The organism is Undibacterium sp. RTI2.2 (assembly GCF_035018705.1).
GTDB lineage: Bacteria > Pseudomonadota > Gammaproteobacteria > Burkholderiales > Burkholderiaceae_D > Undibacterium.
In genome coordinates this window covers 57,672-115,342 of sequence record NZ_JASJXN010000009.1, presented here as the reverse complement: position 1 = coordinate 115,342, position 57,671 = coordinate 57,672, and the positions used below count along the sequence as shown (strand labels likewise).

Sequence of the window (57,671 nt, the reverse complement as noted above, 5' to 3'; positions counted from 1 at the left end):
ACGCGAAAATAGTTTTACCGGACGAAACCGCGAGCGACCTTTGCGCAAGGCCTGATCAAATACTTTGCTGCGCTGCTGGGTATAAATGGAGCATAAAGAAGACTCCAGCATGACCGCCACACCAGCTACATCTAGGCTGACAAAATGCGGACACATCAAAATCGTCGGTCCTTCTTGTATGCTGGCGAGAGGGACTGCGGGATCAATCTGAATTAGCTTTTTTAAGCGTTGTTCTGACGCCCACCACAAGATGCCGCGCTCCAATACGCTGCGTGCATAAGCCTGAAAATGTTGCCGGGCGAGTTTGACTCTTTCTTCCTCGCTTAAGTGCGGCAAACACAGTCGCAGATTCGTCAAAGTGATATGACGACGTGATTTGATGATGCGAAAAAGGAGCACACCGACAGCATCCCCAAAACGTCCTAATACCGGCAAAGGCAACCAATGCAACAACCACATGAAACCCAAGACCAATTTCATGCAACGTCCCTGTAAATCGTATTTGCATCGGTGGGGCCGCTCACCCCATCAGGTACTTTATAGCGGTTATAACTCCAGAAATATTGGGCTGGACTATGCGCAATTAATTTCTCCATCGCCGCATTAATGGCTTGTGCTTGCTCCGTCGCATCACCAGTCAGCTCTTCATCAAACGCGACAAATCGAATGATATATCCACGTCCAAACGACAAGCGCTCTGCGTAAGTCAATATCAGCGGTGCGCCTGTCATCGTTTGTAATTTGGCCGACAAGGTCATGGTGTACGCCGGCTTACCAAAAAATCTGGCCCATACGCCCTCACCTTGCTGTGGTACCTGATCTGGCAACAGACCAATCGCCTCCCCTTTTTTTAAGGCTTTTGCCATTGTTCTGACACCCAATAAATTCGCAGGCGCCAAGATCAAATTCTCACGCGCTCTTGCACCTTCGATCAGGGGTTTTAACGCAGCTTTGCGTGGCGGCCGATATAAGGCAGTTAAACGGGTTCGGGCAGCGATAGCCTGGGCGATGATTTCAAAACAGCCGAGATGTGGCGTGAGTAAAATCACACCTTTTTTAGCATCTAAGGCCGCTTGCACGATGTCCCAATTTTCTACCGATGCGGTACGCAAAACCCGCTCCGGGTTGGCGCACCAGATGAAGGGAAGTTCCAGGACGTTTTTTCCGGCCTCCCGCACTGCGGTAGAAATATGCGTGGTAAAACCTGCGCGGGTAATATTGGCTTGCAAACGACGGCGATACGATCCGGAAAAAAGATAAACCAGCCAGCCCAATGCGGCGCCAATGGCATGCAAAACAGGCAATGGGAAAATCGACAAAAATCGGAATAAAGCGACGAGCATAATGTCTCTCAGCATGAGAAAAATGAGCACTAACCCAAAACTCGTTCAGGAAAACCTTGGCAAACCCGGGCAAATTAGACATAGTGCAGAGAAGAGGCGTAAAATATCACATTCTTAGTGACGACTATTGCAAAATTAAACTCGGCACCAATATCAATCCTAATAAATTGATATCAATGCAAAAATTAAACTGACAATTGTTTTCATGACGTAAAGCAGTAACCGCCGAGTTAACAGACAACTTGCGAGGCGGTATACAAGTTCCGCTAAAGCGTCGCAGGTTCTCTTTCCGACTGCGGCATGTTTAATACGGTCATTTTTTACAAGGAGCCTGCGATGGCTAATGATTTTCTCTTCACCTCTGAATCGGTCTCTGAAGGACATCCCGACAAAGTCGCCGATCAAATTTCCGATGCAATCCTCGATGCGATTTTTGAGCAAGACCCGCTGTCACGCGTGGCGGCTGAAACATTGGTCAACACTGGCTTAGTTGTTCTGGCAGGCGAAATTACCACCAATGCCCATGTCGATTACATTCAGGTTGCACGCGACACCATCAAACGCATAGGCTATGACAATACTGAATTTGGTATTGACTACAAAGGCTGCGCGGTATTGGTTGCTTACGACAAGCAATCGAATGACATCGCGCAAGGCGTGGATCAGGCCAGCGACGATCATCTCAACACCGGTGCCGGTGATCAGGGATTGATGTTTGGTTATGCCTGCGACGAAACACCTGAACTGATGCCAGCACCGATCTACTATGCACATCGTTTGGTCGAACGTCAGGCGCAGTTGCGCAAAGATGGGCGCTTGCCGTTCTTGCGTCCAGATGCCAAGAGCCAGGTCACGATGCGTTATGTCGATGGCAAACCGCACAGCATTGATACCGTCGTGTTGTCGACACAACATAGCCCCGATCAAAGCGATGGCACTAAGATGAAGTCGTCTTTTATCGAAGCCGTCATTGAAGAAATTATCAAACCAGTACTACCAAAAGACTGGCTGAAAGACACCAAGTTTTTAATTAATCCGACCGGACGTTTTGTCATCGGGGGACCGCAAGGCGATTGCGGCTTAACTGGCCGTAAAATTATTGTCGATACCTACGGTGGCGCTTGTCCACATGGTGGCGGCGCATTCTCCGGCAAAGACCCTACTAAAGTGGATCGCTCCGCAGCTTACGCAGCACGCTATGTGGCAAAAAATATCGTCGCAGCCGGATTGGCAAAACAATGCCAGATCCAAGTGGCCTATGCGATTGGTGTAGCACGTCCGATGAACGTGACGGTTTATACCGAAGGCACAGGGGTGATCCCGGATGATCAGATCGCTGCTCTGGTGAATGAGTATTTTGACCTACGTCCAAAAGGCATTATTCAGATGCTGGATCTGCTGCGCCCGATTTATTCTAAAACGGCGGCGTATGGTCACTTTGGTCGTGAAGAACCGGAGTTCACCTGGGAACGCACTGACAAAGCAGTGTTGTTGCGTAAAGCGGCTGGTTTGTAATTTTTTCGATACGTATTAAGTTGTAAGGTTGACGCATGCGATGGTGGACTCAGTTGGACGGTAATAATTTATCCAGTTCTACCTCGTCCGTTATTGCATGTGTCAGCCTGATGTTATTGATTTCATCAGCTAATGCGTCAGTCGTTACTGGCGCTGTTACTAATACTGCTGCAGCTAGTGCAGCGGCTAGTGCAAGCAACAGCGCGAGCAAGCCGCCTCTAGCGTCCACCTTATCCCCCAATCCCAAAGTCATCACCGACTGGTGCACGCCACTGGTGGCACGCTTGCCTAAAGTGTCGCTCAATGATTGCCGCAACAGTAAGGTAATGCCGACTGGGGCGAAATCCGTGAATGGCTTCCCGATTTTGGCGCGCGATTTTGAGGCGGTCTCTAAAATTATCACTAAAGCGGATACTAAACCTGACACTAAACGTAAGCCAGCCATCAAAATTCTGCTAATCGGCGGTATTCATGGTGATGAAAAAACAGCGTCGGCGATCGTATTTAAGTGGCTGGACAGTATGCAAAAACCTGCCGCGCAAGAATTTCAGTGGAAGGTCGCACCCATCGTCAACCCGGATGGTTTGCTGGCGGCCAAATCCAAACGTGTGAACGCGCATGGCGTTGACTTAAATCGTAATTTTCCGACGCCGAATTGGGAACAAGATGCGCCGCGTTATTGGGCCAACACCACACGCAGCGATCCGCGCCGCTTCCCCGGCAAAGCGCCGATCTCGGAGCCAGAAAGTCGCTGGGTATTTGATACGATAGAAAAATTCAAGCCCGACGTCATCATCTCGGTGCATGCCCCGTTTGGCGTACTGGATTTTGATGGCCCGGTCACACCGCCGATCCGCTTTGGCCGCCTGATGTTCAACCGGGTTGGCGTATATCCAGGCTCGCTAGGCAATTACAGTGGTGTCCACAAAGACATTCCAGTGGTCACGATAGAGCTACCCAACGCCACCGTCATGCCGCCAGACGCCGAAGTCCAGCGCATCTGGCAAGACATGCTGGGCTGGATCAAACGCAATGTGCCTGCGCAAGCTAAATTAGCACAGCGCTAACTGCAAAATCACTATACTCCCCCTATTTTTTATAAAAATAGGCTGATTGTCCAATAATTCTATGGACAATTAAATATACATATTAGGAGTATATTAAAATCAATCAAATCACTTTCCGCTCACAGAATCGCTAAAAGTGAGTTAAACCGACAACAGCTATGCCTCAGACATCACTCCATTGCCGCAGCAAATTGTGATAATGCCCGGTCAAACTCAAGACTTCATCACAGTCACCTAAACGTCCGCGCAGCTTTTGAATATTCTGGTCTAGCTCAAACAACATCCCGCGCCGGCTGTCGTCGCGCACCATACTTTGGGTCCAGAAAAAAGAGCAAATACGCGCACCCTGTGTCACCGGCTCTACTCGATGCAGGCTGCTGGACGGATAGACAATCAAATCACCGGCGGGCAATTTGACCTCATGCGTGCCATAGGTATCGACGACGACCAGCTCGCCACCCTCATACTCTTCCGGGTCGCATAGAAAAAGTGTGGAAGATATATCAGTACGCATATACGCAGCACCCGACAGTTTGCGTACCGCACCGTCGATATGTAAGCCGTAATGTTCGCCGCCTTCGTAAGAATTAAATAGTGGCGGGATTGTCCGCAAAGGTAAGGTGGCAGCGAAGAATAAAGGGTTACGCGCCAGCGCGGCCAACACCGTCTCTCCCAGTTCTATGCTGAGCGGTGAACTCTCTGGGAGTTGCCGATTGCGCTTGACTTGCGCACCCTGCTCGCCGACGGTGGCTTTGCCATCAATCCAGTCTGACTGATCCAGTTTTGCTCTGATCTGCGCGACCTGATCACGGGTCAATACTTCCGGTATGTGCAACATCATCGTATCTGCTCCTTGTCATGCAAAAGCCCCTCGTGCAGACGAAGGGCTTTTGATTGCGTTATTTCTTGTTGGCTATTTAGCTCTGGCTATTCATTTATAACAATCAACATAGCCAGAAACTAAAGTTTCAAGTTCAATTAAAACTTAATATTCGCCATCAAAGTTGCTGAGCGTGGCGTACCCGGCGTGTACCGGTACCCGCTTTTATTGATCGCTGCAACATAGGCCTTATCGCCTAGGTTATACATGTTCAATTGCAGATCGATATTTTTATTAATAGCATAACTCGCCATTGCATCCACCACCCAATACGAATTGGTATAAGCCGGTGTGCCGACCGCACCATCAGTGCCACGCAACAAAGAATCAACAAAACGTGCGCCGCCACCGAGCTTCACACCGAATGGCAATTCATACGAGGTCCATGCGGTGAAAGCTTGTTTTGGCGTGTAGGCCAGATTGTTGATACCGCTGGCAGTGGTGATTTTTCCGCTCTCTACTTTGGTGTCCATCTTGGTATAACCTGCACTAACTAACCAGGTTTTAGTGATCGCGCCGGTCACACCCAATTCCACACCTTGTACCCGCTTTTTACCCGTTTGGTAGTACAGCAGATCGACCAGATTTTGCTCCACTTCATTCGACACTTCGGTACGATACAAGGCCGCGGTAAACGACAACTTTTGATCTAACAAATCCCATTTGGTACCGATCTCAGCATTCTTGGTCTCTTGCGGATCAAACTTAGGATTTGCAGCGCTGCTCGCCGAGGCACTTAAAGCAAAGTTAGAACCGCCCGGCGGCTGTTTGGACGTGGCATAGGACACATACACACTGCTGGCTTCGGTCGGTTTATACAGACCACCGACTTTCCAGTTCACCAGATTACCATCCATATTTAAATTGGTCGGGATCAAGGTATTGACTGGCAAAGTAGGATTAGCAGCCAGCGTCGATAAACTAGTGGCAGAATAATCTGTGCTGTAGTGATCAATCCTGACACCACCGCTTAATTGCCATTGCGGATTAAATTTTAAGGTGTCAAACGCATAGGCACTCACCGTGGTAGTTGCACCGCGGGTGAACACGCCGTTGCGCACTAAATTCAAGCCGCTGACAGGATCATTTGGATTGGGATTATAGAAGTTGGCGGCTGGCAGCGTGCCTGTGCCGCTGTAGCCAAAGGTGTTTTGTTTTTCGTTGGTCAGTTCAACACCAGTCAACACCGTATGCTGGAGTCCTTTCGTATCAAAATCAAGCAACAGATTGGTTTGATTCGTCAAAATTTCATTTTTTTGATCCTTGAGCGTACGGATGCTACGCGCCAAAGTCCAGGTAGATTTGTCACTTGCAGATGGCGTCACCAGATTCGCAGTCGAGCCCATGAAGGCAGTCAACAAATAATTTTGCGAGGTTTTGCCGTAGCGGGTGGTGTTGATCAATTTCGCTTTAGGATTAAAGTCATGTTCTATCCGCCCCGTCAACATATCGGCTTTGACTTTATCAAAATCGCTCGCTGATCCGTAGAAATTTTTTGGATCGACCATCGGCGCAGTCGAGAGGAAAGGACGTTTAGGATCCGGACTGCTGTAGCCAGGCAAACCTATTGTTGGCACGCCGCCATCCGGCACATTATTTTGATCAACATGCAGGTAATTCAGATAAATCCGGGTCGGACTACCAAGCCCAAATGCCAGCGACGGTGCGACACCCCAGCGTTTATTTTTGACTTCGTTACGGCTGGCGCTGCCACTATCTTCATCCATCACATTTAAGCGAAATGCGGTGCCTGTCTCTGCATTGATGACTTTATTCCAGTCCGCCGTAACGCGCTTTTGACTGCCGCTACCGAATTTGACCGAGCCGTAAGTCGCATCATCTTTTTGCGCTTGTTTACTCACCAGATTGATTGATCCGGTCGGTGCACTACGAACGCTATCGGTCCCTGCAGCGCCTTTTAATACATCGATCTGCTCGATATTGAACAAGTCGCGCGAGATTGATCCCAGATCGCGCACGCCGTCTACATAAATACTGCTGGAAGAATCAAAACCGCGCATATAGACCGCATCGCCTGTATTCGTGCTGCCGTTTTCACCCAGGAAGAATGCACCAACGCCAGGGGTATTTTGCAAAGCTTGGGTCAAGGTCACTGCGCCTTGTTGCTCTATCAGCTCGCGCTTAATCACGGTAATCGTTTGCGGGGTATCGACCAGAGGCTGGGTATATTTTGGCGATGAAGCCTTGTCCGCTTTAAAATCATTTTCTTGTTTCGACGTCACTTTCACTTCTGGCAAAGTCGTATCAGCCGCCTGCGCAAGTGCTGGCAGCATCACAGCAGCGATCGCTGCGGCGGTCAAAGTTTGATTGAATTGGGGGCGTGCATGCTTACGACTTTTAATGTGTGACATCTTCGTTCCTGAAATATAGGTTAAAAAACCTGAAATAAAAAATCTGAAAAGCCCTGTCCGGGCGTATCTGTAGCGATGCAGGCATAACTGGACGACCGATGCTAAATATTGAGGCAACACCGATCCCAAGCATTGAATGCCAGAGCGTGTTGAACATGATCAGAGTTGATAAGCGCAGATCGGTAAGATTGCGCTACCGCCAGTTGCACTTTGCAAAAAAGGTGGCTGGCAGACAGAGGGGGAAGAATGTCGAAGCTGGCTTGGGTCTAGTACGTTTGTAACGAGATGTAATTTTAAATGAGAATCATTCTTAATCGCAAGAGAAATTTTTATTATTTCATCCCTAAAAAAGAGCTCGGCAACATCGCAGGACAAAACCAGTATCGTTTTTTATCTGCACACACTATCCAAAGAATCCAACTCACGGAAAAAATGATGAACTAAAAGCATAATTAACTTGTCCATCAGCACTGCTTAATTCGATAATCAGCCTGTCTGCATCGAAGTAAGTCACACAGGATGTTTAGTAGCGTTTCGGAAGTCAACATACACAAAAATAACGACAAGGAAAATAATGGAACACAAAGTAAAATCAAAAAAACCTGCTGTGCTCATCGCCTCATTCAGTCTTGCGCTATTGGGTTTAGCAACCGCAAGTATCAGTCAAGCACAAACTACGGCGGCAGGCGTAATGACAGAATCAGCAGTCGCTGCCGATCCGCAGCAATGGCTGGAAGATGTCACCGGCGAGAAAGCCCTGGATTGGGTCAAGGCACGTAATCAGGTTACACGCAGCAAATTGGATAGCGATGCTGGTTTCATCAAGCTGCGCAGTGATTTGCAAGTCGTGCTGAACTCCAAAGACCGGATCCCGACCGTGAACAAAATGGGAAATTATTATTACAATTTTTGGATGGATGCCGATCATCCACGCGGCGTCTGGCGCAAAACGACGCTGGACGAATATCGCAAACCCCAACCAAAATGGGAAACCGTGCTCGATATCGATGCACTGGCAAAAGTAGAGAATGAAAATTGGGTATTTAAAAACAGTAACTGCCGCGATCCTGTCTACGACCGATGCTTAATTCAATTATCACGTGGCGGCGCAGATGCGGTCGTGATGCGCGAATTTGATCTGACCACACAGAGCTTTATCAAAGACGGTTTTACCCTGCCGGAAGCCAAGATGAACATCGATTGGCGCGATAAAGATACGCTATTCGTCGGAACCAATTTTGGCGAAGGCTCACTGACGGATTCTGGCTATCCGCGCATCGTCAAAGAGTGGAAACGTGGCACACCGATCAGCTCCGCCAAGACTTTATTGGCAGGTGAAAAAACCGATATCTCGGTCTCAGCCCGAAGCTACGATCAAGATGGTATTCATCACGAAATCGTCAGCAGAGGTGTGACCTTCTACACGTCGGAAGAATATTTAAAAGAAGGTAGCAAGCTAACGCGATTAGATGTGCCAGCAAAATCCAATATCAGTTTCTTTGGCAAACAATTCGTCGTTAGCCTACGTGAAGCATGGATCACTGGCGGCAAGACCTACGCCACTGGCAGCCTGCTGGCGATTGATTTTGACGCGTATAAAAAAGGCAAACGTAATTTCAATGTATTGTTCCAGCCGACGGATACAAGCTCACTCAATGGTGAGGCGATTACTAAACATTATCTGCTGGTGCAGTCATTGAATAATGTCAAAAGTAATCTGACTGAATGGCAGCTAAAAAAGGGCAAATGGGTCTCACGTGAAGTCGCCCTGCCCACACTAGGTAGCGTCGGTGTCAGCGCGATTGATGCCAATCACTCTGACGATTATTTCCTGAGCTACTCCGACTATCTGACTCCTAGCGTTTACATTTTGGCGCATGCGGGTAACGATCAGCGCGAAACCTTAAAATCTGCCCCTAGCTTTTTTGATGCAACGCCTTACGAGACCGTACAAAAGTTTGCAACCTCCAAAGACGGCACCAAAGTCCCCTATTTTATGGTGCGCAATAAAGACGTGAAATACGATGGCAATAATCCAACATTGTTATACGGTTATGGCGGCTTTGAGATTTCGCTGACACCGGCCTACTCCGGTAGTCTGGGTAAGACCTGGCTAGAAAAAGGCGGCGTCTATGTGGTGGCCAATATCCGTGGCGGTGGCGAATACGGTCCGCGCTGGCATGAAGCTGCATTAAAAGAAAACCGTCAGCGTGCGTATGATGATTTTGCCGCAGTCGCGGACGACCTGATCGCCAGCAAAATCACTTGTCCACAACATCTGGGCGCGATGGGTGGCAGCAATGGTGGCTTACTCGCCGGTGTTGCCCTGACCCAGCATCCAGAATTGTTCAATGCCGTCGTAAGTCAGGTGCCATTGCTAGACATGCAGCGCTTTAACAAACTGCTGGCAGGGGCGTCGTGGATGGGGGAATATGGCAATCCAGATATCCCTGCTGAATGGGATTACATCTCACGCTACTCACCATACCAAAACGTCAAAGCAGGCGTTAAATATCCGAATGTCTTGTTCATCACATCAACCCGCGATGACCGGGTACATCCAGGACATGCTCGTAAGATGGCGGCAAAAATGATCAGTCAGGGACATGACAATGTCTGGTATTACGAGAATATTGAAGGCGGTCACGGCGGTGCGGCAAACAACGCACAACGCGCAGATATGGCAGCGATTACCTATTCGTTTTTGTGGAATATGTTGAAGCGGGATAATGCCGACGTGGTGATTAAGCGTTAGTTTTATCTATTACTTTTCTGCGCTGGTGTTGGCAATAAATGTGCGCATTGAGTTGAAAAGCCGCTGGTATTGAAGCCAGCGGCTTTTTTTTATAATACCGGACAAGGTTCACTTTATCACTGCAATACAAATTAAGCGGATAAATATACTCCTAGTATGTATATTTAAATAGTCCAAGTAATTATTGGGCATCTAGGAATTTTTCAGATTTTTTCGTGGGAGTATATGTATATACTTCTAAGATATGCGTAGCGATTTACACCAAATATGGGCTTCAGTTGCCCTATATTGCCATCGATTTCTGAGGCCAAAATTACGGCGAAAAATTCAAATGCTGTATCATCGTTGACTCTGAAGTTACCGGATTCTCCTACCCAAGAAATACCTGGGAAACTTGTTTTCACTCGCTTCGATCGCAATTCCGCTTCAAGATCACCCAATCCAATCGAATACCTTATGAGTTTGTACCAACTACTTGCCCAATTTATCAAACAACACAAAAGGCACTATATAGCTGCAGGCGCAATGTTACTCAGCGTCGCAATATTGACTGTGCTAATCCCGCGCAAAGTCGGCGCGGTGATTGATGCGATGGTGGCGCACACCTTAGATAGCCGCGGGCTGGCGATGCAGTTGGGGCAACTGATATTAATGGGGGTAGCGATTTACTTTCTGCGCGTGGGCTGGCGCTTACAATTGTTTGCGGCGTCCTATCAATTGGGCGTGCAATTACGCACCAGGCTATATCAGCGCTTGAGTTTACAAGGTGCGCCGTTTTTTCAGCAGCAACGCACTGGCGACTTAATGGCGCTGGGCACCAATGATGCTGATGCGATTGAACTGGCGTCAGGGGAAGCCATGCTGGCGGGGTTTGATGGCACGATGACTTTTGCATTGGTGATCGGCATGATGTTGCTGGGTGTCGATTGGCGACTGGCGCTGGTGGCATTGCTGCCCTTCCCTTTTATGGCGTGGGCGTTTAAGAAAATCACCCATCATGTGCATGACGCATCCCGTGACTCTTTAAACCGGTTTAGTAAGCTCAACGATCAGGTACAAGAAACTCTGGCAGGCGTGCGTACCTTGCGCGCCCTCGGCCTGGAGCAGCGCAGCGCAGCCCAATTTGCTGAACTGGCGGAGCAGGCTGCGGATGCCAGTCTGAGCGCACAGCGCTGGGAAGCCGCTTACGAACCAGCGGTCGGTGTTGCACTGACTACCGCGGGTGCGCTGACGCTGGCAATGGGTGGATATCTGGTCTGGAATCAACAAATGACGATCGGTACCTTAACCAGCTTTACGATGTATTTAGGTCAGTTGATCTGGCCGATGTTTGCCGCAGGTTGGGTATTGTCCTTGCTAGAACGTGGCAAAGCCGCATGGAATCGTTTGCAGCCTGTTCTGGCAGCGGAACTTAGTGTGCAGGATCATGGTCAGATCACCACATCGCCGCAGGGTAGTTTGCGTTTCCAGGACATCAGTTTTTCGTACCCTGGACAATCTGCCATCGCGCTGGATCATGTGTCGTTTAACTTAGACGAGGGAAAAACGCTGGGCATCGTCGGACATACAGGATCGGGCAAATCGACAATTATCCGTTTGATACTGCGGCAATACGATATCGCTGCCACTGGGAAAGGTTCGCTAGGTTCGCTGCGTTGGGGCGAACATGCGCAATCGGATTATCGCTTGCATAGTTTACGGCTGGCGATCAATTGGGTATCGCAGGAACCCTTTTTGTTCTCTGCATCGATTGCTCATAATATCGCTTTGGGCAATCCAGACGCGACCCGTGAACAGATTATTCACGCCGCTACGCTGGCAGCCGTACATGAGGATATTGTGCGCTTCCCGCAGGGCTATGACACACCGGTAGGTGAGCGCGGTGTGACGCTTTCTGGTGGACAGCGTCAACGGGTTGCGATTGCTCGCGCTTTACTGACCGATAGTCCTTTACTGTTACTGGATGACGCCTTGTCAGCAGTCGATACCGATACCGAAACCCGCATCCTGCAACACCTAAATGAATTACGTCAGCAACGTAAAGAGCGCAGCGCCATTATCGTCAGTCATCGCCTGAGCGCCGTTGCGAATGCAGATCATATTTTAGTGCTGCGTGAAGGCCGGGTGATTGAACAAGGCACGCATGACATGTTATTAGAGCAAGCGGGATGGTATGCAGCCCAATGGCGCTATCAACAATTGGAAGCCAGTCTTGATGCGGCGTAAACCTGTCAGTAACCGGCTGTGGTATTCCGCAGCCTCTGTTAGCTAAGCCAACTATTCTTCGTCAACTATCCACTCTACAAAAGTTAAAAGTAATGTCTGAAGTAAATGCGATAGGCAGCCCAGTAATGAGCGCCCCCGAAAGCAAGTCTGAAAAAAAGCTCGCAGTGAATTTGCTCATGCAAGCGGCACAACCCGAACGTCGCCACGTGCTGCTGGGGATTCTATTTTTATTTGTCGCTGCAGGACTGGAAGCACTGGGTCCTCTGCTAGGCAAAGCGTTTATTGATCGCTATCTATTGCCTCATCAAATGGATACCGCCATCGTAGTCGGCTTGCTGGTCACCTATCTGGCCACAGGCTGGTGGGCAACCTGGCTGCGGTATCTGCAACTCTCACGCTTGGCTGGTGTTGCCATGCGCTCGGTAACACGCCTGCGTGAACAAGTGTATGAACATGTACTGCGCCTGCCGATGGCTTTTTTTGATAAAGCGATTACGGGACAATTAGTCAGCCGCGTGACCAACGACACGGAAGCTGTTAAAAATCTGTACGTCCAAGTTTTGTTTGTCATGCTGGACTCTTCCATCGTCGTGATCGGCGCACTGGTAGCAATGGCGTGGCTGGATTGGCGGCTGATGCTGATCGTAGCAATGCTGATCCCGGCCGTAGTGATCATCGTTTGGTTTTATCAGCGCTGGAGTGCGCCAGCAGTAAGTCGTGCGCGCCAGTTGCGTAGCGAGATCAATGCGCAGGTTGCGGAGAGCATTAACGGTATGAGCACGCTGCAAGCCAGCAACGCCGAGCGACGTTTTGGTGCCAGGTTTGATGCGACCAATCAACAGCATTACCACGCGCGCTTAGACGAATTGCGAGCCAATGCTTGGCTCTTGCGACCTGCACTAGACCTACTCAATTCGCTGCTATTGGTGGTGGTGATCTTTTGTTTCAGCCAGCGTGATTTTTCCGGTATTGAAGTCGGTATCTTATATGCGTTTGTAAGCTATATTGCCCGCGTGGTAGATCCGCTGATCCAGATCACCTTGCAATTCGGTCAGATACAACAAGCAGTGGTTTCGGCGGCACGGGTGAATACTTTATTGCGAGAAAAAACCACGACGAGCGTCAGTAGCGACGAGCAAATTAGCCAAGGTGATTTGCGTTTACAGCATCTGGCTTTTGGTTACGATCCTGCCAATCCGGTGCTGCATGATGTTAACTTGCATATTCCTGCCGGTAGTTTCTTTGGGATTGTCGGTCACACAGGCAGCGGCAAGTCCACCCTGCTCAGTCTATTATTACGTTTCTATACCGCACAATCTGGTCGTATCACGATTGATGATATTGATCTGACCAGTTTTAGCGATGAGCATTTCCGCGCCAGTGTCGGTCTGGTGCCGCAAGAGCCATTTTTATTAGCAGCCAATGCGCGTGAAAATATCGCGATGGGCCGCAATATCAGCGAGGCAGATATCATCATCGCCGCCAAAGCGGCACGCGCGCATGACTTTATTCTGCAACTGGAACAAGGCTACGACACACCGCTAGGTGAAGGTGGAGCACGCCTTTCTACAGGTCAAAAACAATTGATCGCGATTGCCCGTGCGCTGGCGGGCAAACCCCGCATCTTGTTTTTGGATGAGGCCACATCACATATCGACAGCGAGACCGAGCAAGTCGTACAAACAGCGCTGACAGAACTGCGTGGCAGCGTGACCATCGTGGCGATTGCGCACCGTCTATCCACGATCCGCGACGCAGATCAGATTGTCGTGCTCAATCACGGCAATATTGCAGAACAAGGCACGCACGGACAATTGATGCTGCTGGACTCTGGCATTTATCAAAAACTGTATTTGCTGCAAACATTAGAAGACTAAGGAAGACATGAGTACTTTGATGAAATTAATCTTAGGCGGTATCGCGGTTCTGACGGCCTGTTTTCTCGGCGCTCTGATTTATATTTTTTTTGGTATCTTGCCCAATTTGCCGTCACTGGATGCAGTCACCGATTACCAGCCAAAAATACCGCTCCGCATCTATACCGCTGACAATGCGCTGATCGGCGAGTTTGGTGATGAACACAGAGATTTTGTCGCAATTAAAGATATTCCACCCGTCATGAAAAACGCTTTATTGGCGATTGAAGACAAGCGGTTTTACGAGCATAGCGGAATTGATTTTCGTAGCGCTTTTCGTGCACTGCTAGCAGATTTGAGCGGCGGTTTTCATCAGGGTGGCTCGACTATCACGATGCAAGTCACCCGTAATATTTTGCTGACACAAGAAAAAACCGTGATGCGCAAGTTTAAAGAAATTGTCTTAGCCTACCGCATCGAAGCGGCATTAAGCAAAGACCAGATTCTTGAGCTATACATGAATCAAATCTATCTCGGTCAACGTACCCATGGTTTTTCCAGCGCGGCGAACACCTACTTCGGTAAATCGCTGCAAGAGTTATCGATTGCAGAAGCCGCCATGCTGGCAGGTTTACCGCAAAATCCGGCGCGCCATAATCCCGCAGTCAATCCGCAACGCGCCAAGCAACGTCAGCTGTTAGTTTTAAAGGCGATGCAAGATGATGGTTATATTACGCAAGCCCAATATGATCAGGCCAGCAAAGAAGAACTGCATATCAGTAGCCGCCAGCAGTTTGATGCGCATGCTGATTATGTCGCAGAAATTGCGCGTCAAAGTATCGTCGCTGAGTATAAAGACGCCGCCTATACCAGCGGCCTGAAGGTCTACACCACGATTTATAAAGCCGAGCAAGACGCCGCATACGAATCATTACGTCGTAATGTCATGGCCTACGACCAGCGTCATGGATATCGTGGCCCTGAGGCGTTTATTGAGTTACCCACAGACGAAGATGAACGTGATGATGCCATCGATGCCTTGATGCTCAAGCATCCTGCCAATGATAAATTGCTGCCCGCCGTTGTGCTGGAAGTTAGTCCAAAATCACTCAAAGCAGAAATGGCGTCCGGCGATACAATTACCCTCAGCGGAGAGACCTTGCGCTTTGCGGACAAAGCCTTGCAAAACAATGCTAACCGCGATTTAAAAATACGTCCCGGCGCTTTGATACGTGTGATGCAAGACGCCAAAAAGCGCTGGACGATCAGTCAATTGCCGGAAGTAGATGCCGCCTTCGTCGCCCTGAATGCGCAAGATGGTTCGTATCGTGCGATGGTCGGTGGATTTGATTTCAACCGCAAACAATTTAATCATGTGACCAGTGCGTGGCGCCAGCCTGGTTCGTCGATCAAGCCCTTTATTTATTCTGCTGCGTTGGAAAAAGGCTATTCGCCAGCCACCATCGCCAACGACGTGCAATTGTCCGAAACCAGTACTGAAGATTTAAAATGGGATCCACGCAATGACGATGGCAAATACGATGGACCTATCAGTTTGCGTACCGCATTAGCACAATCTAAAAACGTGGTCTCAGTGCGTTTGCTGCGCGCAATCGGTGCCAGCTATGCACGTGATTACTTACCTCGCTTCGGTTTTGATATCACCAAACAACCACAAAATCTGACGCTGGCGCTGGGTACCGGATCAGTCACGCCACTCCAGGTTGCGGCTGCTTATGCGGTATTTGCTAATGGCGGTTATCAGATTAAACCGTGGCTGATTCAAAAAATTACCGACTCACGTGGCAAAGTATTATCCGACATTAAACCACCCGCCGTTGCGCAAGAAGATGCCAGAGTTATTGACGGTCGTAACGCCTTTATCATGGACAGCATGCTGCGTGAGGTCGTCAGAACAGGCACCGGTGCATCTGCTACACCACGCTTAGGACGACATGACATTGCGGGCAAAACGGGTACCAGCAGCGATGCGGTCGATGGCTGGTTTGCAGGCTATGCGGGCAACTTAGTAGCAGTAGCATGGATGGGATACGACGATCCAAAGTCACTGGGCGGCAGAGAATTTGGCGCGACTTTATCGCTACCAATCTGGATCGACTATATGCATCAGGCAATGGCAGGCAAACCGGAACTACAACGCGCTGTGCCAGAGAATGTATCCAACGCAGAAGGCGATTGGATGTATAACGAATTTATGAACGGTGCAGGCGTTAAAACTTTTGATCTCGACCTCCCCGCCATACCGTCAACTGCGCCAGCGCCACTACCTAATCAAGAAATCATCAAATAAAAAAAGCCCGCTACAAGAGCGGGCTAAAATCCTTACCTTTGGAGAGTATCAAGGATGAAACAAGTATATGGTGAAAATATTACGGAGTAATGACAAGCCGAACTTGAGTCTGCTTTTTTTCGGACTGTAGATTACTCTAGATTACTGTCCGTTACTGACCATTAATGACCGGGGGCGCTCGAACCCCAAGTGCAAAAAAATGCCCGCTGGACTAGCGGGCAAAATCTACCATCTGGAGAGAGTAGAAACCGGTAAGTTACATCGTGCCAATCTGTGTAAGACCTGTCTTAAAATTGGCTACAGAACATGGACAAATTAGGCGGCAATAGGTTCCGCACAATCAAGATTTCTCAATGCCTCAAACCCCTGCTGCAAATCATGCTGCAAATCTTGAACTGCTTCCAGACCGATATGCAAACGTATCATCGGCGCCTGCCATTGGCTGGCGTTGACGGTGCGGCAGTTTTTTGGCTTGGTCGGCAAAATCAGACTCTCGTAGCCGCCCCAGCTAAAGCCGATACCGAATAATTCCGTGCGGTCTATCAGCTCGGCAACTTGTTGTTCTGTGATGTGTTGATGAAAAATCGCCCCCATTAAACCACAGGCATAATCAGGATGAAAATCGCGCTTCCATAGTTCATGCCCTGCTGCACCTGGCATCGGTGGATACAGCACTTCGGCGATTTCTGGCTGAGCTTGTAACCACTGCGCGATATGTAATGCGCTGACCCTGTGTACCGCCAGGCGCGCCGACATCGTGCGCAAACCGCGTAAAGCCAATGCTGCATCGTCAGCACCGACCGATAAGCCCAGTTGCTTGTAGGTGTCGCGCAAACGAGGATGCAAGGCTTCTTTGGTTAAAATCACACCCATCATGGCGTCAGAATGGCCAACAATATATTTTGTCGCCGCGTGGAGAGACACATCAATGCCCAGTTCAAACGAAGACCAGCCTATCGGCGTTGCCCAGGTGCTGTCAGACACAATCACTGCGCCGCTTGCATGCGCAACTGCGGCCATCGCAGGAATGTCCTGCACCTCAAACGTCAATGATCCTGGTGATTCGACAAAAACGACTTTGGTATTAGGCTGCATCAATGAGGCGATATTCCTGCCGATCAGGGGATCATAATAAGTGGTGCTGATACCCATTTTTTTGAGCAAGCCATCACAAAATAAACGGGTCGGATCGTAAGTCGTATCCACCATCAGTAAATGATCGCCCGGTTTTAACAAAGCCAGCAAAGTAGTAGTGATCGCAGATAAACCCGATGGTGTCAGCAAACAAGCGGCTGCGCCTTCTGCTGCACATAAAGCATGTTCCAGTGCCAAAGTCGTCTCATTACCGTGACGGCCGTAAATTGCTCGGGTGCCGGTCGCCTCTTTCAAACCTGCCACATTGGGAAATAGCATGGTTGAAGCACGGATGACCGGCGGATTCACTGGCCCGTGGTGCGCTTTACCTTTGCGCCCTGCGTGAGTCAGTTTGGTGGCGGTTTGCCATTGCGGATCGTGCTTACTCATGATGCGTCCTTGATTGTGCTGAATTACTCTGAATTTGTTCGATCTGATCGATTTGCCCAATTAACTGCGATGCCGTAGCTCACCAAAGCGCGCCAGCTGCAGCCTCGTCGTACCTTGCTACGGTGAAATTGGCTAAGTCTCATCGTAACAAAGCCGAGATGAAATTTTTTACCAAAAAATCATAGATAATTCATCTTATTGAGAATAATTTTCTATAAAATTGAATCTATGGATAAAAAAGATATCGAAATATTACAAATTCTTCAAAAAGATGCCTCCATCGCTTTGGCCGATCTGGCGCAGGCGGTGCATTTGTCGGTCACGCCATGCTGGCGGCGCGTGCAACGTTTGCAAGACGATGGCGTGATCCGGCAACAAGTCGTGCTATGCGATCCCGGCAAGCTCAATCTGGGACTGACCGTAATGGTTGCCTTAAAAGCGGCACAGCATAACGAAGGCTGGATGCAGCGCTTTATCAGCGGCACCAAGGACATCCCGGAAATTGTCGAAATTCTGCGTATGAGTGGTGATACCGATTACCTGCTGAAGGTGCTGGTACCGGACATGGCCGGTTACGATCAGGTATATAAAAAATTGGTCAAGGTCGCTGATTTGCAAGATGTCAGCTCTAGCTTTGTAATGGAAATCATCAAAAGCACCACCGCGCTACCGCTGGATTACGCAGTATTGAAAACGCTGAAAGTGTGATTAAGTGGCATTTCGATGAAGAATTTTAAAACATCCGCTCCCATGATAATTAATATACCCCCAATATGTATATTTACATGTCCATATATAACTTGGGCAATCGGCCATTTTTATTAAAAAAATGGGGGAGTATATTAAAAATCTCTACTCTAATCGCTAATAACACATACCCATGGAATTATTTGAACGCATCATCGCTATCATCTTGCCGGTGTTCATCATCATCGCTCTAGGCTATCTATATGCGCGCTTTAGAAATACTGCCGATAAAGGGGCTGGCGTCAAAGACGATATGGTGGCGATCAACCGCGTCAGTATGGATGTGCTCTGTCCGTTGCTGGTGTTTTGCGCTTTGGCCGCAAAAGAATTTGATGTCGCTCACAACGCCTGGCTGATCCTGGCCGGCGTGCTGATTGCGCTCGGCTCTGGCTTGCTGGCGTGGCCAGTGGCACGCTTGCTGGGCTACGATGTACGCGGCTTTGTGCCGCCTATGATGTACAACAATTGCGGCAACATGGGCTTGCCTCTGGCGGCACTGGCGTTTGGTGCAAATGGACTGTCGGCAGCGGTTGCTCTGTTTATGGCGTGTAACCTGGTGTACTTCACGGTTGGCATTAAAATTATTCAGCGCGGCCACCCCGGTCATCAAGGTTCACCGCTCAAATTTTTACGCAGTCCGATGATGTTATCGATGATGCTGGGGATGATTTTCGCGCTGCTGCATGTGCACCTGCCAGCGTATTTATTCATCGCACTTAAAATGACGGGCGACGCCGGTATCCCCATCATGTTATTTGCGTTGGGTGTGCGTATGCTGGACATTAATTTCGCCAGTTGGCGCATCGGTCTGGTCGGTGCCATCACCTGTCCGGTGGCGGGATTGCTGCTCGCACTGTTGCTAGATCCAGTCTTGCCGCTAAGCACGGCACAACGCGGCCAAATGTACTTATTCGCCGCCCTGCCACCCGCCGTTTTTTGTTTTATGGTGGCAGAACAATATCAGCAAGAACCAGACAAAGTCGCTTCGATTGTGTTACTGGGAAACCTGGCGGCGCTCTTGTTTGTGCCGGCAGGTTTGTGGCTGGGGTTGCGGTAAACGACCATAAAAATATAATGATAATTCCAGAGCCACGTCGGCGCGTCATAAGGCAATCAATGAGTACAGATAAAGCATTACTGCTCTCCAATACTCAGTTAACTGATGTACTTCAGATAAAAAAGTTAAAATCTTCCTTCAATCCAACTCCCCAATAAGCCATGAGCGACTATATCCAAACCTCCGTCAACAATCACATCGGCTACATCACACTTGACCGCCCTAAAGCACTCAACTCTTTATCGCTGGAAATGGTACGGGCGATTACGCAGACTTTGCTGGCTTGGCATGATGACGCCAATGTGCATGCGGTGTTTATTCATAGCAGCGCAGAGAAAGCGTTTTGTGCCGGTGGTGACATCCGCTTTTTCTATGATGTCGGCACTGCGACACCCAAAGGCGATAGCGCCTTGCTGGAAGATTTTTTTACCGAAGAATATGCGCTGAATCATCTGATTCATTTTTATCCTAAGCCTTATATCGCCTTGATGAACGGCGTGGTGATGGGTGGCGGTATGGGCATAGCACAGGCAGGGGAAGATTGTCGTTTGAGGATCGTGACAGAGCGCACCAAGATGGCAATGCCGGAAGTGAATATTGGCCTGTTCCCCGACGTTGGTGGTGGTTATTTTCTGTCGCGCGCGCCGGGACAAATCGGGACGTATCTGGGTCTGACCGGAGACATCATCAATGCGGCTGATGCTTTGTATGCAGGCTTGGCTGATGTGTTTATACCGACTACAGAATTACCCGCATTGATGGCGCTGTTGGCGACCACAACTTCTGGCGATATCCGCCACGCCATCCGCGAGTTTGCTGCTCCGTTTGCAGAACAGGCAAATACCACAAGCAGCCGTTTGGCTACTCATCGTGCGCTGATTGATCAGCATTTTACGAGCAATGATGCGAAGGCGATTGCAGCATCGCTAGCGGGTGATGCGAGCGAATTTACGCAACAGGCTGCAGCAGTAATGCAAAAGCGTTCTCCCTTATTGATGAGCGTGACGCTAGAACAGTTACGTCGCGGCAGCACAATGTCAGTGGCCGATTGCTTGCGTATGGAACGCACGATGGTGCGTCATTGCTTTAAACATGGTGAAGTCCTGGAAGGCGTACGAGCACTGGTGGTGGATAAAGACAACACACCGCAATGGTCGCCGGCTACATTAGCCGAAGTGAGTGCAGAAATGGTAAGTAGTTTTTTTGCGGAAGTGTGGCCAGCACATGCGCATCCATTGCGGCATTTAGCCTAGGTTTACTGATATTGCCTTACTGGTTTATTGAGAAAAATGGAGCCTACCAATTCGCCTGGTACGCCCCTTTTATTTTGTTTATTCAATCAGAAAAATAAATTAATGCTAATCACCGTGCCGCTGCGCACGGCATCATCCCCTTATAGAACATCACCCTTATTTCAGCAGGCCAAACACCTTGCCGATGATCTTGCTGCCACTGCCAATCGGGTCCTGGCGTATGGCTTTTTCTTCTTCGCCTATCATCAGAAATAAACCGTCCATCGCACGTTGAGTTACGTAGCCTTCTACCGTGGCCTGCTCTTTCGGTACTGCTCCCATTTTTTCTGCTTGTCCCATTACGCTATTGTATTTAGCCGATAAGCCAGCTTTGTCTGTGACACCTTTTACCAGAGGTAAAAACTTAGTAGCGAGCGGCGTGGAGGTTTTTTGTTTGAAGAAATCTGTTACCGAGGTATCGCCGCCGGTGAGAATATTTTTGGCGTCGGTGACTGACATGGATTTAATCGCATCCATCAGCAGTGGCTTGGCCATTGGCACCGCAGATTCGGCAGCGCGGTTCATGGAGATCACCAGATCGTCCAGTTGTTGACCACGTCCGGTCATTTTAAGTAGCGGACGCGCTTGCTCTAAGATGGATGGCAATTGGATTCTTACTTTGTCGTTATTTAAGAAGCCGTTTTCGACACCTAATTTAGCCACCGCCAAAGACGACCCTTTATCGAGCGCGGCTTTTAAACCAGCACTAGCGTCCTGATTGCTCAGGTCGCTTAGCGACGCCGCAAATGCAGAGGACGAGACGATCAACAAGGTGGCGGCAGTAAAGCGATATGGGAATGGCATGGTGATCTCCGGTGGATTAGGTTTGCGATGAATTGAAAATCAAATTGACGAATTTGATGACGAATTTGATGCTGCTACTGATGACGACCTTATTTAGTTTGAGAATATCTTATGGAGCGCATTCAAAACATAGTCGGGCAACAGCTTGACCCTATTTATTCTAGACGCAATTTAGATTGACACAAGCAAAACAATTGTTAAAAAACAAAAAAGGAAAGCACATGGCTTTCCTTTTTATTTATACATACTCCTGATTAGTATATTTTAATCGTCCAATGATTCTATGGACAATCAGTATATTTTTACTTAATGACTGGGGGAGTATATTTAATTTCACTCTATTGCAAGAACATTTTTACGATACTTGCTTACTTATGTACTTACGCTGCCTTCTTTTCATCTCGCAATTCACGGCGCAAAATTTTTCCGACATTGGTTTTTGGCAGATCCATGCGGAACTCAATGTATTTCGGTTTTTTGTATGCAGTGAACTGTTCTTTGCAATACGCCATTAACTGATCGACAGTGAGCGCCGGATCTTTGCGTACCACAAACAGTTTAACGGCCTCGCCTGAGTTGGCATCTGGTACGCCGACACAAGCGCACTCCAATACGCCCGGGTGCAAGGCGACAACGCCTTCGATCTCATTTGGATATACGTTAAAACCGGATACCAAAATCATGTCTTTTTTACGATCCACAATCGTGGTGTAACCACGTGCATCCATAATACCAACGTCGCCAGATTTGAAGAAGCCATCGGCAGTCATGACCTTGGCTGTTTCATCCGGACGATTCCAATAACCGACCATGACTTGCGGGCCGCGGATCGCGATTTCGCCCGGTTGTCCCAAAAGTACAGGGTTACCGTCGTCATCCAAAATAGCGATCTCAGTAGACGGAATAGGCAAGCCTATCGTGCCAGAGAATTCTTTGGTCGTTACCGGATTGCCGGTTGCAACAGGCGATGTCTCAGACAAACCATAACCTTCAGAAATCGCGCAGCCAGTGACTTTAAGCCATTTGTCGGCAACCGCTTTTTGTACTGCCATACCGCCGCCACTACAAATTTGGTAACCAGAGAAATCCAGTTTGGCAAACTCAGGATTATTCAGTAAGCCGTTGTACAAGGTGTTAACCGCCGGGAAAATATTGACCTTGTACTTGGCCAGTTCCTTGATAAAGCCGGGCATATCGCGGGGATTAGGAATCAACAGATTCAGCGCACCGATGCGAGTGCCAAGTAAGCTGCAGACGGTCAACGCAAAGATATGATAAAGAGGCAAAGCGCAAACGATGGTCTTTTGTTGAGTCATATCCTGACCCTGCATACCAGGTGCAAGCCATGCTTCGTTTTGCAGAATATTGGCGATGACATTACGGTGTGTCAGCGTCGCACCTTTCGATACACCAGTGGTGCCGCCGGTGTACTGTAAAAACGCAACGTCATCGTGACCAATGCTGACAGGATTAAATGTCAGGCGCCCCGACTCTGCGAGAACTTGCTTAAAGCGAATCGCGTTGGGCAAAGAAAAAGCAGGTACCATTTTTTTGATATTGCGCACGACAAAATTGACGATCATGCCTTTAAGGCCACCCAACATATCGCCCATACTGGCAACGACCACATGCTTAATCGCGGTTTTATCAATCACTTGTGCCAAGGTGTGCGCAAAGTTTTCCAGAATAAAAATCGCCTCTGCACCAGAGTCTTTTAACTGATGCTCTAACTCACGTGGCGTGTACAAGGGGTTGACGTTGACGACGGTATAACCAGCGCGCAACACGGCGGCCATAACAACAGGATATTGCAGTACATTTGGCATCATGATCGCGACGCGCGCACCTTTTGCCAGACCTTTATTTTGCAACCATGCACCCATTTTTTGGGACAAGGTATCTAGCTCGCCGTAAGTCAGAAACTTGTCCATACAAACGTAGGCATTACGTGCCGCGTATTTTTGGAAAGCTTCTTCCAGCAATTGCACCAGCGATTTATATTGTGAAAAATCGATTTCTTCCGGTACGCCTTGCGGGTACGATTTAAGCCAAAACTTATCCATGCTGTTTTCCTTGTCTCTGATTGTTGTTTTGATCGCGTGATGATTCATGCAAGCGGTGCACATGGGAGCCTCGAATTAATACAACTCTCGCGTGCTTCTTATACACCTCATAATACTTTGCACTTGCCTACTTTTAATTAGCTCGATGCTTCGCGCAGAATGCGCGCGAAATAGATGTACAACCGCTGTAGTCGCTAGTATTGACATTATGCAGATAATTGATGCTAGCGCCTAGGAGAAATCTAGGCAAGTCTTTTGCAAATAAGTCGAACGCACACTCTACAATTTGCTGCGACGCACAATGCAATTTCATCCTTGCGCGTCGCTTAAGTTCAATCAAAATGCACTAAGGGAACCGATGACAAAGCTAACAACTGATTAGTGCAACTTAATCCGGGGATTGCGCACCCTATCAATTGTTTCCGCCCAGGTGGATAGCCATGTATGAAACAAGCCATTGACAGCAACCTGGTGGTTTTTGTGCAGTGACCAATACATCCATTTGGCGAGAGTACCTTCAATGAAGACCGAGCCATTTGCCAGTGCGCCCATTAAACTGCCGACTGTAGTGTAGTTGCCTAACGAGACCAGAGAACCATAATCTTTGTAGGTGAACTCTTTTAGCGATTTTCCCTGCAACATCCGGCTTAGAGAATCTGCCAACAGACTTGCTTGCTGATGCGCAGATTGGGCGCGGGGCGGGACCGTCGGTAAGCCCTCGCCTTGCGGGCAGGCGCAACAGTCGCCAAGAGCAAAAATCGATGTATCACGTGTGGTTTGCAAAGTCCGGTGCACGACTAACTGATTGATGCGGTTGGTTTCCAGACCGTCCAGATCTTTTAAAAATTCTGGCGCCTTAATCCCTGCCGCCCAAACGACAATGCCACTGGGGATAAATTTTCCGCTAGACATGCTGACACCTTCTTTGGTGACTTCTACCACACGTTCGTTGGTATGCACTTCTACTGCAATACTGCGTAATTCACGGGCAACTGCGTCGGATAAGCGCTCTGGCAGCATCTGTAACAAACGCGGAGCCGCATCCACGATGACGATTTTTAAATCTTTTTCCGGATGAAAATTGACCAGTCCATAACTAGATAAAATTTTAGTCGTCATGTGCAGTTCGGCAGCCAGCTCCACCCCCGTAGCGCCGCCACCGATGATCGTCACTGTGAAGCGTCCTTCACCAGATTGCTGCGCTTGTGTTTGCGCACGTAAGCAGCAATTGACTAGCTTCTGGTGGAAGCGTTCTGCCGCGGGAAGCGAGTCCAGCATGATGCTATTCTCGCGCGCACCCGGCGTACCAAAATCATTGGTCTGGCTACCTAACGCAATCACCAGACTATCGTAAGCAATCGCCTGACGCGGCAGCAATTCACTACCATCTTCATCACAGGTCGCGGAGAGATAAATTTCTTTCTTCTCTCTGCTCAGACCATCCATACGCCCTAAGCGAAACTCAAAATGATTCGAGCGCGCCAGTGCGAAATACTCGCGCTCGTCCGCATGACTGTCCAAAGTGCCTGCAGCGACTTGATGCAATAAAGGCTTCCATAAATGAGTGCGGCTAGCATCAATCAAAGTGATGATTGCTTTCTTTTTTCTACCTAATTTTTTACCAAGCCTGACCGCCAACTCTAAACCACCGGCACCGCCGCCGACGATAGTAATTTTATGCAAACCGGCTGCTTGATTTTTTGCTTGATTTTCTGTGTTGCTCTTTACTTGGATAGTACTCACGGCAGCTCCTTAAAGTTAAAAACATATTTCATCCTTGACTGATTAATACCGACTGAAAATCAGTGATGAAATAGGCTTTAAAAAAGACTTTAGAAGCGATCAATACTTAGTTGAAAATTAGAATCAGATAAAAATTGATACGCCAAAGTAAGTCAAGGCTGCTATTTGTCAGCAACTATACACAAAGATAATTGCAAATTAGCATCTCTATAATTTTATGCCGTTTAAATAGAACGACGAAGACCCTTTTTATGAAGTATTCAGAAAACCAAACTATCATTAAGTCAACCTAGATAGATAAAAATATTCTGATTTTAGGTCAAGTATTTTGCTAATTATTTAGGCACATTTCAGGTAGAATACTTTTCCTTGCCGATCTGGCTTTTCGCTACTCTCTACCCCAATTTATCTCCATTATGCAAATCGGATCCCATCAGTTGCGGAATAATCTTTTTGTTGCGCCCATGGCTGGCGTGACGGACAGACCGTTTCGCCAGCTATGTAAAGAGTTGGGTGCTGGTTATGCGGTATCTGAAATGGCGGCGTCGAATCCAAAGTTGTGGGATACCGAGAAGTCTTCGCGCCGCACCAATCACGAAGGTGAGATGGAGCCAAAAGCCGTTCAGATCGCCGGAGCAGATCCGACTATGCTGGCGGAATGTGCCAAGCATAATGTGGACAGAGGTGCGCAGATTATTGATATCAATATGGGCTGCCCGGTCAAAAAAGTCTGTAACGCCTGGTGCGGTTCGGCGCTGCTACAAAATGAAAAACTGGTCGCAACGATTTTAGAAGCGGTTGTCAATGCGGTCGATGTGCCGGTCACGTTGAAGTTTCGTACTGGCTGGGACAGAGCCAACAAAAACGCCTTGAATATCGCACGCATTGCCGAATCCGCAGGGATCGCCATGCTGACGCTGCATGGGCGTACTCGTGCAGACGGCTATAAAGGCGATGCAGAATACGAGACTATCGCCGCCGTCAAAGCAGCAGTCAATATTCCGGTAGTTGCCAACGGCGATATCACGACACCAGAAAAAGCCAAGTATGTTCTACAAGTGACAGGTGCAGACGCGATCATGATAGGTCGCGCGGCACAAGGACGACCGTGGATATTCCGCGAGATCGAACACTTCCTGAAAACCGGCACTTATTTACCAGCCCCGATGGTGTCCGAAGTCAGCCGTTTGATGGATGCACATTTACGCGCTCACTATGCTTTCTACGGTGAATTCATGGGAGTACGAACGGCGCGCAAGCATATAGGTTGGTATGTACAAGATTTAGTTGGTGGCGAAGATTTTCGACAAGAGATGAATTTACTAACCTCATGCGAAGACCAGTTAGATGCAGTAAAAATGTTTTTTGATCGTCAGACCAGCGAGCGGTTACAATACCGCCCCTCCGAAGAAAAGTTGGCAGCGTAGTTCATTTTTTCTGTTTTCATCTTCGTCAAAAGCGAAAGAGAAACAGTAGGGATTTAAGAAAAAACGTATTCAACAAGAATAAGTCAAACAAGCACTGATAGAAAATTAAAAGCATGAGCAAAGATAGCATTCAAGAAGCCGTTCACAAAAATTTGGAAAAATACTTCCGTGATCTGGGAGAACAACCTGCCTCCAATATTTACGATATGGTCGTGTTGGCTGTAGAAAAACCAATGTTAGAAATGGTCATGACCCGAGCGGAAAGCAATCAATCACAAGCAGCAGATATGCTGGGCATCAACCGCAATACGTTACGTAAAAAGTTACAGCAACACGGCTTGCTGTAATAGCCAGCTAGCATCAAAGGCGTGGGCAGATCTCGCAACTCCTGATCTGTTTTTGCTACCGAATTCTTCCACTTCACAAGCTCCTTAGCTCCTTATCATGATCAAACAAGCTCTCATCTCCGTCTCCGACAAGACCGGCATTCTTGAGTTCGCACGTGCGCTGTCCGGCATGGGTGTCAAGTTATTGTCCACGGGTGGTACGGCAAAACTACTGGCCGACAACGGTTTGCCAGTGACCGAGGTTGCTGACTACACCGGTTTCCCTGAAATGCTGGATGGTCGTGTAAAGACTTTGCATCCGAAAGTCCATGGCGGAATTCTGGCGCGGCGTGATTTTCCTGAGCATGTAGCTGCATTAGAAAAGCATGGTATTCCGACCATCGATATGGTGGTCGTCAATCTGTACCCGTTCCAGCAAACCGTTGCTAAAGGCGAATGTTCTTTGGAAGACGCGATTGAGAATATCGATATCGGTGGTCCAACGATGTTGCGCTCGTCCGCCAAGAATCATAAAGATGTTGTGGTGATCGTTGACCCTAGCGACTATCAGGTCGTGCTGGATGAAATGACAGCAAATCAAAACGTCGTCAGCTACGATACTAAATTCACGTTAGCGAAAAAGGTATTTGCGCATACCGCGCAATACGATGGTGCGATCACCAATTATCTGACTAGTCTCGGCGAAGATAAAGTGCATGCGACTCGCAGCAGCTATCCACAAACGCTGAACCTGCATTTTGAAAAAGTACAGGAAATGCGTTACGGCGAAAACCCGCATCAGTCCGCTGCGTTCTACCGCGATCTGATTAGCCTGGATGGGTCACTGGCGAATTACACGCAATTGCAAGGTAAAGAACTGTCGTACAACAACATCGCTGATGCCGATGCTGCTTGGGAATGCGTCAAATCCTTCGCGGAATCCGCTTGCGTGATCGTCAAACATGCAAACCCGTGCGGCGTTGCCTTAGGTGCGACTCCATTTGAAGCCTATAGCAAAGCTCTGCAAACGGACCCGACTTCCGCGTTCGGCGGCATTATCGCCTTCAACCGTGAACTTGACGGCAAAGCTGCTGAGATCGTTGCAAAACAATTTGTTGAAGTGCTGATCGCACCGTCATTTACTGCCGAAGCCAAACAAATTTTTGCAGCAAAACAAAATGTGCGTTTGCTAGAAATTTCTTTGGGCAAGGGCATCAATACCTACGACCTTAAACGTGTTGGCGGCGGCCTGCTGGTACAGGCACCAGATTCTAAAAATGTAGGCGCTGAAGAATTACGGGTAGTCTCAAAACTGCAACCAACGCCACAACAAATGGCAGATATGATGTTTGCATGGCGCGTTGCCAAATTTGTGAAATCAAATGCGATCGTCTTCTGTGGCAATGGCATGACACTCGGCGTTGGTGCTGGCCAGATGAGCCGTATTGATTCTGCCCGCATAGCATCGATCAAAGCACAAAATGCTGGCTTGACGCTGACCGGTTCAGCAGTAGCATCCGACGCGTTTTTCCCGTTCCGCGATGGCCTTGATGTAGTGGTCGATGCGGGTGCCACCTGCGTGATTCATCCAGGCGGCTCTATGCGTGATCGGGAAGTCATTGATGCGGCGGACGAACGCGGTGTTGTCATGATTTACACTGGCATACGTCATTTCCGTCATTAATACGGCATTCATGCATCCCTTCAAAAATCATCCCTTGCACGTCGTCATTAGAAGGTTGTCATGCGATCGATTTTTGGAGGTGCCGCGATGAAAATTCTCGGCATCGACCCTGGCCTGCGCACTACCGGCTTTGGCGTCATCGATAAACAAGGTAACAAGTTAACTTACATCGCCTCCGGTACGATTAAAACGGCAGATGAATCCTTGCCAGAACGCCTCAAAACCATTTTGCTCGGCGTTTCTGAAATCATTAAAACCTACCAGCCCGATTGCGCAGCGGTAGAAAAAGTCTTCGTCAATGTCAATCCCCAGTCAACGCTGTTACTAGGACAAGCACGCGGAGCGGCGATCTGCGCTTTAGTGAGCGCTGACCTCACCGTAGCGGAATATACGGCGCTGCAAGTCAAGCAAGGCGTGGTCGGTCATGGCAAAGCAAAAAAAGAACAAGTACAAGATATGGTGCAACGGCTGTTGAGCTTATCCGGCATGCCTAGCACTGATGCGGCGGATGCATTGGGTGTTGCGATTTGTCATGCGCACAGCGGCGATACTTTAGCGATGCTCGGCAAACTTGCACCCGCTTTAGCAAAAAAAGGCTTACGAGTACGTGCAGGTCGCCTGATAGGATAGGTTATCATTACTGCTTATTTATACAGTAATGCGCGTTGTGATTATGCGCTGCAATTCTGTGCTGCAATTTTCCTCCAAGTTAAGCTAGCTAAAAGGGCTGCCATGATAGGTCGTATCGCAGGTATTCTGCTCGAAAAAAATCCCCCTCAGTTATTGGTTGACTGCCAGGGCGTCGGTTATGACGTTGACGTCCCAATGAGTACATTTTATAACTTGCCTGCGCTAGGCGAGAAAGTCGTCTTGCTGACGCACCTTGCCATTCGCGAAGATGCGCATGTTTTGTTTGGCTTTGGCAGCGCAGAAGAACGCAGCACGTTTCGGCAGTTAATCAAAATCAGTGGTGTTGGGGCACGCACTGCTCTATCCATTTTGTCTGGCATGTCAGTCAGTGATCTAGCGCAGGCGATTACTTTACAAGAAGCAAGCCGGCTAACTCGCGTCCCGGGCATAGGCAAAAAAACTGCCGAGCGTTTATTACTGGAACTCAAAGGTAAGTTGGGTGCAGATATTGGTGCCAGTGCTGGCGGCATTGCAATGCACGACCATCAGTCTGACATACTCAATGCCTTGTTAGCGCTAGGTTACTCCGACAAAGAAGCCTTGCTGGCGCTGAAGACTTTACCGGCTGGCACCGGCGTTTCTGACGGTATCAAGCTGGCCCTGAAATCTCTGTCGAAAAGCTAATCCATCATGAGCATCCAAACCGACAACTTCAGTAGCACGAACAACCTGAGCGACACCCGCATCATCGCGGCGACACCGGCATCACCGAATGAAGAAGCGATCGAGCGAGCGCTTCGTCCCAAACAATTAGATGAGTATGTAGGACAAGAAAAAATCCGCGGTCAGCTAGAGATCTTTATCACCGCTGCCAGACAGCGAAAAGAAGCACTCGATCACACGCTGCTATTCGGTCCACCAGGCTTAGGCAAAACCACACTGGCACACATTATTGCGCGTGAAATGGGTGTCAATTTACGTCAAACCTCGGGCCCAGTGTTAGAGCGCGCAGGAGATTTAGCCGCTCTATTAACCAATCTGGAAGCAAATGACGTCTTGTTTATCGACGAGATTCATCGTTTGTCGCCTGTGGTGGAAGAAATTTTATACCCGGCGCTGGAAGACTATCAGATCGACATCATGATCGGTGAAGGCCCCGCAGCACGCTCGGTTAAACTGGATCTGCAGCCATTCACCTTAGTTGGTGCAACCACCCGTGCGGGCATGTTGACCAACCCCTTGCGCGACCGTTTTGGCATCGTGGCACGCCTAGAATTTTATACTGCAGAAGAATTAACCCGCATCGTGACACGCTCGGCATCTTTGCTTAACTCCCCTATCAATCCCGATGGCGCGTATGAAATCGCTAAACGTGCGCGTGGCACACCGCGTATCGCCAATCGTCTGCTGCGCAGAGTCAGAGATTATGCCGAAGTAAAAGGTAATGGCGACATCACCAAAAATATCGCCGACGCGGCACTCAAAATGCTGGACGTTGATAGCGTCGGATTTGATGTAATGGACAGAAAATTACTGGAAGCCATTTTATTTAAATTTGGCGGCGGCCCGGTCGGCCTGGACAATGTGGCGGCAGCAATCGGCGAGGAGCGCGATACGATCGAGGACGTGTTAGAACCTTATCTAATACAGCAAGGTTATTTGCAGCGCACCCCTCGCGGACGCATCGCAACGCCATCAGCCTATGAGCACTTTGGGGTTGCAGTACCTAGAACCAATCCTAATGGTGAGCTTTGGGGAAGTTAGATACGACTAAGACTTTAGCTAGCTCAGCCGAGCAAAAGCTTGATAGCTGGCGTGTCGCAAAAAAGTTATTCCAGTAAATGAAGTATTTGACTCCCTTAAAAATAATGAGCTGGACTCGTCATGCCAGCGCGTACGAATCAAGCAAATTCGTGCTTAAATTAATATACTCCCCATAATTTTCATAAAAATAAGCCTAATGAGCAGGATATACTTGAACGATTAAATATACACCCAGCGAGTATATATTTATTGATCGAACTCATTACTAACGTGAAGCCTGATGACAAGGATAAATTTAACTACAAATTCTTACCCCTTAAGCATCTAATCTGCATACTCAGGGCAATGTAGACATTAAACCAAATTTTCGTGATAAAACTAATCGAGTGATTTGGAGCAAGCCCTGAGGTAGCTTTTTTAGCTTCGGTAATTTTTTGCAAAAGATACCCCCCTCTATATTGCCCATTGGCAAAAGTGGTACGCACTGAACCGCAGTAAGCTAGGCATTCCTCAGTTTTTTTGCCTCACATGTAGCTTGCAGCTTGCGAATTCAGTGCTCGTCACCCACAATAACAAATCTCTAAAAAAACTGGCGCTGTCATGCTGATGTCCTCCCAAGCCGATCGCTATGCTCAACAATTTCTGGATGCGCGTGCTCACGCCAGAACTCTCGCTCCTATCTCATCAAATTCCGCAATTAGTATTGCGGACGCCTACGATATTGCTAAGAGCTTAGATAATATTCGTACTGCTGAAGGCGAAGTTCCCGTTGGCAGAAAACTGGCGTTCACTAACAGAACATTGTGGCCAAAGTACGGACAAAAAGAATCCATTCATGCGCCGATCTGGACAACGTTGTTTGACAGTACAGTACGGTATCTTGATGACGTCCACACATCGCAAGACCTCAAAGGTGCGCTGCAACCGCGGGTAGAACCAGAAATGGTTTTTAAGCTGGGTCGCACGCCTGCTGCGGATGCGACAATAGATGAACTGGCCGATTGCCTGGAATGGATGGCGCATGGCTTGGAAATTGTAGTTAGTCCCTATCCTGATTGGAAATTTGAAGCAGCTGACGCTATCGCTGCATTCGGTTTGCACGGCACTTTGCTAATCGGTGAACCGCGTGTGCTGTCGAGTGCGACGCGTCACCATTTAGGCCCAGTACTGGCCAATGCGAGCGTCTCTCTGTCTTGTGATGGCTCTTTGCGGAGCGCAGGCTTCGGTAGCAACGTTCTGGATAGTCCGCTTCATGCGATCTGGCATTTGCATCAGTTACTCAAAACACAAGCCCAATTCTCACCGCTCACCGCAGGAGAAATTATAACGACTGGCAGCTGGACTGATGCTTATCCGGTATTGCCAGGAGAAACCTGGTTCACTGCGTTTTCTGGCATACCGCTGCCTGGCTTATCAGTCTCTTTTGTTTAAAGTAAATATGATCATTGTTCATCACTTAAATAACTCCCGGTCACAACGCATTCTCTGGTTATTAGAAGAGTTAGATTTGGAGTACCAGATCAAGCGATATGAACGCGATCCTCAAACAATGTTAGCACCAGCATCCTTGTTGGCTATACATCCGCTGGGTAAGTCACCAGTGATTACCGACGATGATTTGACGATTGCAGAATCCGGCGCGATTGTTGAATACTTGATCAATCGCTATTCCAACGCACGACTGGTTCCTGATCGCGACTCCAAAGATTATTTGCGCTATATTTACTGGTTACATTTTGCTGAAGGCTCAGCTATGTCGCCCCTCTTAATGAAATTGGTGTTTGATAAGATAGAACAAAGTCCGATGCCATTTTTTGTGAAGCCGATCGCCCGTGGCATAGCGCAAAAAGTAAAAACCAGTTTCATACAACCACAAATCACTCGCCATCTGAATTATCTGGAAACAGAGATCTCTGGCACTGGCTGGTTCGCAGGTAGCGAATTTAGTGCTGCAGATATACAAATGAGCTTCGTACTAGAAGCATCAGCTGCACGCGGAGGCTTAAATAGTACAAGTCATCCCAAATTAATGGTTTGGCTGCAGCGCATACATGCAATGCCATCATATAAACGAGCCCTAGAAAAAGGCAGTGCTTACAAATTACTGGGCTAAGCATCTCCAGTACTTTACGCAACTTAAAAACCTCTACGAAGATTTGTTCAACATTAAAAAAAGCACCCGAAGGTGCTTTTTTTTGTACCTAACTAAGCAGACCTAAGTCTGCAAAATCTTAAAACAGATGACGAACGCCTACATTGACCAAACGCTCTGTTGCACCATTGGCATAAGCTAAACCACCGATGTTAGAGTTTTTGTCATTTGAAATGCGGGAAATCGATGTGTAAACGTTAGTACGTTTAGACAAAGAATATGTGTAACCCAGACCCAGTTGACCTCCAGTTTGATCAGAGGACACCAAATTGTTTGTTACACGAGTGTATGAGCCTACAATTGCTGCAACATCGCTGACAGGAACTGTACCACCCAAACTCCACAACTTGTAATCAACCAAATTGTTATCGGATGTAACTTTGCCGTAGGACAAAGCTGCTTTTACAATACTGAAATCGTAAGTAGCGCCAACAAATGTGTGTTTAATTGCTACCGCATTAGCATCGTTATCACTATGATAAGCGATGACAGCACTTAATGGACCTGCAGCATAGCCACCAGACAGACCAATGCCGCGGAGCTTAGAAGAATCACCAGCTTGCTCACCAAACGTGTAGGCTACCGATCCTGTGAAACCACTGATGTTGTTTGTCGAATAGTTAATAGTATTGTTTGAGCGTGGGTTTGTAGCAAAAAATAGATTTCCCAAGCCGGTAGCGCTAGTACTTTGACCAGCAGTACCACCAATGATACCTGTGCTGAATGGATCAATAGAATCAACTGCGTCAAACATTGGCTTATTTTGACGCCCTAATTTGACCGTACCAAAATCACCAGCTAAACCTACCCAAGCTGCACGACCAAACGCTAATCCGCCTTGAGCGGATGAACCGGTGTCGGCATTAACGCCCATTTCAAGTTTGAAAATAGCTTTTAGACCACCGCCTAAGTCTTCACTGCCTTTGAAACCAAGACGGGAACCAGATTGAACACCACTATCTACGGAAGTGATGGATCCTTGACCTTTTGAAGTTGCACCGTTACTTTCGTTTTGCAAAGCCATGTCCAGTACACCATAAATTGTGACATTAGATTGAGCTTGTGCTGAGCCTGCAACTGCTGCCAAAACGGCCAGAGCTAATATTGATTTTTTCATTGATATTTCTCCAAGGATTTTAATATTAATCAAACAACATCAAGCTAATTTGTATTATTAAATTAATTATTTAAATAATGCAAACTAGCTAATACTTCAAAAATTTTATTGCTGCTACAAAGAAGTTAACGTATTTGACCAAAATTAAAGGCGGACAGCAAAGCCAAATCAGCTTTTATAAGGGTGTAAAACAGCAAATGTCGTTAATAAACAACGGAAAGTTACTATAAAGACATTATTTTACGACAATTAATATATAAAAAGAAACTATTTTCATCAAAACAAATATTCTTAAAATAAAAAGAAGCTTCGCGTCAGACGAAACTTCTTTTTTCAGTATTTAAGCTAGGTTAAATCAACATCAGTGACGTTAAATTTAAATTAGAACAGATGATTTATGCCAATTGACACACCATTTTGTGTGCCAGTATTGATACTTCCGCTGCTTAAAGTCAACGGCAACGCGGTCAAAGCATTTGTCAACTTTCTATTATCAGCCTCTACATAGAAATTAGTTCTCTTCGACAACGAGTAAGTAGCTGCTATAACCAAATTCTTACGATCACTGTCAATTCGCGCCACAGTAGCTTTAGTTACATAGTAAGCGCCTGTCAATTCAATCTGCGGAGATATTACGTAGCTTACGCCTCCCCAGTAGGATTTCTGTTCGGAATCCACTGTTGATAAAGTTTCTTGCGTTTCTTTAACGTAACCAAAAGAAACACGAACTTTGTCTTCTTTAAAGGCACCGCCTACTGTGTAGTATTTATTTCGGAAACCATTATTATCTCCGGACATGAAAGTACCACCGAAATTAAACGGCCCAGTTGCGTAAGTCGCTGCGACAGATTTAACTGAATTTTTTCCTATATCTCCTGCTTGCTCACCCAAAGAATATTCAGCGCTCAGCTTTACATCACTCAAAATCGCAGTGTATTGAATATCGTTATTAAAACGAGTTGCAGCGGCAGGATAAAATAAAGCTACTCCTGCGACTGGGGATGTAACAGAAGGAAATTTAAAATTAAATGGCTCGTACGTACCAATAGTTTTAAACGCTAAAGAATATTGGCGACCCAGATCTATATTGCCAAAACTACCAGTTACACCAACAAAAGCAGAACGATTAAACATCGCTGCCGAATCTAAAGTTCCTGTACCCGTATTAAAACCGGATTCCAACACAAAATGTGCGTTCATTCCGCCGCCCAAATCTTCAACTCCTTTGAATCCTAAGCGATTAGAATTTGAGATGCCATTGCCGGTCGCGCCAGGACTAGTTCCGCCCATGACCAACTTACTGTCGCCTGCTGCGTTCACGTTGGTGACGTTACGAATACCTGCATCAATAGAGCCATAAATAGTTACGGATGATTGCGCTGAGGCAGTAGCTGCAAATGCGCTAAGAACTGCAAATGCGATGAGCGTTTTTTTCATTTAATGTGTCTCCAAAATTTTTAGTTTTATAAAGTGTACTGATCTCTATCAGGTAAATTTTAGGTTGCCTTAGTCTTACTTTGACTTTGACACCTTTCGTCTCAGAATCTACACATATTGAAACAAATTAAGTCAAATTGGGCAAAGAGAATTTGCGAACGATCGTATTTAAGCAAATTTAATGTGGCGTCTTCACAACAACGAAGTTTTTTTAACATATCAAAGGCTCAACTTTTAGCATGTGTACGGGCATGCATGTGTACAGCGCAATATACGGTGACGTTTTACAATACGCATTAACATACCCATTAAACAAAAAAGGCTAAGCATATGTTTGATATCGACAAATTCGTCATTGGTTTTGATCGTGCTCTCCGTGTCATTAGTGGTCAGGCGCATGCCTCACGCGAGCAACCCGGCCATGATTTAGAGGAAACAGTATTAAGCGAACAAGAACGTAAGCACAGCGCAGGACTAATGCGAGTCAATCATGTGGGCGAGGTATGCGCGCAGGCTTTATATGATGCGCAAGGACGAGTTACACAGTCTAAAGATATCAAACAGGCATTTAATCATTCAGCTAAGGATGAAGAAGATCATCTGGCTTGGACTGCGCAGAGGCTGGTTGACTTAAACTCACACACCAGTTTTTTAAATCCGGTTTGGTACGCCGGTGCCTATGCATGCGGCACGATTGCTGCCCATTGTGGCGACGCCATTAGCTTGGGTTTTGTAGTGGAGACAGAGAAGCAGGTCGAAGCACATTTGGCAAGTCATCTGGACAAACTTCCATCGGGTGATAAAAAATCAAAAGTCATCGTAGAACAAATGCGTCTGGACGAAATTGCCCATGGTGCGGCGGCCAACGCGCTTGGGGCTTCTGCACTGCCGCTACCGTTCCAGTTCTTAATGAAGGGTATGTCTAAAGTCATGACAACGACTGCATACTATCTGTGATGATTCGTGACTGCTTGTGATGTTTAAATATCGGCGACGTTACTCATAAAATGAACAAAACGTTGCCTCAATATTCTAAAAAAATCACAACATCAAAAAACAACTAGCAGCCACCGCGGTTGGTATCAGAGCAGAGATAATCAAGCCCAGCGGACTAATTGCCTGCTCATCAAAACACTCCTTCAAAATAGCAAACCCTGCTGGATTAGGTGCATTCGCAATCACCGTCAGACCACCACCCGTCACCGCACCGGCAACCAGCGCGTACTTGGCGCCGTCAGATAACCCAGAGACGAGCGACCCTAAATAAGTCAGCGCGGCATTATCGGTGATCGCCGTCAAACCCATAGAGCCGAAAAATAAAACCGTGGAATCCATCCCAGCTAGTATCGGTTGTAACCACCATTGCTGCTTTCCGCCCAATACAACCAACCCGGCCAAAAAGAATGCTACCAGCAAGCCTTCACGTAACATCAGCTTGTCTTGATAGCGCTGATAGGCCTCGGTAAAGCCTAAGAAAAATAAAAACAATCCCATAAAGACCGCAGGATAATGCGCAAACAGAACTGTTGTACCTAGAAATAAGTAATGAACTAATACAACAGCAAATGGCACGGGTGTATCAGTGTCTTGATCACCGGCATCGTTAGCTACATTAGCAACCAACGCAAGCTTAATCGCCATTAACTGCTTGCGAAAAACTGCGGTAACGATCAACGCATTAATCAATACTGCAATCGCCGCCTTCCAGCCAAATACGCTAGACATAAAACTGATATCCCAACCCCATTTTTCTGCAACCATCAACACCGGTGGTGCAGCGAACGGAGTCAGCACACCGCCGATAGAAATATTTACGAATAAAACACCCAGCGTCGCATACTTTAATTTTTGAGAAATATCTCTCGTATAAAAGCGGTCACGCAACATCAAGGCAGCCAAGGTCATGGCAGCAGGCTCTGTAATTAAAGAGCCCAGCAAAGGCACCAGACTCAGGCACAAAAAATAAGCGCCAACTGCAGGGCTTACCGGCAATATTGCCGCGACACGACTCACTAAGTTTTGCACGGATTGCAAAATAGGTTTTGTCCCTGCAATGGTCAGTATCACGAAGACAAATAGCGGCTCAGTAAAATTTTGGCTTTCTAAATAACTGATGGCTGCTTTCTGATGATTCAGTACAGCAATACAGCCAACCAATACTAACGCCCAAAAACCAAAGACAACTTCTACTTCACCCAGCAAATGCCATAAACCCGCATGATTTTTACTAGTATGTGCCAGATGTAAAAAATGCTTGGTAGAGAATGTATGTAACACCGCCAATCCAAAAATCGCCGCACCTGCATAGTTAATTAATTGCGTGTTATCCATATTAAATTAAGCTTCTTTTTAAATGTAATCGGGTTGATAGAGCACAGTCGTTTTTTACACTTTATCCAATTTCGCAATACTCAAGTCCAGCAACTTCATGCCTTGCCGTCCAAAATTAATATGCGCCCTAGCATTGCTGCCGCCACCTTCGATATTCACAATCACACCCTCACCAAACTTGGCATGCATCACCGTCTCGCCAATGCGCCAGCCCAGCTTGCTGCCTGTTTGATTAAAATTCTGTGCAATCGTATTTGCACCTGCTGAGGGTTCTTCATCCCAGGCCGATTTTTTATTCCCGAACCAGCTTGGCTGGATTTTTGGCGACAACCATTTGATCGATTCTTCTGGCATCTCATCAAAAAACCGTGAGCGCATGTTGTAGCGTGTCTGTCCATGCAGCATACGGGTCTGCGAGAAACTAACATATAGCCGCTTGCGTGCCCGCGTGATCGCCACATACATCAGACGCCGTTCTTCTTCTACGCCAGAATCTTCCTTCGCACTATTCTCATGCGGGAACAAACCTTCTTCCAGACCGGTGATGAAGACAGCATCAAATTCCAACCCTTTAGCAGAATGCACCGTCATCAATTGCAAGGCATCTTGTCCCACCTGCGCCTGATTGTCGCCCGCTTCTAAAGATGCGTGTGATAAAAATGCTGACAACGGCGACATCACTGCGGGCAGGGCAGCGTCTGCGTCAATAATCTCTACCCCATCGGCAATCGTCACCAGGCCGACTGCTGCTTGTGACGCCGGCCCTAACAAAGCCGGGGCATCTGAACCAAAACCTTCTTCGGAAATAAACAGCGTCGCCGCATTGATTAATTGCTCCAAGTTTTCGATCCGGTCAGCACCTTCTTTTTCATTCTGATAATGCGTGATCAGGCTACTTAAATCGAGAACAACTTTGACCATTTCTGGCAAAGATAAACGTTGGGTCTCAAACCGGGCGCCTTCAATTAATTTGACAAAATTACCCAGCGACGTTCCTGCTTTGCCAGCGACATAAGGTACCGCCGCATAAAGCGAAATACCATATTGTTTGGCTGAGTCTTGCAGTTGCTCTAAGGAGCGAGCGCCAATCCCGCGCGCCGGGAAATTAACGACACGCAAAAACGCAGAATCATTGTGCGGGTTGTCCATCAACTGCAAATAGGCAATCGCATGCTTAATCTCAGCGCGCTCAAAATAGCGTTGGCCGCCATACACTTTGTACGGCAAACTTGCTGTGAATAAAGCGTGTTCTATCACCCGAGATTGCGCATTAGAGCGATACAGAATCGCGATTTCACTACGCATTGAGCCTTCACGAATGAGATTTTTTGCCTCCTCAATAATCCATTGAGCCTCCTGAATATCGCTGCTGGCTTCATAAATGCGCACAGGTTCGCCATGGCCTGCATCAGTACGCAAATTTTTGCCAAGACGTTTGCTGTTATTAGCGATCAGGGTATTTGCGGTATCTAGAATATGGCCATGCGAGCGATAATTTTGCTCCAGCTTAATAATATTTTCGACTTTAAATTCTTGCTCAAACGAGGACATATTGCCGACGTTGGCACCGCGGAAAGCGTAAATACTCTGATCATCATCGCCGACCGCGAATACTGCGCCGCTATGTTGATTGCCTTGGCCCGACATCAGCATTAGCCATTTATATTGCAGGTCATTGGTATCCTGAAACTCATCGACCAAGATATGTTTAAAGCGAGCTTGATAATGCTCACGCAAAGGCTGATTGCGGCTAAGTAGCTCATAAGTACGCAATAATAATTCTGCAAAATCGACGACACCCTCACGCTGGCATTGCGCATCATAGAGCTCATATAACGCCACCATTTTGCGGTTGAAATCATCATAAGCATCCACCGCTGCGGCCCGCAAACCCTGATCTTTTGCGCTATTAATAAAGTACATCAAGGTACGCGGCGGGAACTTCTCATCGTCAACGTTGTTCGCTTTCAGCAAACGCTTGATAAACGAGAGCTGGTCCGATGAATCCAGAATCTGAAACGTCTGCGGCAAGCTGGCATCACGATGATGGGCGCGCAGCAAGCGATTGCATAAGCCGTGGAAAGTACCTATCCACAAGCCGCGCGTATTGATCGGCAACATCGCCGACAAGCGCAACAACATTTCTTTGGAGGCTTTATTGGTGAACGTGACTGCCAGAATCCCTTGCGGTGATACTTGTCCGGTTTGGATTAACCAGGCAATCCGGGTAGTGAGGACGCGGGTTTTACCAGAGCCTGCGCCCGCTAAAATCAGAGCAGATTGCGAAGGTAAAGTGACAGCAGCGAGCTGTTCTGGATTCAGATTATGGAGAAGATTTTGCATCCCATGATTATACGGGAGTAACACGCTGGAGAACTTCTAAAAACCCTCCCTGCTAAAGAGCATTAAATGCCTCCATCACGTTCCATTGTTGCGTACCATAGCCGTGCCAGCGTATTGCTATGTCGACGTATTGTTGCGTCCAAGTAATCAATCCTGCTTAGCGCTGTATCTCGATTAAATGGCTTTTGAAGCTCGCCCTGATAATCACCTAAAAGAACACCGACATATTAATCAAGATCGACAAATTATATATACTCCCCATTATTTTTATGAAAATAAGCTTATTGTCCAATTATTATATGGGCACTTTGAAAATACCCACCAGGAGTATATTTATTCAAAATAGAGCGGCGAATGCCTTTGCAGAGGCTTTGGGATCATCGGCCAGGTAAATGCTGCTGATCGCGGCGACCATGTTGGCCCCCGCCTGTACCAGCGGTCTGGCATTGTCCACCGTCATTCCTCCGATCACGACGTTGGGCAAAGTAATCTGAGTGTTAGCTTCGGAGATGATGCTCGAGGGCGTAGTCACCGGATATTGTTTCACTCGCGACGGATAAAAGCCGCCAAACGCCACGTAGCTTGCGCCTGCTTGTTGTGCCGCATGTGCCCGTTGTATATCGCCATAACAAGACGCACCCACGATTTTATCCGAGCCAACCTGCGCGCGTGCCTCTGCCACGCTGGCATCTGTGCCGCCAACATGAATCCCGTCAGCATCCAACGCAAGGCACAACTCAATATGATCGTTAATGATGAAGGGAATGGCATACCGCTGACATAGACTTTGCAGCGCGCACGCTTGCTGCATACGTAACTTAATATCCGCAAATTTGTGCCGGTATTGCAGCAACCTGGCCCCACCTTGTATGGCTTGCTCGCTGACGGCAAGCAGCCGGTCAGTATCATCCCAATCGGGCGTTACCAGATATAAACCTGCGAACTGACTCGGAAGAATTGGCATTTTTTTCTTTCTGTTTTTAGATGCGACAAGGAATCAATTGCCCCGGTGCGATCGCGTAAGCTTGTGCCAAACTGTCTTGCGTGTAGCGCTGCGCGTTCTCTAAAGCTTCGCCCATCGATGCGCCTGCTGCAAGTTGCCCTGCAATCGCGGACGCCAATGTGCAACCACTTCCGTGATAACTGGCAGGCAATCGATCCCATTGCCATTGCTGATGATGCCCGTTAGCAAACCAATGGTTATTAACTAGCCGCCCCGAACCATGACCGCCTTTGATGAATACATCGCGGCAGGCAAATTGCAACAACTGGCGCGCTTGCTGAACTATGTCACCACTTGTCGGGCACAAACGCTGTACTTCTGGCATGTTCGGCGTGATCAGAGTTGCGACTTCTAAGAGCGGTTGGATGACCTGGTCCGGCGCATCGTCTAGCAATAAAACGTCGCCATGGCCGCTAGATAGTACAGGATCTAATATCACTGGGATGTCCGGCGTACCAGGCTGACTTTGCACAATTTCGGCCACTAGCTCTGCAATACATTCTGCGTTGGCACGGTGCCCGACTACACCAATTTTGATCGCAGCAATCTTGCATTTTTGTAGCAAAACGCGAACTTGATGACGAATGATATCGGGCTCTATTACATGCACCGCAAATACACGATCGTTGTCTTGCACTGTTAACGCCGTAATAATCGTCAGAGCATGGGCACCCTGCGCTGCAATCGCTTCGCTATCAGCCTGTATTCCTGCACCGCCACTTGGGTCGTGTCCGGCAAATACCAGTACGCAGGGTCGCTGTCTTGTTTTAAAACTCGCAGCCGCATTTATAGGTTGATTTGTAGGTTGATTTGTAGGTTGATTTGTAGGTTGATCCAACATTGATCTCGTCATCCGCTCACGCAACCCGACCGGCCATCGGCGAGGATGCTGATGCCACAAATTTTTTAGGAATGCGTCCCGCCAAAAACGCTTCACGTCCCGCCTCTACTGCCAAGCCCATCGCACGCGCCATCCGAACCGGGTCATGCGCACCGGCAATCGCCGTATTCATCAAAACACCATCACAACCCAACTCCATGGCAATAGCCGCATCTGAGGCGGTACCAACGCCAGCATCAACCAATACCGGCACAGTGGCTTGCTGAATAATCAGCGACAAATTCCAGGGATTGAGTATCCCCATACCCGATCCAATTAACGATGCTAAGGGCATGATGGCGACGCAACCGATGTCTTCTAACATCTTTGCCTGAATCGGATCATCGCTGCAATACACCATCACATCAAAGCCGCCTTTGACCAAGATTTGGGCCGCTTTCAAGGTTTCTGGCATATTAGGAAAAAGGGTCTTTTCATCTCCCAACACCTCCAGTTTGCACAGCTTATGACCGCCCAATAATTCACGCCCTAATTGCAAGGTATACACCGCATCTTCCGCGCTGTAACAACCGGCAGAATTTGGCAAGATTGTGTATTTATTTGGCGGTACAACGTCCAACAAGCTAGGCGCATTAGGATCTTGTCCGATATTCACGCGACGGATCGCCACCGTAATGATTTCAGCGCCGCTGGCTTCTGTCGCCAATCGCGTTTGCTCTAAATCTTTGTACTTGCCACTACCAACCAGCAAACGTGAGCGGTAAGTTTTACCAGCAACGATCAGACTGGGATTGTGTTCTTGTTGCATAAAAATTCCTCTCCATGAATTTCATATAATTTTTTTGGAGTGCCCGTACGCACTAACCCAAACGAAAAAAAATGAAGTGTCCATATCACCCGCCGCCGATGGCACGCACCACATCAACTTGGTCTTGCGCTTGCAAGTAGTAACTCGACCAATGCGAACGAGCGACAATCTGGCGATTCACGGCAACCGCAATCGCCTGCCCGGACAGGTTCAGCGTCTCGATCAATCCAGCCAGCGTTTGCGCCCGATCGAATTGATAGGGTTCGCCATTCAATACGATAGGAGTCATAGCCAGGACTTATTGTTTTCTGTAGATTTCTGCACCAGATTTGACGAACTCAATCGCTTTTACTTCCATCCCCTGCTTCAATGCAGCGATCTCGGTAATGCCTTGTTTGGCCGCGTAATCCCGGACTTCTTGCGTGATCTTCATCGAGCAAAAATGGGGGCCGCACATCGAACAGAAATGCGCAACTTTGGCAGAATCTTTAGGCAGAGTTTCATCATGAAATTCCCGCGCCTTGTCCGGATCGAGTCCGATATTGAATTGATCATCCCAACGAAATTCAAAGCGAGCTTTAGACAAAGCATTGTCGCGGATTTGCGCACCCGGATGTCCCTTCGCCAGATCGGCTGCATGAGCGGCAATTTTGTAAGTAATGATGCCGTCTTTGACGTCGACTTTATTCGGCAAACCCAAGTGTTCTTTTGGCGTGACATAGCACAACATCGCCGTACCATACCAGCCAATTTGTGCGGCACCGATACCAGAAGTGATGTGGTCGTAACCCGGTGCAATGTCGGTCGTGAGTGGTCCCAGCGTATAAAAAGGCGCTTCGTGACATTGCTCTAACTGCAAATCCATATTCTCTTTGATGAGATGCATAGGCACATGACCAGGGCCTTCGATCATGACTTGCACATCATGCTTCCAAGCGATAGTGGTCAGCTCACCCAGAGTTTTTAACTCGCCTAATTGCGCTTCATCATTGGCATCATAAATCGAGCCAGGACGCAGGCCGTCACCCAAACTGAATGACACGTCATAGGCTTTCATGATCTCGCAGATGTCTTCAAAATGCTCATACAAGAAGCTCTCTTTATGATGCGCCAGACACCATTTCGCCATAATCGATCCGCCGCGAGAAACGATACCGGTCATCCGTTTTGCCGTCATCGGTACGTATTGCAAACGCACTCCAGCATGAATAGTAAAGTAATCCACGCCCTGCTCCGCCTGCTCGATCAATGTGTCGCGAAAAATCTCCCAAGTCAGATCTTCTGCTTTGCCGTTGACCTTCTCCAATGCCTGATAAATCGGGACAGTACCAATAGGTACGGGCGAATTACGGATGATCCATTCTCGTGTCTCATGGATGTGTTTTCCAGTAGACAAATCCATCACGTTGTCGCCGCCCCAGCGAATTGCCAATGTCATTTTTTCGACTTCTTCACCAATACTGGAAGTCACTGCAGAGTTGCCGATATTGGCATTAATTTTGACTAAAAAATTACGCCCGATAATCATCGGCTCAACCTCTGGATGATTGATGTTGGCGGGGATAATGGCGCGACCACGGGCAATTTCGGAACGTACAAATTCTGGTGTAATCAGATCCGGAATTGACGCACCGAAAGATTGTCCCGGATGCTGGCGACCCATGACCTCAGCCAGTTTGTTACCCATAGGGCCAGAGGCTTTTAGATTGACGAGATATTCCTGACGTTGTAGATTCTCACGGATGGCAATGTACTCCATCTCGGGCGTGATGATGCCCTGTCTTGCGTAGTGCATCTGAGTGACATTTTTTCCGGCTAAAGCACGGCGTGGTTTACGCTTCAGATTAAAACGTAGCTCAGCCAGCTTAGGATCGTTGAGTCTTTCGATCCCATAATCGGAGGATGGGCCGGACAACTCTTCTGTGTCATTGCGCTCTGCAATCCATGCACCACGTACCGAGGCAAGGCCGGATCGAATGTCGATTTTGACCTCTGGGTCAGAGTAAGGTCCTGAGGTGTCATAGACATAAATTGGTGGATTTTTTTCGGAACCAAACATCGCTGGCGTATCGGACTGACTGATCTGGCGCATAGGCACACGAATATCAGGACGGCTACCTTGAATGTAAATTTTGCGGGAATTTGGTAGCGGCTGGATTGCCGCTTGATCGACTACTGCGGTAGCGGATAGAAATTGTGGCTTGGCGTTCATTTTTGCTCCCATTAACGTGCACATTGTTGGTGGCAGCGTGGGAGGCTTGAGGTGCGCACGGTGAAGATGATGAGGGTTTGAGTAGCCCCGTGCGGCACTAATTTGCTTCCCTTCGCTGGCATTATCCAGATCAGGTTCAAGGGTATTTCTCACCCGTCAGCGTGTTCTTGCTGGCAGGACCCCTAGCATTTCTCTTATTCAGTTTCGTGTGTTCAGTTACTTTTATTCTGGTACTAGTTGCGATGCTTGTTTAATACATTGTTGTATCTTGTAGCTTCGAAATCATCTCAAAAACTAGCCGCATTATAACGACTTTCTGTTAACAGATCGTTTGATTTTTTAATTCGTATTGATTTCTTTGCGCTTTACCGGCCCGATGACTTCGATTAATTCCACCATATTAGCGCTGATCGCCGCGGACAAGTCGTGATCCAGAATCGGCATTGCTTGTTCGTGCGGCACCAGCAAACGTGCCAGTCCATATGCGCGGTTGCGCCCGTGCGCTTTGCCCAGATATAAAGCCATATCCGCCATTTGCATGGCTTTTTCCCAACTACAAATTTCTTCGGGAATATCTGAAAAAGGTAAGGAAATAAATCCCGCTGTGACAGTAACCAAGATCGCATTTTCACCGACCTGAACCGAATTTTCGCCAATAGCAGACAACACGCGCTCGACTAATTTTTTCAATTGAGCAGGGTTGGATTTAGGCGAATAAATCAAAAACTCTTCACCGCCCCAACGCAACACCATATCTGAATCTCGTACTGTTTTTCTCAAACGATGGGCGACTTCCATTAATATACTGTCACCAACCGCGTGACCCCAGGTGTCATTAATTTGCTTGAAATGGTCGATATCTAATAACAGCAAGCAATCTGGATTGTCGCTATCATTTTCACGTCGTTCCCTGTCACTACTGATCTCCCGATTTTTCATGATCTCTAAAAAAGATCGCCGGTTATAGAGTCCGGTTAAAGGATCGCGCACGGCATGGAACTCTAATTGCAAATTCGCTTCGACTAATTTTGCATTCGTTTTTCTGACGCGGCGGTACAACAAGAAAATAAATATTCCAGCCATAACTGTCAACATGGCACCGAGCAAGGTGATGACTTGTTGCAGCCGACGATTTTTTATATCGGCGTCCTTTAACTGGTTATCACGACCTAATAACTCGATCTGCTTTTGTCGCTTGTCCGCGTTGAACGTCTCTTGTAAAGTGGCGACGGCTTTGGCGCTCTCAGCTTTGAATAGATCATCGCTCAGTGTCTCCTTCTTGTGCATGGTTGCGACGGCTTCTTTGTACATGCCCGCGTGCTCATACATGAGACCAAGCTCACCTAAAATACCCTCGACGTTCGTTTTAGAATCGATGCTTTCAAAGTAGGCGATCACGCTATTTATTTTTTCTGCACCCTGAGTAATCTTACCTTGCCCGCCGAGCGCAAATCCCCAGTTGACATTGGCTAGTTGCTTTAAATATTCATCGTGAATCGCATCCGCTTTTTCATAGGCGATCTTGGTAGTACGCTCAGCCTCAACAAAATTATGCATGATCAGATATTGATCAGCGATATTACCAAGTGCGCTAATTTCCAACGCCGGGATGCCCGCCTCACGCGCGATGTTGAGTGTTTTTTGAAAAGAAATCAGCGCATCTTTGTTGCGGTCTAACTGCGCATAGGCAACGCCCTGCACCATAGTCAGTGAGGCTAAACTTTTCAGATCCGTGGTTGCCGAGAAAATCGCTAGCGCTTCATCGATCGTCGTGAGCGCCTTCTCTGGATTTTTCATAGTCGTGTATAGCCGGCTGATTAAATCAAGCTGATACAACTTGGCATGCGCTTGCCGGCGTGGTTGTAGATCGGTGAGTTTGAGCGCGTCTAAGTAATAAGAAAGCGCCAATTCAAATCGGCCAGTCGATGCGTAGACCGCACCAAAAGCGCTGCTGATGCGCATTTTCAGTTCTGGGTCAGGCGACGCCTTAATCGCATCTTGCACCTCAGTAAGATTGGCAATACTTTGTTCAGGATGGCCATCGTCAATCTCGTCAAACGCCTGGTTAACTTTGGCAAAATTGATCGAGCGCTGATCACCTTCTTTGACAGCTAACGCCATTAGAGTCGCATTCACCTTTTTTGCAGAACTCGCCTTGCCAGCATCGTATAACAATCCTGTCATCAACTTGAGCGCTTTTAATTTGACTTGATAACTGGCATCGGCCGAGAGTTTTTCTTGAAAGCTTTGCAACTGCTTTAATGCATTGGCATTGTCGGTATCACCAAGAATCTAAATCTGATCAATCTGCGCCAAATCTGCAGCCTCATCAGCGCGTGCGGGCGACGCTGTCAGGCCAAGAGCCAATAACAGAACAACGGCGCGGGAACAACGCAGTATCAGTTTATTGTCAAACATACGCTCATACAGAAATACTTCTTCGTTATAAGGAACTTCTAAAAATGAGGATATAGCTTTGCTTGCGGACGGCAACTGGCTCTGACGAACCAATGTGATTTTTAAAACCAATGACATGCTAGCATTTTAATTGACGCTTTCTTCGGCATTCTGAGCGAATACCCATGCTGCGATGCAAGCAGACCACAAAGCATGATTGCGGACGGATCTGACTACGGCCGCAGGCTTGATCCAGTTAAGATATTAATATACTCAGGAGATGTATATTTAGACTGTCCATATAAAATATGGACAAATCGCTATTTTTTATAAAAATAATGGGGAGTATATGGAAATTAAGCTAAATTAAGCTGATATCAATATAAAAAATCTCGCTACGCTGGTACTGCTATGGCATTCCATCAGTGCATCCCGCACTTTATTAATCCTGATCTAAAGCTAACTGGTAGCCAGCGATTGTCTGCTTCAATCCAAGCGCATTTAGCGGGCAAAAAAAGAATATTCAAAATCGGGCCGATTTTATGCAGCATATCTTATGCAGCATATTTTAGATTTGATACGGCTGTCCCTTATAATCAAGGATTGAGCAAACCAACCAAACCTAGATCACATCATGGAATTAGCCAAGTCATTTGAGCCCGCCGATATCGAAGCATTTTGGCGCACAGAGTGGGAAAAGCGCGGATATTTCGCCGCCAGTACCGACGCCAGCAAACCGTCTTTCAGCATCCAGCTACCGCCGCCCAACGTCACCGGCACATTGCATATGGGGCATGCTTTCAACCAAACGATCATGGACGGTCTGACCCGCTATTATCGTATGCGTGGTCACAACACCGCCTGGATACCGGGCACGGACCACGCCGGCATTGCGACCCAAATCGTGGTAGAACGCCAGCTCGATGCACAAAAAATTTCACGTCATGATTTAGGTCGTGAAAAATTTTTAGAAAAAGTCTGGGAGTGGAAAGAAAAATCCGGCTCTACCATCACCGGCCAGATGCGCCGCATGGGTGCGTCAGCAGACTGGCAACGCGAATACTTCACGATGGACGCACCGCGCTCCAAAGTCGTCACTGAAGTATTTGTCAAACTGGTAGAACAGGGTTTGATCTATCGTGGTAAGCGTCTGGTCAACTGGGATCCAGTGTTGGGTACTGCTGTGTCTGATCTGGAAGTGGTATCGGAAGAAGAAGACGGCTTTATGTGGCATATCCGCTATCCGTTCGCGGATGGCAGTGGTCATTTGACGGTTGCAACGACGCGTCCAGAAACTTTGCTGGGCGACGTTGCAGTCGCGGTTGACCCTACCGATGAGCGATATATCCATTTGGTCGGCAAGATGTTAAAACTGCCGCTGACGGATAGAGAAATTCCCGTTATCGCCGACGACTATGTTGATAAAGAGTTTGGCACAGGCTGCGTCAAGATCACGCCTGCGCATGACTTTAACGATTACGCAGTCGGTCAGCGTCATAAGCTGGAATTGATCAGCGTCCTTACACTGGACGCAAAAATTAATGAGAACGGATCAGCGCCTTATCAAGGCATGGATCGATTTGTCGCGCGCAAACAAATCGTCGCCGACCTCGACGCGCAAGGCTTATTAGAATCCGTTAAGCCGCACAAACTGATGGTGCCGCGTGGCGATCGTACCAATGTCGTGATCGAGCCTATGCTAACCGACCAGTGGTTTATGGCGATGAGCAAAGCCGCACCAGAAGGCACGCATTTCCCAGGCAAATCCATCGCCGAAGTCGCGCTAGAAAAAGTCGCGAATGGCGAAATCAAATTTGTACCGGAAAACTGGAGCACGACTTACAACCAATGGCTGAACAACATCCAGGACTGGTGTATCTCACGCCAACTATGGTGGGGTCATCAAATCCCTGCGTGGTACGGTGACAATGGCGAAATCTTCGTGGCACGTAATGACGAAGAAGCCAAAGCCAAAGCAGATGCGGCTGGTTACAGCGGCGCGTTAAAGCGTGATGACGACGTATTGGACACCTGGTTCTCTTCAGCGCTGGTGCCGTTTTCTACCATGGGCTGGCCGGAAGAAACTAAAGACATAGAAATGTTCTTGCCATCCTCGGTGCTGGTGACTGGCTTTGACATTATCTTTTTCTGGGTCGCACGCATGGTCATGATGACGGCGCACTTTACTGGAAAGGTACCATTCCACACGGTCTATGTACATGGTCTGGTGCGAGATTCTAGCGGTCAGAAGATGTCCAAATCCAAGGGCAATACGCTCGATCCGATTGATCTGATCGATGGCATCAGCGTGGATGATCTGGTCGCTAAACGCACGATTGGCTTGATGAATCCTAAGCAGGCAACCGCGATTGAAAAAGCCACGCGCAAAGAATTTGCCGATGGTGTTCCGGCGTATGGCACAGACGCCCTGCGCTTTACGATGGCGAGCTATGCATCACTTGGTCGCAATATTAATTTCGACCTCGGTCGCTGCGAAGGCTATCGTAATTTTTGCAATAAATTGTGGAACGCAACCCGCTTTGTGCTGATGAATACCGAAGGTCATGATTGCGGTTTTGCCGCCACGGTGACGGACGCAGATCTGGATTATTCGCCAGCGGATAAATGGATCATCTCCACTTTGCAACACGCCGAGGCCGAAATAGAAAAAGGCTTTACGGACTATCGCTTCGACAATATTGCCTCGGCCATTTATAAGTTTGTATGGGACGAATATTGCGACTGGTATCTGGAAGTCGCCAAGGTGCAAGTACAGCAAGGCACACCGGCACAGCAACGTGCAACCCGTCGCACTTTATTGCGCGTGCTGGAAGTGATACTGCGGCTGGCGCATCCGGTGATCCCGTTTGTGACAGAAGCCTTATGGCAAACCGTCGCGCCACTGGCGGGCAAGACCTTAGATCCAGCTGGAGATTCCATCATGCGCCAGCCTTATCCTTTGGTGAACACCGCCAACATCGATACCGTTGCCGAAGAATGGATGACCGCGCTGAAGTTATTGACCGATGCCTGTCGCAATCTACGTGGTGAAATGCAATTATCTCCGGCGCTACGCGTGCCGCTGTTGTTGCAAGCAAACGATGCGAAAGAGAAAGCACGTCTGGAATCGTTCGCACCGTATCTGCAAGCGCTGGCAAAGTTGTCCGAGGTACTGGTGGTAGATGCATTGCCGGATTCTCCAGCGCCAACATCGGTCGTCGGCACCTCTAAACTGATGCTTAAAGTAGAAATCGATGTGGCAGCAGAGCGCGAACGCTTAAGCAAAGAAATCGCCAAACTCGATGCAGAAATCAGCAAGGCGCAAGCCAAGCTGGGTAACGAAAGTTTTGTCGCACGTGCCCCAGCACAAGTGGTTGAGCAAGAGAAAGAAAGAATGGCCAACTTCTCAGCCACACTAGATAAATTGCGCGAGCAGTTTGCCAAGTTGCCGGCAGCCTAAACACTAGGCGATTGTGGTGTTTTCTCTTTATTAAAGTAGATGCTCTAAAAATTAAGTACGTGGCGAAATCAACGCCACGTACAATTTCTGTCAGCAATCTAATAACAAGTTTAGGGCTAAAGCAAAATTATCCCGACTAGGCGCTGTAACGCAACTAAGGCAGTTTTGAGTCAGTCCTAACGCTAAAAACTTTAATAACGGAGACACCATGCAAACAAAAAAATTCCTCACCCTGTCCTTGTCTATCTTGATAGCCTCCATTAGTTCATTCGCGCTTGCACAAGAATCGACGCCAGTGGGTCTGTGGAAAAGTATTGATGATCAATCAGGGAAACCCAAAGCACTGATACGCATCGTCGAGAGTGGCGGCGAACTGCAAGGCAAAATAGAAAAACTTTTTCTGGAACCCAGTGCCGACGCCAATCCAAAATGCGACAAGTGTGAGGGCGTCAATAAAGATCAAGCTGTGATCGGCATGACGATTTTGTCGGGTCTGAAAAAAGACGGCGATGACTACACCGGCGGCCGTATCTTAGACCCCGCCAACGGTAAGTTGTACCGCAGCAAATTAACCGTGACAGATAACAACAAGAAACTCAATGTGCGCGGCTATATCGGCACACCTTGGTTTGGACGTTCACAGGTTTGGTTGCGGGAACAATAATTATGTAGCACTGCAACTCACTGGTCACCGCGACCTGTGAGTTGCTTTAATGTTAGCCAGATACGACGCCAGAACCTGGCTTCTAAGGCCATCAAACGCGCTACCCATAATGGTATATCAGCTTTAGCCGCAACTTCAGTCGCAACATCTTCAGCCGATAAATTAGATTTAAAGATGGTACGCCACAACATCAGTATCAGCTTGATCTCCAACACCGTCAGCACCGCCATCCCCAAATAACGCATCCAGCTTAAGCTATTCAATAAGTAATGATGCGCGTGCGGAATAATGTAACCACAAAGCCAGATCGCGCTGCAACTTAAAGCACAAGCGCGAATAATCGCAGCTTTGCCTTTGGAACGATAACAGACAAAATATAGCAAAGGCATAATCAAGGCCAGATCACCCAAAACAGCAGCCTCCATCAAGCGAGGCCGATCTACACCCTGAGTCCTCACCACTATCCAATCACCGCAAATCATCACGATTGCGGCAATAAAAAACCAATGTTGCTTTAATTTCCGCAAGAAAATTTCTTGATTGATGACATTCATATTCGCTCCTATAGAGAGAAACTCAGAAAAAGATTTTAGCAAAATACCTATTCAAGAATTGTAAACATCTGCTTAAACAAGCGCCACTGAGTTAGTTTTGGTTTTGGTTTTGGTTTTGGTTTTGGTTTTGGTTTTGGTTTTGGTTTTAAGTCAGCTTTTGATCTGAATTCCGCTTTGGCGCTGCCGTTTGTGCAAGGCAGAAAATGGAAAAAGAAGTGTCCTTGTCTGAGCCAACCGAGTTGTGGACACTTCCCATTTTTTGCCTTGCACAAACGGGAACCCAAAGGGTAGCGACGGTGCGGTCGCCTTTTTTTGGTTAGCTTTTTTGGCGAAGCAAAAAAGCTAACTAGCCACCGGTCTACCACCGGCCAGTAATCCAAAACCAACGACACGGTTTGCACGCAAAGCAATGTGCATCACTGATTGATGACCGAGTTCTTTATATTTCTGAAGGAGCTAATTGCGGTACCCTCTTAGCCCGAAACACCTGCGTATCAGCATAAAAATCCTCATCCTGCACCACCCACCATCCCGGCAAACCCAACACAGGCAAAGGCGTGTAATCGGAGGTAGATAAACTCACCCCGGCCAAACCCTGCGCAACCATCTGATCCAGAGTGTCACGCTTAGTATCAGCGTCCAAAGTAAAAAAATCGGGTTCAACCCGCACCACATACGCATGCGCCGTAATGGCTTTATACGGCTGCACCAACTTCTCCATCAGCGCATGACCAAACGCCCATACCTCGGCTTGTTGACCAAACATCGTCCGATAATGAATAAATGCCTGCTGCCACTGATGCGTCCGCAATGCTCCGATTAAAGCGTCGCCATCGACAGAATTCTCTACTACCAGTAAAGCAGAATTTTCATCAAAAATCGTGGCAGCATCGCGTGCTGCTCCACGAGATTTCCCTATGCCGTGTTGGGCAATCTGTGCAGCTTGCAAAGCATTTAATTGCTGTTTTATTTTGGGGAAAGTCAGCCATACCAAGGCATTAAAGAAATCGTGCAGGTTTTCTCGCGTTGGTACTTGTCCTGTCGTGCTGATAAAGGTCTCGTATGCGGCGCCATCCGGCAGCGCGTCTTGCGCAACAAAACGAATGGCTTGCTGCCGCTGATTGCGCACATCTTTTTTTTGCGCGCAGGTATTGATATGGCTGCGCCAGTCATCCGACATCAACAACTCTTGCGCCGCTGGTCTGACTGAGGTATACCAGGCTTGCGTCCAATCGATGCCGGAGAAAAATGTGTTCATGCTTGTGCCTATGTTGATACTCAGCCACCCTGCTTATGGCTGGGTAGCAAACATCTTCCAAGCTAAGGTTTCACCCGCATTGAGCGGCACGATACTGGTGTCGACAAATGGCAATTCGGTCGGCATGTTCCAGCTCTCACGCTTGAGAGTAATCGTGCCTGTGTTACGCGGCAACTGGTAAAAATCGGGACCATTGAAACTGGCAAAGGCTTCCAGCTGATCCAACGCACCCGCCTGATCGAAGGCTTGGGCATACAGCTCCATCGCGTGCAAGGCGGTGTAACAACCGGCGCAACCGCAGGCATGCTCTTTTAAACCTTTTGGATGGGGTGCAGAATCCGTACCGAGGAAGAAGCGCGGGCTACCCGATGTGGCAGCTTTGAGTAAAGCAAGGCGATGCGTTTCGCGCTTCAACACAGGCAAGCAATAATAGTGCGGACGAATGCCACCTTTAAAAATCTCATTGCGGTTGTACAGCAAATGATGGGCGGTAATCGTTGCTGCAATCGGACCCTCGGCGCTGGCAACATACTGCGCTGCCTCGCTGGTGGTGATATGTTCAAAAACGACTTTCAGGTCTGGCATGTCGCGGCGTAGCGGAAGCATCACTCGGTCGATGAAAACCGCTTCACGATCAAATAAATCGATTTCTGGATCAGTCACTTCTCCATGCACTAAAAACGGCATGCCGACTTCTTGCATGACTTCCAGCGTTTTATAGCATTTGCTCAGATCGGTGACGCCGGCATCTGAATTGGTGGTGGCACCAGCCGGATACAACTTCACTGCATGGACGAACCCACTATCTTTTGCACGACGGATTTCATCTGGCGGCGTGTTGTTGGTCAGGTACAGCGTCATCAATGGTTCAAAACTCATCCCTGCTGGCAAGGCTGCCAAAATCCGCTCACGGTAACTGCCCGCCTGTTCAGTTGTGGTGACTGGTGGCTTGAGATTAGGCATCACTATCGCACGAGCAAACTGCGCCGCTGTATGCGGCAACACGCTGGCAAGCGATGCGCCATCGCGCAAATGCAAGTGCCAGTCGTCAGGCCGCGTGATAGTGAGCTGGGAGGTGAGCCCGGTAGTGAGCTCAGTAGTGAAGTCTTGTGGAGATGTTGGTACAGCTGGAGTGGTTTGAGTAGGCATGGCGGCTCGCTTATAATCGACGCCGCCATTTTACCTTTTTTACGCTATTCTACAGCGAATCAAATATACTCCATCTATGTATATTTTAATCACCCAGATAATCTCTGGGCAATTCGGTTATTTTAAAAAATAAAATGGGGAGTATATTAAACCCAGATTTTCCATTAGACCGCTACTACTTCGCAAAAAACGCAGAGGGCATGCGGTGTTCAGCGGGACAGCACGACCGCGATTTGGGTGCGAACGCTACAGCAACAATTACACCTTTGGCGAACTGCCTAGCGTTGTTGCTCCTCCTAGCAAGATGCAGCTTGCGTCGTCGTCGCGTCTAGCCAGTCAGTCCGCCAAAGGCACACTTGTCGCTGTTCCAATGGAAAATCTGGGTTAAATCTATTACTTAGAAAGCCGCATTACAAACTGGGATCAGTACCGAACTTAGTGAATAATCTTAGCCAGGAAATCACGTGCACGCTCAGAGCGGGCCGCATTAAAGAATTCATCCTTGGCGCAATCTTCTACAATCAAACCTTTGTCCATGAAGACGATGCGATTGGCGACTTTTTTGGCGAAGCCCATCTCATGCGTTACGACCATCATCGTCATACCTTCCTGCGCCAGACCCACCATAACATCCAGCACCTCGTTAATCATTTCTGGATCGAGCGCAGAAGTTGGCTCATCAAACAACATGGCGATCGGGTCCATCGACAATGCGCGGGCGATCGCTACGCGTTGTTGCTGACCACCGGACAACTGACCAGGGAATTTATCTTTTTGCGCGATCAGGCCGACGCGGTCTAAATATTTAAGACCTTTTTCTGTCGCCTCTTCTTCTGAGCGCCCCAAGACTTTGACTTGGCCAATGGTCAGATTCTGACGAATCGACAAATGCGGAAACAACTCAAAGTTCTGAAATACCATCCCGATGCGCGCGCGCAATTTGGACAAATTGGTCTTTGGATCACCAACAGAAATACCATCCACCGTGATGTCGCCTTTTTGGAAAGGCTCCAGCCCATTGACAGTTTTAATCAAGGTAGATTTACCAGAACCAGATGGACCGCAGACCACAACGACTTCACCTTTAGTGACTTCCGTAGTGCAGTCAGTCAATACTTGGAATTGACCGTACCATTTGCTGACGTTATTTAATTTAATCATGATCTTCTCCAAACGTTTTTTTAACGTTCTTTAAAATGTTTTTATCTAAATAAGTAATTGGTCAGCGAATAATCGCGACTTTTTCTTGTAATTTTTTAACCAGTGCCGACAATGCAAAGCAAAGAGCGAAGTACACAACGGCAACAAAGGAATACATTTCTACTAATCGTCCGTCACGTTGTGCAATCTTAGAAGCGGCGCCGACAAAATCAGGAATCGACAGTACATAAACTAGCGATACGTCTTGGAATAAGACGATGGTTTGTGTCAGCAAAACCGGGATCATATTGCGGAAGGCTTGTGGCAAAACAATGTTGCCCATGGTCTGCCAGTAGTTCATCCCGATGGCATAGCCAGCCCAGATTTGTCCACGTGGGATCGACTGAATACCAGAGCGCATAATTTCGCAATAGTAGGCCGCCTCAAACATCACGAAGGTAATCAAGCAAGAAGAGAACGCACCGACTTGCACAGGATCTTTGGAACCGATAATCCACGCACCAAGATAAGGCACCAGGAAATAGAACCAGAAAATCACCAGCACCAGAGGAATGGAGCGCATGATATTGACATAGGTCGTGGCGATAAATTTGATCGGCTTAATGCTGGACAGGCGCATCATCGCCAACAAAGTACCAAGAACGATACCACCAGTCATCGCCAGAAATGTCAGTTCTAGCGTGAACGACATCCCTGTTTTAAACAGATAAACCCAAGAACGCTGAATGACATCAAAATCAAAATTACTAAACATGATTAATGTCCTCCCGCATTAGCAGAGCCGGAGGTAATAAACCCTGGCACGGCGGTTTTCTTTTCCAGCAAATTAGAGAGCATGATCGCAATCACTGATACCATTAAATAGATCAGCGTAGCAGCACTAAACGCTTCAAATACCTGAAAAGAAAATTCTTGCATTGAGCGTGCACTGGCAGTCAACTCCATCAAACCGATGGTCAATGCGACAGAACTATTTTTAATAATCGCGGCTAATTCGTTGGTGAGCGCAGGCAAAATAATGCGAAACGCCATTGGCAATAATATATAGCGATAAGTTTGTGGCAGCGTTAAACCTAAGGCAGTACCAGCCATTTTTTGGCCACGAGGTAAGGCATTAATACCAGCTGATACCTGTACAGCAACCCGTGCCGAGGTAAAGAAACCCAGACTCAATACCGCAGTGACAAACGGTGCATTTGGCAACGACTTCAGCCAGTTACCCATTTCCGTCGGCACCAGTTCTGGCATGACGAAGTACCATAAAAACATTTGTACCAGTAGCGGAATATTTCTAAATAATTCCACATACCCATTGGCAAGACGCGCGGCCCATTTATTCGGTGCGGTGCGTATGGTGCCGATGACAGCGCCTAAAAAAAGCGCGATGATCCAAGCTAA

Annotated in this window: 45 protein-coding genes and 1 riboswitch (2 of these 46 cut by a window edge); of the genes, 20 read left to right on the top strand and 25 right to left on the bottom strand. The window is 47.9% G+C overall.

The window, feature by feature from the left end; all coding sequences use genetic code 11:
• Both QN395_RS07180 and QN395_RS07175 read right to left on the bottom strand, forming a co-directional pair.
• On the bottom strand, positions 1–480 hold the 5' portion of the coding sequence (locus QN395_RS07180) for a lipid A biosynthesis acyltransferase (RefSeq protein WP_322120150.1). It extends 384 nt beyond the left edge of the window; only the first 480 of its 864 coding nucleotides appear in the window; it begins with the start codon at positions 478–480; the stop codon falls past the left edge of the window.
• Entirely contained in the window at positions 477–1,343 is an 867-nt protein-coding gene (locus QN395_RS07175; RefSeq protein WP_322120151.1) for a lysophospholipid acyltransferase family protein, read from the bottom strand. Before QN395_RS07175 ends, QN395_RS07180 begins: the two co-directional genes overlap by 4 nt.
• Before the next feature lie 336 nt (positions 1,344–1,679).
• Between QN395_RS07175 and metK the strand changes: the two genes are divergently transcribed.
• Positions 1,680–2,858, top strand: coding sequence for a methionine adenosyltransferase (gene metK, locus QN395_RS07170; RefSeq protein ID WP_322120152.1), 1,179 nt, complete (start codon positions 1,680–1,682; stop codon positions 2,856–2,858).
• Positions 2,859–2,893: 35 nt separating this feature from the next.
• A complete protein-coding gene (locus QN395_RS07165) occupies positions 2,894–3,925 on the top strand; it encodes a M14 family zinc carboxypeptidase (RefSeq protein WP_322120153.1) in 1,032 nt (343 codons plus the stop codon).
• A gap of 163 nt (positions 3,926–4,088) precedes the next feature.
• Here QN395_RS07165 and QN395_RS07160 read toward each other — a convergent pair whose 3' ends face one another.
• Together QN395_RS07160 and QN395_RS07155 are read right to left on the bottom strand one after the other, a co-directional pair.
• Positions 4,089–4,766: a Fe2+-dependent dioxygenase gene (locus QN395_RS07160; protein WP_322120154.1), complete on the bottom strand. Its 678-nt coding sequence runs from the start codon at positions 4,764–4,766 to the stop codon at positions 4,089–4,091.
• A gap of 137 nt (positions 4,767–4,903) precedes the next feature.
• The gene (locus tag QN395_RS07155) at positions 4,904–7,177 is read right to left on the bottom strand and encodes a catecholate siderophore receptor Fiu (RefSeq protein ID WP_323492168.1); all 2,274 of its coding nucleotides are present in this window, start codon (positions 7,175–7,177) and stop codon (positions 4,904–4,906) included.
• A gap of 574 nt (positions 7,178–7,751) precedes the next feature.
• Here QN395_RS07155 and QN395_RS07150 point away from each other — a divergent pair.
• The 4 genes from QN395_RS07150 (at position 7,752) to QN395_RS07135 (ending at position 16,325) form a co-directional block, all read left to right on the top strand.
• Complete coding sequence (locus tag QN395_RS07150) at positions 7,752–9,932, top strand: prolyl oligopeptidase family serine peptidase (RefSeq protein ID WP_323492169.1); 2,181 nt, start codon at positions 7,752–7,754, stop codon at positions 9,930–9,932.
• 456 nt (positions 9,933–10,388) lie between these two features.
• A complete protein-coding gene (locus QN395_RS07145; RefSeq protein ID WP_322120157.1) occupies positions 10,389–12,158 on the top strand; it encodes an ABC transporter transmembrane domain-containing protein in 1,770 nt (589 codons plus the stop codon).
• A 125-nt stretch (positions 12,159–12,283) separates the two neighbouring features.
• Positions 12,284–14,035 (top strand): ABC transporter ATP-binding protein, encoded by a 1,752-nt coding sequence (locus QN395_RS07140; RefSeq protein ID WP_323492170.1) that lies wholly within the window; start codon positions 12,284–12,286, stop codon positions 14,033–14,035.
• Positions 14,036–14,054: 19 nt separating this feature from the next.
• A complete protein-coding gene (locus tag QN395_RS07135) occupies positions 14,055–16,325 on the top strand; it encodes a penicillin-binding protein 1A (RefSeq protein WP_322120159.1) in 2,271 nt (756 codons plus the stop codon).
• Positions 16,326–16,640: 315 nt separating this feature from the next.
• Here the strand turns inward: QN395_RS07135 and metC are convergent, their stop codons facing one another.
• A complete protein-coding gene (metC, locus tag QN395_RS07130; protein ID WP_322120160.1) occupies positions 16,641–17,849 on the bottom strand; it encodes a cystathionine beta-lyase in 1,209 nt (402 codons plus the stop codon).
• Between the two features lie 228 nt (positions 17,850–18,077).
• Between metC and QN395_RS07125 the strand changes: the two genes are divergently transcribed.
• The 3 genes from QN395_RS07125 (at position 18,078) to QN395_RS07115 (ending at position 20,906) form a co-directional block, all read left to right on the top strand.
• Positions 18,078–18,557 (top strand): Lrp/AsnC family transcriptional regulator, encoded by a 480-nt coding sequence (locus QN395_RS07125; protein ID WP_322120161.1) that lies wholly within the window; start codon positions 18,078–18,080, stop codon positions 18,555–18,557.
• A gap of 172 nt (positions 18,558–18,729) precedes the next feature.
• Positions 18,730–19,653 carry an AEC family transporter gene (locus QN395_RS07120; RefSeq protein WP_322120162.1) on the top strand — a complete coding sequence of 308 codons (924 nt, stop codon included), beginning with the start codon at positions 18,730–18,732 and terminating at the stop codon, positions 19,651–19,653.
• 161 nt (positions 19,654–19,814) lie between these two features.
• The gene (locus tag QN395_RS07115; RefSeq protein ID WP_322120163.1) at positions 19,815–20,906 is read left to right on the top strand and encodes an enoyl-CoA hydratase/isomerase family protein; all 1,092 of its coding nucleotides are present in this window, start codon (positions 19,815–19,817) and stop codon (positions 20,904–20,906) included.
• Between the two features lie 156 nt (positions 20,907–21,062).
• Here the strand turns inward: QN395_RS07115 and QN395_RS07110 are convergent, their stop codons facing one another.
• From QN395_RS07110 to QN395_RS07100, 3 genes are all read right to left on the bottom strand, one after another.
• Positions 21,063–21,749, bottom strand: coding sequence for a DUF4197 domain-containing protein (locus QN395_RS07110; protein WP_322120164.1), 687 nt, complete (start codon positions 21,747–21,749; stop codon positions 21,063–21,065).
• Between the two features lie 380 nt (positions 21,750–22,129).
• Entirely contained in the window at positions 22,130–23,812 is a 1,683-nt protein-coding gene (locus QN395_RS07105; protein WP_322120165.1) for a long-chain fatty acid--CoA ligase, read from the bottom strand.
• A gap of 378 nt (positions 23,813–24,190) precedes the next feature.
• Positions 24,191–25,555 carry an NAD(P)/FAD-dependent oxidoreductase gene (locus QN395_RS07100; RefSeq protein ID WP_322120166.1) on the bottom strand — a complete coding sequence of 455 codons (1,365 nt, stop codon included), beginning with the start codon at positions 25,553–25,555 and terminating at the stop codon, positions 24,191–24,193.
• Positions 25,556–25,971: 416 nt separating this feature from the next.
• Between QN395_RS07100 and dusB the strand changes: the two genes are divergently transcribed.
• The 8 genes from dusB to QN395_RS07060 all read left to right on the top strand — a co-directional run bounded on the left by dusB (position 25,972) and on the right by QN395_RS07060 (position 33,499).
• Entirely contained in the window at positions 25,972–26,982 is a 1,011-nt protein-coding gene (gene dusB / locus QN395_RS07095) for a tRNA dihydrouridine synthase DusB (protein ID WP_322120167.1), read from the top strand.
• A gap of 113 nt (positions 26,983–27,095) precedes the next feature.
• Positions 27,096–27,329 carry a helix-turn-helix domain-containing protein gene (locus QN395_RS07090; RefSeq protein ID WP_322120168.1) on the top strand — a complete coding sequence of 78 codons (234 nt, stop codon included), beginning with the start codon at positions 27,096–27,098 and terminating at the stop codon, positions 27,327–27,329.
• A gap of 97 nt (positions 27,330–27,426) precedes the next feature.
• On the top strand, positions 27,427–28,992 hold the full coding sequence (gene purH, locus QN395_RS07085; RefSeq protein ID WP_323492171.1) for a bifunctional phosphoribosylaminoimidazolecarboxamide formyltransferase/IMP cyclohydrolase: 1,566 nt from the start codon (positions 27,427–27,429) through the stop codon (positions 28,990–28,992).
• An 87-nt stretch (positions 28,993–29,079) separates the two neighbouring features.
• Positions 29,080–29,622 carry a crossover junction endodeoxyribonuclease RuvC gene (gene ruvC, locus QN395_RS07080; RefSeq protein WP_323492185.1) on the top strand — a complete coding sequence of 181 codons (543 nt, stop codon included), beginning with the start codon at positions 29,080–29,082 and terminating at the stop codon, positions 29,620–29,622.
• A 102-nt stretch (positions 29,623–29,724) separates the two neighbouring features.
• Positions 29,725–30,306 carry a Holliday junction branch migration protein RuvA gene (ruvA, locus tag QN395_RS07075; RefSeq protein ID WP_322120170.1) on the top strand — a complete coding sequence of 194 codons (582 nt, stop codon included), beginning with the start codon at positions 29,725–29,727 and terminating at the stop codon, positions 30,304–30,306.
• A 6-nt stretch (positions 30,307–30,312) separates the two neighbouring features.
• Positions 30,313–31,386: a Holliday junction branch migration DNA helicase RuvB gene (ruvB, locus tag QN395_RS07070; protein ID WP_323492172.1), complete on the top strand. Its 1,074-nt coding sequence runs from the start codon at positions 30,313–30,315 to the stop codon at positions 31,384–31,386.
• Positions 31,387–31,986: 600 nt separating this feature from the next.
• Positions 31,987–32,817 carry a 2-keto-4-pentenoate hydratase gene (locus QN395_RS07065; RefSeq protein WP_323492173.1) on the top strand — a complete coding sequence of 277 codons (831 nt, stop codon included), beginning with the start codon at positions 31,987–31,989 and terminating at the stop codon, positions 32,815–32,817.
• Positions 32,818–32,824: 7 nt separating this feature from the next.
• Positions 32,825–33,499, top strand: a complete 675-nt coding sequence (locus tag QN395_RS07060; RefSeq protein WP_323493099.1) for a glutathione S-transferase — start codon at positions 32,825–32,827, stop codon at positions 33,497–33,499.
• Positions 33,500–33,617: 118 nt separating this feature from the next.
• Here QN395_RS07060 and QN395_RS07055 read toward each other — a convergent pair whose 3' ends face one another.
• Together QN395_RS07055 and QN395_RS07050 are read right to left on the bottom strand one after the other, a co-directional pair.
• Positions 33,618–34,655, bottom strand: a complete 1,038-nt coding sequence (locus QN395_RS07055) for a porin (RefSeq protein WP_323492175.1) — start codon at positions 34,653–34,655, stop codon at positions 33,618–33,620.
• Positions 34,656–35,036: 381 nt separating this feature from the next.
• Complete coding sequence (locus tag QN395_RS07050) at positions 35,037–36,092, bottom strand: porin (protein WP_323492176.1); 1,056 nt, start codon at positions 36,090–36,092, stop codon at positions 35,037–35,039.
• Between the two features lie 330 nt (positions 36,093–36,422).
• Here QN395_RS07050 and coq7 point away from each other — a divergent pair, with 330 nt between their 5' ends.
• On the top strand, positions 36,423–37,049 hold the full coding sequence (coq7, locus tag QN395_RS07045) for a 2-polyprenyl-3-methyl-6-methoxy-1,4-benzoquinone monooxygenase (RefSeq protein WP_323492177.1): 627 nt from the start codon (positions 36,423–36,425) through the stop codon (positions 37,047–37,049).
• Between the two features lie 84 nt (positions 37,050–37,133).
• Here coq7 and QN395_RS07040 read toward each other — a convergent pair whose 3' ends face one another.
• The 9 genes from QN395_RS07040 to QN395_RS07000 all read right to left on the bottom strand — a co-directional run bounded on the left by QN395_RS07040 (position 37,134) and on the right by QN395_RS07000 (position 48,165).
• A complete protein-coding gene (locus QN395_RS07040) occupies positions 37,134–38,423 on the bottom strand; it encodes a putative Na+/H+ antiporter (RefSeq protein WP_323492178.1) in 1,290 nt (429 codons plus the stop codon).
• A 54-nt stretch (positions 38,424–38,477) separates the two neighbouring features.
• Positions 38,478–40,766 carry a UvrD-helicase domain-containing protein gene (locus QN395_RS07035; RefSeq protein WP_323492179.1) on the bottom strand — a complete coding sequence of 763 codons (2,289 nt, stop codon included), beginning with the start codon at positions 40,764–40,766 and terminating at the stop codon, positions 38,478–38,480.
• A gap of 337 nt (positions 40,767–41,103) precedes the next feature.
• Positions 41,104–41,730: a thiamine phosphate synthase gene (gene thiE / locus QN395_RS07030; protein ID WP_323492180.1), complete on the bottom strand. Its 627-nt coding sequence runs from the start codon at positions 41,728–41,730 to the stop codon at positions 41,104–41,106.
• A gap of 16 nt (positions 41,731–41,746) precedes the next feature.
• Positions 41,747–42,610 (bottom strand): bifunctional hydroxymethylpyrimidine kinase/phosphomethylpyrimidine kinase, encoded by an 864-nt coding sequence (locus tag QN395_RS07025; RefSeq protein WP_323492181.1) that lies wholly within the window; start codon positions 42,608–42,610, stop codon positions 41,747–41,749.
• Between the two features lie 16 nt (positions 42,611–42,626).
• Entirely contained in the window at positions 42,627–43,418 is a 792-nt protein-coding gene (locus QN395_RS07020; RefSeq protein ID WP_322120181.1) for a thiazole synthase, read from the bottom strand.
• A gap of 85 nt (positions 43,419–43,503) precedes the next feature.
• On the bottom strand, positions 43,504–43,707 hold the full coding sequence (thiS, locus tag QN395_RS07015) for a sulfur carrier protein ThiS (protein ID WP_322120182.1): 204 nt from the start codon (positions 43,705–43,707) through the stop codon (positions 43,504–43,506).
• A gap of 9 nt (positions 43,708–43,716) precedes the next feature.
• Positions 43,717–45,630 carry a phosphomethylpyrimidine synthase ThiC gene (thiC, locus tag QN395_RS07010; RefSeq protein WP_322120183.1) on the bottom strand — a complete coding sequence of 638 codons (1,914 nt, stop codon included), beginning with the start codon at positions 45,628–45,630 and terminating at the stop codon, positions 43,717–43,719.
• 90 nt (positions 45,631–45,720) lie between these two features.
• Positions 45,721–45,824: riboswitch (TPP riboswitch) on the bottom strand.
• A 145-nt stretch (positions 45,825–45,969) separates the two neighbouring features.
• A complete protein-coding gene (locus QN395_RS07005) occupies positions 45,970–47,883 on the bottom strand; it encodes a diguanylate cyclase (RefSeq protein ID WP_323492182.1) in 1,914 nt (637 codons plus the stop codon).
• A gap of 39 nt (positions 47,884–47,922) precedes the next feature.
• The gene (locus QN395_RS07000; protein ID WP_323492183.1) at positions 47,923–48,165 is read right to left on the bottom strand and encodes a hypothetical protein; all 243 of its coding nucleotides are present in this window, start codon (positions 48,163–48,165) and stop codon (positions 47,923–47,925) included.
• Positions 48,166–48,661: 496 nt separating this feature from the next.
• On the opposite strand from QN395_RS07000, the gene QN395_RS06995 reads away from it, so the two are divergent.
• A complete protein-coding gene (locus QN395_RS06995; RefSeq protein WP_322120185.1) occupies positions 48,662–51,487 on the top strand; it encodes a valine--tRNA ligase in 2,826 nt (941 codons plus the stop codon).
• A 208-nt stretch (positions 51,488–51,695) separates the two neighbouring features.
• Positions 51,696–52,151 (top strand): DUF2147 domain-containing protein, encoded by a 456-nt coding sequence (locus tag QN395_RS06990; protein WP_323492184.1) that lies wholly within the window; start codon positions 51,696–51,698, stop codon positions 52,149–52,151.
• A gap of 17 nt (positions 52,152–52,168) precedes the next feature.
• Here the strand turns inward: QN395_RS06990 and QN395_RS06985 are convergent, their stop codons facing one another.
• The 6 genes from QN395_RS06985 to QN395_RS06960 form a co-directional block, all read right to left on the bottom strand.
• A complete protein-coding gene (locus tag QN395_RS06985; protein WP_322120187.1) occupies positions 52,169–52,705 on the bottom strand; it encodes a hypothetical protein in 537 nt (178 codons plus the stop codon).
• A gap of 439 nt (positions 52,706–53,144) precedes the next feature.
• Entirely contained in the window at positions 53,145–53,963 is an 819-nt protein-coding gene (locus QN395_RS06980) for a DUF3025 domain-containing protein (protein ID WP_322120188.1), read from the bottom strand.
• A 33-nt stretch (positions 53,964–53,996) separates the two neighbouring features.
• Positions 53,997–55,112 (bottom strand): dihydroorotase, encoded by a 1,116-nt coding sequence (gene pyrC / locus QN395_RS06975; RefSeq protein ID WP_322120189.1) that lies wholly within the window; start codon positions 55,110–55,112, stop codon positions 53,997–53,999.
• Between the two features lie 435 nt (positions 55,113–55,547).
• Complete coding sequence (locus tag QN395_RS06970) at positions 55,548–56,273, bottom strand: amino acid ABC transporter ATP-binding protein (RefSeq protein WP_322120191.1); 726 nt, start codon at positions 56,271–56,273, stop codon at positions 55,548–55,550.
• 61 nt (positions 56,274–56,334) lie between these two features.
• Positions 56,335–57,027 (bottom strand): amino acid ABC transporter permease, encoded by a 693-nt coding sequence (locus tag QN395_RS06965; RefSeq protein WP_322120192.1) that lies wholly within the window; start codon positions 57,025–57,027, stop codon positions 56,335–56,337.
• Between the two features lie 2 nt (positions 57,028–57,029).
• On the bottom strand, positions 57,030–57,671 hold the 3' portion of the coding sequence (locus QN395_RS06960) for an amino acid ABC transporter permease (RefSeq protein ID WP_322120193.1). 111 nt of this gene lie beyond the right edge of the window; only the last 642 of its 753 coding nucleotides appear in the window; the start codon falls outside the window, past its right edge — the gene reads right to left on this strand; it ends in the stop codon at positions 57,030–57,032.

Bases quoted from the DNA above. Each gene is read 5' to 3' on its own strand.
- QN395_RS07175 (WP_322120151.1), bottom strand. From the start codon at position 1,343: ATGCTCGTCGCTTTATTCCGATTTTTGTCGATTTTCCCATTGCCTGTT.
- metK (WP_322120152.1), top strand. From the start codon at position 1,680: ATGGCTAATGATTTTCTCTTCACCTCTGAATCGGTCTCTGAAGGACAT.
- QN395_RS07165 (WP_322120153.1), top strand. From the start codon at position 2,894: ATGCGATGGTGGACTCAGTTGGACGGTAATAATTTATCCAGTTCTACC.
- QN395_RS07160 (WP_322120154.1), bottom strand. From the start codon at position 4,766: ATGATGTTGCACATACCGGAAGTATTGACCCGTGATCAGGTCGCGCAG.
- QN395_RS07155 (WP_323492168.1), bottom strand. From the start codon at position 7,177: ATGTCACACATTAAAAGTCGTAAGCATGCACGCCCCCAATTCAATCAA.
- QN395_RS07150 (WP_323492169.1), top strand. From the start codon at position 7,752: ATGGAACACAAAGTAAAATCAAAAAAACCTGCTGTGCTCATCGCCTCA.
- QN395_RS07145 (WP_322120157.1), top strand. From the start codon at position 10,389: ATGAGTTTGTACCAACTACTTGCCCAATTTATCAAACAACACAAAAGG.
- QN395_RS07140 (WP_323492170.1), top strand. From the start codon at position 12,284: ATGAGCGCCCCCGAAAGCAAGTCTGAAAAAAAGCTCGCAGTGAATTTG.
- QN395_RS07135 (WP_322120159.1), top strand. From the start codon at position 14,055: ATGAAATTAATCTTAGGCGGTATCGCGGTTCTGACGGCCTGTTTTCTC.
- metC (WP_322120160.1), bottom strand. From the start codon at position 17,849: ATGAGTAAGCACGATCCGCAATGGCAAACCGCCACCAAACTGACTCAC.
- QN395_RS07125 (WP_322120161.1), top strand. From the start codon at position 18,078: ATGGATAAAAAAGATATCGAAATATTACAAATTCTTCAAAAAGATGCC.
- QN395_RS07120 (WP_322120162.1), top strand. From the start codon at position 18,730: ATGGAATTATTTGAACGCATCATCGCTATCATCTTGCCGGTGTTCATC.
- QN395_RS07115 (WP_322120163.1), top strand. From the start codon at position 19,815: ATGAGCGACTATATCCAAACCTCCGTCAACAATCACATCGGCTACATC.
- QN395_RS07110 (WP_322120164.1), bottom strand. From the start codon at position 21,749: ATGCCATTCCCATATCGCTTTACTGCCGCCACCTTGTTGATCGTCTCG.
- QN395_RS07105 (WP_322120165.1), bottom strand. From the start codon at position 23,812: ATGGATAAGTTTTGGCTTAAATCGTACCCGCAAGGCGTACCGGAAGAA.
- dusB (WP_322120167.1), top strand. From the start codon at position 25,972: ATGCAAATCGGATCCCATCAGTTGCGGAATAATCTTTTTGTTGCGCCC.
- QN395_RS07090 (WP_322120168.1), top strand. From the start codon at position 27,096: ATGAGCAAAGATAGCATTCAAGAAGCCGTTCACAAAAATTTGGAAAAA.
- purH (WP_323492171.1), top strand. From the start codon at position 27,427: ATGATCAAACAAGCTCTCATCTCCGTCTCCGACAAGACCGGCATTCTT.
- ruvC (WP_323492185.1), top strand. From the start codon at position 29,080: ATGAAAATTCTCGGCATCGACCCTGGCCTGCGCACTACCGGCTTTGGC.
- ruvA (WP_322120170.1), top strand. From the start codon at position 29,725: ATGATAGGTCGTATCGCAGGTATTCTGCTCGAAAAAAATCCCCCTCAG.
- ruvB (WP_323492172.1), top strand. From the start codon at position 30,313: ATGAGCATCCAAACCGACAACTTCAGTAGCACGAACAACCTGAGCGAC.
- QN395_RS07065 (WP_323492173.1), top strand. From the start codon at position 31,987: ATGCTGATGTCCTCCCAAGCCGATCGCTATGCTCAACAATTTCTGGAT.
- QN395_RS07060 (WP_323493099.1), top strand. From the start codon at position 32,825: ATGATCATTGTTCATCACTTAAATAACTCCCGGTCACAACGCATTCTC.
- QN395_RS07055 (WP_323492175.1), bottom strand. From the start codon at position 34,655: ATGAAAAAATCAATATTAGCTCTGGCCGTTTTGGCAGCAGTTGCAGGC.
- QN395_RS07050 (WP_323492176.1), bottom strand. From the start codon at position 36,092: ATGAAAAAAACGCTCATCGCATTTGCAGTTCTTAGCGCATTTGCAGCT.
- coq7 (WP_323492177.1), top strand. From the start codon at position 36,423: ATGTTTGATATCGACAAATTCGTCATTGGTTTTGATCGTGCTCTCCGT.
- QN395_RS07040 (WP_323492178.1), bottom strand. From the start codon at position 38,423: ATGGATAACACGCAATTAATTAACTATGCAGGTGCGGCGATTTTTGGA.
- QN395_RS07035 (WP_323492179.1), bottom strand. From the start codon at position 40,766: ATGCAAAATCTTCTCCATAATCTGAATCCAGAACAGCTCGCTGCTGTC.
- thiE (WP_323492180.1), bottom strand. From the start codon at position 41,730: ATGCCAATTCTTCCGAGTCAGTTCGCAGGTTTATATCTGGTAACGCCC.
- QN395_RS07025 (WP_323492181.1), bottom strand. From the start codon at position 42,610: ATGTTGGATCAACCTACAAATCAACCTACAAATCAACCTACAAATCAA.
- QN395_RS07020 (WP_322120181.1), bottom strand. From the start codon at position 43,418: ATGCAACAAGAACACAATCCCAGTCTGATCGTTGCTGGTAAAACTTAC.
- thiS (WP_322120182.1), bottom strand. From the start codon at position 43,707: ATGACTCCTATCGTATTGAATGGCGAACCCTATCAATTCGATCGGGCG.
- thiC (WP_322120183.1), bottom strand. From the start codon at position 45,630: ATGAACGCCAAGCCACAATTTCTATCCGCTACCGCAGTAGTCGATCAA.
- QN395_RS07000 (WP_323492183.1), bottom strand. From the start codon at position 48,165: ATGTCATTGGTTTTAAAAATCACATTGGTTCGTCAGAGCCAGTTGCCG.
- QN395_RS06995 (WP_322120185.1), top strand. From the start codon at position 48,662: ATGGAATTAGCCAAGTCATTTGAGCCCGCCGATATCGAAGCATTTTGG.
- QN395_RS06990 (WP_323492184.1), top strand. From the start codon at position 51,696: ATGCAAACAAAAAAATTCCTCACCCTGTCCTTGTCTATCTTGATAGCC.
- QN395_RS06985 (WP_322120187.1), bottom strand. From the start codon at position 52,705: ATGAATGTCATCAATCAAGAAATTTTCTTGCGGAAATTAAAGCAACAT.
- QN395_RS06980 (WP_322120188.1), bottom strand. From the start codon at position 53,963: ATGAACACATTTTTCTCCGGCATCGATTGGACGCAAGCCTGGTATACC.
- pyrC (WP_322120189.1), bottom strand. From the start codon at position 55,112: ATGCCTACTCAAACCACTCCAGCTGTACCAACATCTCCACAAGACTTC.
- QN395_RS06970 (WP_322120191.1), bottom strand. From the start codon at position 56,273: ATGATTAAATTAAATAACGTCAGCAAATGGTACGGTCAATTCCAAGTA.
- QN395_RS06965 (WP_322120192.1), bottom strand. From the start codon at position 57,027: ATGTTTAGTAATTTTGATTTTGATGTCATTCAGCGTTCTTGGGTTTAT.